Annotated in this window: 61 protein-coding genes, 1 riboswitch and 2 other annotated features (1 of these 64 only partly in view); of the genes, 56 read left to right on the plus strand and 5 right to left on the minus strand. The window is 43.5% G+C overall.

Annotated features, from left to right (window positions below; all coding sequences use genetic code 11):
• Positions 1 to 40: 40 nt before the first annotated feature.
• Positions 41 to 1666 carry an S-layer homology domain-containing protein gene (locus ACFQ38_RS18255; RefSeq protein WP_381482721.1) on the minus strand — a complete coding sequence of 542 codons (1626 nt, stop codon included), beginning with the start codon at positions 1664 to 1666 and terminating at the stop codon, positions 41 to 43.
• A gap of 82 nt (positions 1667 to 1748) precedes the next feature.
• Complete coding sequence (locus tag ACFQ38_RS18260) at positions 1749 to 2141, minus strand: thiol-disulfide oxidoreductase DCC family protein (RefSeq protein WP_336823159.1); 393 nt, start codon at positions 2139 to 2141, stop codon at positions 1749 to 1751.
• A 147-nt stretch (positions 2142 to 2288) separates the two neighbouring features.
• On the opposite strand from ACFQ38_RS18260, the gene ACFQ38_RS18265 reads away from it, so the two are divergent.
• Entirely contained in the window at positions 2289 to 2471 is a 183-nt protein-coding gene (locus ACFQ38_RS18265) for a hypothetical protein (protein ID WP_381482723.1), read from the plus strand.
• A 181-nt stretch (positions 2472 to 2652) separates the two neighbouring features.
• Positions 2653 to 2940, plus strand: a complete 288-nt coding sequence (locus ACFQ38_RS18270) for a hypothetical protein (RefSeq protein WP_336823157.1) — start codon at positions 2653 to 2655, stop codon at positions 2938 to 2940.
• Positions 2941 to 3079: 139 nt separating this feature from the next.
• Here the strand turns inward: ACFQ38_RS18270 and metH are convergent, their stop codons facing one another.
• Both metH and ACFQ38_RS18280 read right to left on the minus strand, forming a co-directional pair.
• Positions 3080 to 6520: a methionine synthase gene (gene metH / locus ACFQ38_RS18275; protein WP_381482726.1), complete on the minus strand. Its 3441-nt coding sequence runs from the start codon at positions 6518 to 6520 to the stop codon at positions 3080 to 3082.
• Positions 6501 to 8360 (minus strand): bifunctional homocysteine S-methyltransferase/methylenetetrahydrofolate reductase, encoded by a 1860-nt coding sequence (locus ACFQ38_RS18280; protein WP_381482728.1) that lies wholly within the window; start codon positions 8358 to 8360, stop codon positions 6501 to 6503. Before ACFQ38_RS18280 ends, metH begins: the two co-directional genes overlap by 20 nt.
• A gap of 193 nt (positions 8361 to 8553) precedes the next feature.
• A riboswitch (SAM riboswitch) is annotated at positions 8554 to 8658 on the minus strand.
• Positions 8659 to 8771: 113 nt separating this feature from the next.
• Here ACFQ38_RS18280 and ACFQ38_RS18285 point away from each other — a divergent pair.
• The 4 genes from ACFQ38_RS18285 (at position 8772) to ACFQ38_RS18300 (ending at position 13258) form a co-directional block, all read left to right on the plus strand.
• A complete protein-coding gene (locus ACFQ38_RS18285; RefSeq protein ID WP_336823154.1) occupies positions 8772 to 8951 on the plus strand; it encodes a hypothetical protein in 180 nt (59 codons plus the stop codon).
• 135 nt (positions 8952 to 9086) lie between these two features.
• Entirely contained in the window at positions 9087 to 9683 is a 597-nt protein-coding gene (locus ACFQ38_RS18290) for a biotin transporter BioY (RefSeq protein WP_381482731.1), read from the plus strand.
• Positions 9680 to 10690 (plus strand): biotin synthase BioB, encoded by a 1011-nt coding sequence (gene bioB, locus ACFQ38_RS18295; protein WP_381482733.1) that lies wholly within the window; start codon positions 9680 to 9682, stop codon positions 10688 to 10690. The genes ACFQ38_RS18290 and bioB overlap by 4 nt, the downstream gene beginning before the upstream one ends.
• Positions 10691 to 11578: 888 nt before the next feature.
• Positions 11579 to 13258, plus strand: coding sequence for a hypothetical protein (locus ACFQ38_RS18300; protein WP_381482735.1), 1680 nt, complete (start codon positions 11579 to 11581; stop codon positions 13256 to 13258).
• Between the two features lie 247 nt (positions 13259 to 13505).
• On the opposite strand, the gene ACFQ38_RS18305 is transcribed toward ACFQ38_RS18300, so the two are convergent.
• Entirely contained in the window at positions 13506 to 14084 is a 579-nt protein-coding gene (locus tag ACFQ38_RS18305) for a GNAT family N-acetyltransferase (protein WP_336823150.1), read from the minus strand.
• A 139-nt stretch (positions 14085 to 14223) separates the two neighbouring features.
• Here ACFQ38_RS18305 and ACFQ38_RS18310 point away from each other — a divergent pair, with 139 nt between their 5' ends.
• The 50 genes from ACFQ38_RS18310 to rpsE all read left to right on the plus strand — a co-directional run.
• Positions 14224 to 14391 carry a hypothetical protein gene (locus ACFQ38_RS18310; protein ID WP_381482738.1) on the plus strand — a complete coding sequence of 56 codons (168 nt, stop codon included), beginning with the start codon at positions 14224 to 14226 and terminating at the stop codon, positions 14389 to 14391.
• An 82-nt stretch (positions 14392 to 14473) separates the two neighbouring features.
• On the plus strand, positions 14474 to 14944 hold the full coding sequence (locus ACFQ38_RS18315; protein ID WP_336823149.1) for a CtsR family transcriptional regulator: 471 nt from the start codon (positions 14474 to 14476) through the stop codon (positions 14942 to 14944).
• A gap of 25 nt (positions 14945 to 14969) precedes the next feature.
• Complete coding sequence (locus ACFQ38_RS18320) at positions 14970 to 15533, plus strand: UvrB/UvrC motif-containing protein (protein WP_336823148.1); 564 nt, start codon at positions 14970 to 14972, stop codon at positions 15531 to 15533.
• On the plus strand, positions 15523 to 16605 hold the full coding sequence (locus tag ACFQ38_RS18325; protein WP_336823147.1) for a protein arginine kinase: 1083 nt from the start codon (positions 15523 to 15525) through the stop codon (positions 16603 to 16605). Before ACFQ38_RS18320 ends, ACFQ38_RS18325 begins: the two co-directional genes overlap by 11 nt.
• Positions 16606 to 16780: 175 nt before the next feature.
• The gene (clpC, locus tag ACFQ38_RS18330) at positions 16781 to 19225 is read left to right on the plus strand and encodes an ATP-dependent protease ATP-binding subunit ClpC (RefSeq protein WP_381482742.1); all 2445 of its coding nucleotides are present in this window, start codon (positions 16781 to 16783) and stop codon (positions 19223 to 19225) included.
• A gap of 73 nt (positions 19226 to 19298) precedes the next feature.
• Positions 19299 to 20672, plus strand: a complete 1374-nt coding sequence (radA, locus tag ACFQ38_RS18335) for a DNA repair protein RadA (protein WP_381482744.1) — start codon at positions 19299 to 19301, stop codon at positions 20670 to 20672.
• 178 nt (positions 20673 to 20850) lie between these two features.
• Positions 20851 to 21957: a PIN/TRAM domain-containing protein gene (locus tag ACFQ38_RS18340; RefSeq protein ID WP_336823144.1), complete on the plus strand. Its 1107-nt coding sequence runs from the start codon at positions 20851 to 20853 to the stop codon at positions 21955 to 21957.
• An 83-nt stretch (positions 21958 to 22040) separates the two neighbouring features.
• Entirely contained in the window at positions 22041 to 22724 is a 684-nt protein-coding gene (ispD, locus tag ACFQ38_RS18345; RefSeq protein ID WP_336823143.1) for a 2-C-methyl-D-erythritol 4-phosphate cytidylyltransferase, read from the plus strand.
• A 12-nt stretch (positions 22725 to 22736) separates the two neighbouring features.
• A complete protein-coding gene (gene ispF, locus ACFQ38_RS18350) occupies positions 22737 to 23213 on the plus strand; it encodes a 2-C-methyl-D-erythritol 2,4-cyclodiphosphate synthase (RefSeq protein WP_336823142.1) in 477 nt (158 codons plus the stop codon).
• A 68-nt stretch (positions 23214 to 23281) separates the two neighbouring features.
• Complete coding sequence (gene gltX / locus ACFQ38_RS18355; protein ID WP_381482748.1) at positions 23282 to 24745, plus strand: glutamate--tRNA ligase; 1464 nt, start codon at positions 23282 to 23284, stop codon at positions 24743 to 24745.
• Positions 24746 to 24797: 52 nt separating this feature from the next.
• Positions 24798 to 25015, plus strand: a binding site (T-box leader).
• A gap of 217 nt (positions 25016 to 25232) precedes the next feature.
• A complete protein-coding gene (cysE, locus tag ACFQ38_RS18360; RefSeq protein WP_381482750.1) occupies positions 25233 to 25901 on the plus strand; it encodes a serine O-acetyltransferase in 669 nt (222 codons plus the stop codon).
• Positions 25882 to 27279 carry a cysteine--tRNA ligase gene (cysS, locus tag ACFQ38_RS18365; protein WP_336823139.1) on the plus strand — a complete coding sequence of 466 codons (1398 nt, stop codon included), beginning with the start codon at positions 25882 to 25884 and terminating at the stop codon, positions 27277 to 27279. The genes cysE and cysS overlap by 20 nt, the downstream gene beginning before the upstream one ends.
• Entirely contained in the window at positions 27276 to 27722 is a 447-nt protein-coding gene (locus tag ACFQ38_RS18370) for a Mini-ribonuclease 3 (protein WP_381482752.1), read from the plus strand. The genes cysS and ACFQ38_RS18370 overlap by 4 nt, the downstream gene beginning before the upstream one ends.
• A complete protein-coding gene (gene rlmB / locus ACFQ38_RS18375) occupies positions 27704 to 28450 on the plus strand; it encodes a 23S rRNA (guanosine(2251)-2'-O)-methyltransferase RlmB (RefSeq protein ID WP_336823137.1) in 747 nt (248 codons plus the stop codon). The genes ACFQ38_RS18370 and rlmB overlap by 19 nt, the downstream gene beginning before the upstream one ends.
• Positions 28451 to 28452: 2 nt before the next feature.
• Positions 28453 to 28968 (plus strand): NYN domain-containing protein, encoded by a 516-nt coding sequence (locus tag ACFQ38_RS18380; RefSeq protein ID WP_336823136.1) that lies wholly within the window; start codon positions 28453 to 28455, stop codon positions 28966 to 28968.
• Between the two features lie 73 nt (positions 28969 to 29041).
• Positions 29042 to 29689 (plus strand): RNA polymerase sporulation sigma factor SigH, encoded by a 648-nt coding sequence (gene sigH / locus ACFQ38_RS18385; RefSeq protein WP_336823179.1) that lies wholly within the window; start codon positions 29042 to 29044, stop codon positions 29687 to 29689.
• A gap of 110 nt (positions 29690 to 29799) precedes the next feature.
• Positions 29800 to 29949, plus strand: a complete 150-nt coding sequence (rpmG, locus tag ACFQ38_RS18390; protein WP_336823135.1) for a 50S ribosomal protein L33 — start codon at positions 29800 to 29802, stop codon at positions 29947 to 29949.
• 110 nt (positions 29950 to 30059) lie between these two features.
• The gene (gene secE, locus ACFQ38_RS18395) at positions 30060 to 30245 is read left to right on the plus strand and encodes a preprotein translocase subunit SecE (RefSeq protein ID WP_336823134.1); all 186 of its coding nucleotides are present in this window, start codon (positions 30060 to 30062) and stop codon (positions 30243 to 30245) included.
• Between the two features lie 184 nt (positions 30246 to 30429).
• Positions 30430 to 30963 (plus strand): transcription termination/antitermination protein NusG, encoded by a 534-nt coding sequence (gene nusG, locus ACFQ38_RS18400; RefSeq protein ID WP_336823133.1) that lies wholly within the window; start codon positions 30430 to 30432, stop codon positions 30961 to 30963.
• A gap of 170 nt (positions 30964 to 31133) precedes the next feature.
• Positions 31134 to 31559 (plus strand): 50S ribosomal protein L11, encoded by a 426-nt coding sequence (rplK, locus tag ACFQ38_RS18405; RefSeq protein WP_060203386.1) that lies wholly within the window; start codon positions 31134 to 31136, stop codon positions 31557 to 31559.
• 115 nt (positions 31560 to 31674) lie between these two features.
• Positions 31675 to 32373: a 50S ribosomal protein L1 gene (gene rplA, locus ACFQ38_RS18410; protein ID WP_336823132.1), complete on the plus strand. Its 699-nt coding sequence runs from the start codon at positions 31675 to 31677 to the stop codon at positions 32371 to 32373.
• A gap of 44 nt (positions 32374 to 32417) precedes the next feature.
• Positions 32418 to 32562 (plus strand) — a sequence feature (ribosomal protein L10 leader region).
• Positions 32563 to 32593: 31 nt separating this feature from the next.
• Positions 32594 to 33094 (plus strand): 50S ribosomal protein L10, encoded by a 501-nt coding sequence (gene rplJ, locus ACFQ38_RS18415; RefSeq protein ID WP_336823131.1) that lies wholly within the window; start codon positions 32594 to 32596, stop codon positions 33092 to 33094.
• Between the two features lie 64 nt (positions 33095 to 33158).
• A complete protein-coding gene (rplL, locus tag ACFQ38_RS18420; protein WP_336823130.1) occupies positions 33159 to 33524 on the plus strand; it encodes a 50S ribosomal protein L7/L12 in 366 nt (121 codons plus the stop codon).
• Between the two features lie 172 nt (positions 33525 to 33696).
• Positions 33697 to 34299, plus strand: coding sequence for a class I SAM-dependent methyltransferase (locus tag ACFQ38_RS18425; RefSeq protein ID WP_336823129.1), 603 nt, complete (start codon positions 33697 to 33699; stop codon positions 34297 to 34299).
• A gap of 215 nt (positions 34300 to 34514) precedes the next feature.
• Complete coding sequence (gene rpoB, locus ACFQ38_RS18430) at positions 34515 to 38057, plus strand: DNA-directed RNA polymerase subunit beta (protein ID WP_336823128.1); 3543 nt, start codon at positions 34515 to 34517, stop codon at positions 38055 to 38057.
• Positions 38058 to 38595: 538 nt separating this feature from the next.
• Complete coding sequence (rpoC, locus tag ACFQ38_RS18435) at positions 38596 to 42192, plus strand: DNA-directed RNA polymerase subunit beta' (RefSeq protein ID WP_336823127.1); 3597 nt, start codon at positions 38596 to 38598, stop codon at positions 42190 to 42192.
• Between the two features lie 133 nt (positions 42193 to 42325).
• The gene (locus ACFQ38_RS18440; protein WP_336823126.1) at positions 42326 to 42574 is read left to right on the plus strand and encodes a 50S ribosomal protein L7ae-like protein; all 249 of its coding nucleotides are present in this window, start codon (positions 42326 to 42328) and stop codon (positions 42572 to 42574) included.
• A gap of 104 nt (positions 42575 to 42678) precedes the next feature.
• Positions 42679 to 43101, plus strand: a complete 423-nt coding sequence (rpsL, locus tag ACFQ38_RS18445) for a 30S ribosomal protein S12 (RefSeq protein WP_336823125.1) — start codon at positions 42679 to 42681, stop codon at positions 43099 to 43101.
• Between the two features lie 35 nt (positions 43102 to 43136).
• Positions 43137 to 43607 (plus strand): 30S ribosomal protein S7, encoded by a 471-nt coding sequence (gene rpsG, locus ACFQ38_RS18450; RefSeq protein ID WP_207959161.1) that lies wholly within the window; start codon positions 43137 to 43139, stop codon positions 43605 to 43607.
• Positions 43608 to 43847: 240 nt separating this feature from the next.
• Positions 43848 to 45926 (plus strand): elongation factor G, encoded by a 2079-nt coding sequence (gene fusA / locus ACFQ38_RS18455; protein ID WP_336823124.1) that lies wholly within the window; start codon positions 43848 to 43850, stop codon positions 45924 to 45926.
• Between the two features lie 128 nt (positions 45927 to 46054).
• A complete protein-coding gene (gene tuf / locus ACFQ38_RS18460) occupies positions 46055 to 47242 on the plus strand; it encodes an elongation factor Tu (protein ID WP_336823123.1) in 1188 nt (395 codons plus the stop codon).
• A gap of 1553 nt (positions 47243 to 48795) precedes the next feature.
• Positions 48796 to 49104 (plus strand): 30S ribosomal protein S10, encoded by a 309-nt coding sequence (gene rpsJ / locus ACFQ38_RS18465; protein WP_042478628.1) that lies wholly within the window; start codon positions 48796 to 48798, stop codon positions 49102 to 49104.
• A 42-nt stretch (positions 49105 to 49146) separates the two neighbouring features.
• Positions 49147 to 49776, plus strand: a complete 630-nt coding sequence (gene rplC, locus ACFQ38_RS18470) for a 50S ribosomal protein L3 (protein WP_381482762.1) — start codon at positions 49147 to 49149, stop codon at positions 49774 to 49776.
• 26 nt (positions 49777 to 49802) lie between these two features.
• Positions 49803 to 50426 (plus strand): 50S ribosomal protein L4, encoded by a 624-nt coding sequence (gene rplD / locus ACFQ38_RS18475; protein WP_336823121.1) that lies wholly within the window; start codon positions 49803 to 49805, stop codon positions 50424 to 50426.
• The gene (gene rplW, locus ACFQ38_RS18480; protein WP_336823120.1) at positions 50426 to 50710 is read left to right on the plus strand and encodes a 50S ribosomal protein L23; all 285 of its coding nucleotides are present in this window, start codon (positions 50426 to 50428) and stop codon (positions 50708 to 50710) included. Before rplD ends, rplW begins: the two co-directional genes overlap by 1 nt.
• A 33-nt stretch (positions 50711 to 50743) precedes the next feature.
• Positions 50744 to 51574 carry a 50S ribosomal protein L2 gene (gene rplB, locus ACFQ38_RS18485; RefSeq protein ID WP_336823119.1) on the plus strand — a complete coding sequence of 277 codons (831 nt, stop codon included), beginning with the start codon at positions 50744 to 50746 and terminating at the stop codon, positions 51572 to 51574.
• Positions 51575 to 51634: 60 nt separating this feature from the next.
• Positions 51635 to 51913, plus strand: coding sequence for a 30S ribosomal protein S19 (gene rpsS / locus ACFQ38_RS18490; RefSeq protein ID WP_336823118.1), 279 nt, complete (start codon positions 51635 to 51637; stop codon positions 51911 to 51913).
• A gap of 20 nt (positions 51914 to 51933) precedes the next feature.
• Positions 51934 to 52278, plus strand: coding sequence for a 50S ribosomal protein L22 (gene rplV, locus ACFQ38_RS18495; RefSeq protein ID WP_238080290.1), 345 nt, complete (start codon positions 51934 to 51936; stop codon positions 52276 to 52278).
• Positions 52279 to 52281: 3 nt separating this feature from the next.
• Positions 52282 to 52938, plus strand: coding sequence for a 30S ribosomal protein S3 (gene rpsC, locus ACFQ38_RS18500; protein WP_336823117.1), 657 nt, complete (start codon positions 52282 to 52284; stop codon positions 52936 to 52938).
• Between the two features lies 1 nt (position 52939).
• The gene (gene rplP, locus ACFQ38_RS18505; RefSeq protein ID WP_336823116.1) at positions 52940 to 53374 is read left to right on the plus strand and encodes a 50S ribosomal protein L16; all 435 of its coding nucleotides are present in this window, start codon (positions 52940 to 52942) and stop codon (positions 53372 to 53374) included.
• Positions 53364 to 53564, plus strand: coding sequence for a 50S ribosomal protein L29 (rpmC, locus tag ACFQ38_RS18510; protein WP_009499049.1), 201 nt, complete (start codon positions 53364 to 53366; stop codon positions 53562 to 53564). The genes rplP and rpmC overlap by 11 nt, the downstream gene beginning before the upstream one ends.
• Positions 53565 to 53581: 17 nt before the next feature.
• Positions 53582 to 53845 carry a 30S ribosomal protein S17 gene (rpsQ, locus tag ACFQ38_RS18515; RefSeq protein ID WP_336823115.1) on the plus strand — a complete coding sequence of 88 codons (264 nt, stop codon included), beginning with the start codon at positions 53582 to 53584 and terminating at the stop codon, positions 53843 to 53845.
• Positions 53846 to 53884: 39 nt separating this feature from the next.
• The gene (rplN, locus tag ACFQ38_RS18520) at positions 53885 to 54253 is read left to right on the plus strand and encodes a 50S ribosomal protein L14 (RefSeq protein ID WP_239430258.1); all 369 of its coding nucleotides are present in this window, start codon (positions 53885 to 53887) and stop codon (positions 54251 to 54253) included.
• A gap of 35 nt (positions 54254 to 54288) precedes the next feature.
• Entirely contained in the window at positions 54289 to 54600 is a 312-nt protein-coding gene (rplX, locus tag ACFQ38_RS18525; RefSeq protein ID WP_336823114.1) for a 50S ribosomal protein L24, read from the plus strand.
• Positions 54601 to 54626: 26 nt separating this feature from the next.
• Entirely contained in the window at positions 54627 to 55166 is a 540-nt protein-coding gene (gene rplE / locus ACFQ38_RS18530) for a 50S ribosomal protein L5 (protein WP_336823113.1), read from the plus strand.
• Between the two features lie 19 nt (positions 55167 to 55185).
• Positions 55186 to 55371: a 30S ribosomal protein S14 gene (rpsN, locus tag ACFQ38_RS18535; protein WP_001085700.1), complete on the plus strand. Its 186-nt coding sequence runs from the start codon at positions 55186 to 55188 to the stop codon at positions 55369 to 55371.
• 29 nt (positions 55372 to 55400) lie between these two features.
• Positions 55401 to 55799: a 30S ribosomal protein S8 gene (rpsH, locus tag ACFQ38_RS18540; RefSeq protein WP_067407722.1), complete on the plus strand. Its 399-nt coding sequence runs from the start codon at positions 55401 to 55403 to the stop codon at positions 55797 to 55799.
• A gap of 30 nt (positions 55800 to 55829) precedes the next feature.
• Complete coding sequence (gene rplF, locus ACFQ38_RS18545; RefSeq protein ID WP_336823112.1) at positions 55830 to 56369, plus strand: 50S ribosomal protein L6; 540 nt, start codon at positions 55830 to 55832, stop codon at positions 56367 to 56369.
• A gap of 32 nt (positions 56370 to 56401) precedes the next feature.
• Positions 56402 to 56764, plus strand: coding sequence for a 50S ribosomal protein L18 (rplR, locus tag ACFQ38_RS18550; RefSeq protein WP_336823111.1), 363 nt, complete (start codon positions 56402 to 56404; stop codon positions 56762 to 56764).
• Between the two features lie 22 nt (positions 56765 to 56786).
• Positions 56787 to 57189: the 5' portion of a 30S ribosomal protein S5 gene (gene rpsE, locus ACFQ38_RS18555; protein WP_336823110.1), read on the plus strand. Its footprint extends 98 nt past the window's final position; only the first 403 of its 501 coding nucleotides appear in the window; it begins with the start codon at positions 56787 to 56789; the stop codon falls past the right edge of the window.

Below are 57189 nucleotides of genomic sequence, written 5' to 3' on the forward strand. Positions count from 1 at the left end.
CCACCTGTTCTATTTTAGGGACTTATTGGACAGCCTCTTATTATTGTTGAAGATAGTCTATTAACAAGCTGATGATCGCCGCAGTATCGGCTCGTGTCGCTGCGTCATTTGGACGGAATGTTGCTTCATCTTTTGTGATAATGCCCAAATCCGCCAAAGCGGAGATCGCATAAATCGTTTCATTGTCGAAGTTGCCGAGATCAGTAAATGGGTGTTTCAATGAGGATGAAAAATCCTTTGTATCAACACCTTGTTCAAGTACACGCCAAGCGATCAATGCCAATTGTGCTCTCGTAACGTTGTTTGTTGGCTTAAAATAGCCATTTTGTCCACGCACTAGCCCATTTGAATAAGCAGCCATTATATCTGCCTGTGTAGCTGGCGCATAGCCGGAAATATCAAGGAAGGCGTTGTCTTCAGTAGAACGATTCTTCAATTGCAATGCTCGTACAATAACTGACGCGGCCTGCGCCCTAGTTAAGTTGTTATCCGGTTTAAAAGTTCCATCTGTGTAACCATTGAATATACCGTTTTCGATTGCTTGTTTAATATATGCTTCAGCCCAATGTCCGTTGATGTCAGTAAATAAAGGCGTGTCCTCAGCTATTTGATAAGAGATTGATAGATAAGGGTCACTTTCATTGCCATGTTCATCAACGGCTTTCACACAAAAGCTATAAGTTTGATTTGCGTTTAAATCACTGAATGTATAGCTCAGTGTAACCATAGGCAAGGATGTTACCTTTACATCGTCTCTGTAGACATCGTACGTTACAGTTGTTCCGTCATGAGAAACAGGTATCCATGATAGCATTAAGGCATTTTTCGAAATAGGTTGGATTGTAATGCCATCCACTGGAACAATAGGGAATGTCTCTACCACTTTATCCCAAAAAAGTTTGGCAGTAACTTCATAGCCTGCAGGGCTTAAATGAATGTTGGCAGGGTTTGGCAAGTAGTTTTTATAATCCTTTGCAATGGCATCAGCCGTCTCTACAAAAAATACATTTGGCATTTGTGCAGTCATACTAATCGCCTTATTAAGCCCATCCAATAATTGTGAAAGCAAAGGTTGGATGTCTTTCGATAAATGAGGGAAAGGATTATAATATCCCATTACATATACTTGAGCTTTGGGATTTATGGAGTGAATTACCGAGATTATTTCAGACAGGTTCCGTCCGACTTGTTCGATTTCCTTCTGAATTGCTGTTTCGTTAAACTTCAAAGTTCTTTTTAAAGCGTCAACTTCTACATGAGATAGAACATCGTTTGCTCCAGCGGTAATTGTAATGATTTCCGCTTCCTTTATTGCCTCTTGCATACGTACTGTTTTACCTTCAGCTGTTTCTTTTGCTACATTTTGCTTAATGTCGTTAAGAACATCGACTGTTGTGTAGCCAGAAACGGCAAATTGCTTTGTGAAGGAGCTGAGCAATCCGACCTCTGAAAGTTTATTTGCCAGATAATCGGTATAACCGTCCCCAATTTTTCCTTGATGATCCATGCCTTCCGCTAAAGAATCTCCTAAAGCAACATAGTCTACAGATGTAACCCAAGAAGGAGCTGTCGTTTCTTGTGCGCTTACATAGTGTAGCGGAGAAATTCCAATGTACATTATTAAAGATAGAACAAGCATTATTTGAAGCATACATTTCTTCTTCATCTAATTCCCCCTTTCATTTAGTATCATTTTAGCTAACAATTTTGAAATTTACAATAAAAAACCGGAAGATTCATTCTTCCGGTCAAATAAACCTTTTTCTAATTTCAGGAGGAGGGAGCATGCAAGCGTCTTCGTTTTTACCAAACCATTTGTAACGATTTTTGGCGATATAGTCATAAACGCCGTCACGTAACTTTCTTGGGACGAGTATAAATAGAAAAAGAAGATGCCAAAGACCGTCCAATTTTTTCGCGATATGAAGGGCTGCTGCAGATTTGGTATACGATTTCCCTTTTTCAATTAATACAAGACTGTCTATGTCATCGGGGATTTTATATTGCTTCCGATATCTTTCTCCAGTTTCGCTTTGCAGCGAAGTAAAGTAGAAGTGGGCTGAAGGATCCCTTTTTATAATGAACTGAACGCTTTTATTGCAAAAATTGCATTCTCCATCAAATAAAATGATGCGCTTCAAGGACAGCACCTCCTATTTCTTATAGTATACCCGAATTAACGATTATAACTCTTAAAAAAGGGTATAGAAGTTTTAATAATGTCATATAAAATAACAAGCGTTTGAAATTGGTGGTTACCGGTATGAAAAAAAGGAGGGAAAGTTGAAGTGGGAAGTGAATTCGTTGATCCGTTTGAAATGGAGAAAAGAAAAGATCCTGAATTGATAGCAATAATGGAAATGATTGATGAAGGCTCGCCAGTTCATTATGATCACGATCATGATGGACTAAAAAAACTAAGAGAAGTAAATGGATTTGACGAAAAAGAGTTACCGCGAACCTATCAATAAGTTTGGAAGGATCGTTCTCCTACGGGGAATAGATCCTTTTTTAAAGCCGGTTTTGTTTTTGAACATTATTGTGGATTCCTTAATATAGGTAAATGCCCGGCTGTTTTCCATAATTCACTTAGTCGCTCGCCCGTCTGTCCTTCCTTTTTGCACATGTAATAGAGGGAGGGGGTGAGTGAAGATGATGATGCATCATGGCCATTGTCATGGCAGCCATATGATGTCACACTGTCAAATGCCGCAATTGCAACCGGTCGTATGTCCGGCTCAACGTCGTTATCACGACCAATTTTTTCCGGTGGAACAGCCTATTATCCACCCGATCGTCAATGTAAACAGAGTGAATCCTGTTGTCGTACCGCGCAACTATTACACTGAAACGACTGAAAGCGTGATGGGCTCGCCAGTTTTCCCGGGACGAGGTTTTGGCGGCGGACGTAGATTTAACCGCTTTGGAAGACCGTTCTAAAACAGAAAACAAAGCTGTTCCGTACAAGCGGAACAGCTTTATTTATGTTTGTTGCAGAGGTAGTATAAACCGATTGAAAAAGAATCCGTTTTTGCTGCTTGTGCGTTCGCAACACTCGAATGGAAAGGACGCTCAACACCTATTCCACATTAAAATATCTTGCGTCAGGATGTGCGAACACCATTGCGGATACGGACGCTTCTGGCTCCATCATGAATTCTTCGGTTAGATGGACGCCGATGTCTTCAGGTTTCAGCAATTTGAAGAGCTTCGCTTGATCGTCCAAATTTGGGCATGCCGGATAGCCGAATGAGAAACGTTGGCCTTGATATTTGGCAGCGAATCGCTCACGCATTGTGAAGTCGGTTGCATCCGGGAACCCCCATTGGTCACGCATTTCTTGATGGACACGTTCAGCGAACCCTTCAGCCAATTCCAATGCAGTCGCTTGGAATGCATGGCTTTCAAGAAACTTACCTTCTTCTTTTAATTGTTCGGCATATTGTCGTACGCCGTGTCCAGCAGTCACTTGCATGAACCCGACGTAATCCATTTCTCCGCTATCTACTGATTTTAAATAGTCAGCGAGACAAAGGAACGGTTCTTTTAGCTGTCGTGGAAAAGTGAATCGTTCAATGATCGTTTTCCTGTCATTCGGGTCATAAATGATCACATCATCCCCGTCTGACTGGGCAGGGAAAAATTGATACATTCCAGAAGCGGATAATCTTCCAGATTGAAGGAACTCTGTGACGAGCTTATGCAATTCAACCGCACGGGGCTCTTTTTCTAAAAGCATTTTATCAACATTTCCGCGCAGCCCTAAGTGATGTCCAATGAGTGTCCGCATATTGACATACGGATAGAGATGGGCGACGGAATAATCCTTCATTACTCTTCGTTTCAGGTCCTTCGGTACAAATACTCGTACGTCCTGCCTCACAGTCTTTACAGGTCTTGCAATGACGGCCACTCCGCCATCATTGCGCGTGGCACGGAGCGCTTCAGTTTCTTGCCGCTTCTCTTGTTTTTCTTCTATTTCCAATAGCAAAGATTGTCGGTCATCACTTTGCAATCGGTTGGCTAATTCCAAACCGATCATAGCATCTTTTGCATAAATGACCGGTCCGTCATATTCTGGCGCGATTTTCGTTTCGGTAAATCTGCGTGTCAAAGCTGCGCCTCCAACCATGACGGGAATATCGATGCCTGCCGCTTTGAAATCTTGTGCGGTGAGCACCATTTGTTGGGCGGATTTGACTAATAGCCCAGAGAGCCCAACGATATCCGGTTTCTCTTTCCGGATAACATCAATCAAAGTAGCGGGCGTCACTTTAATGCCGATGTCGATTACTTTATAACCATTATTGCTCAATATGATGTCGACAAGGTTTTTTCCAATGTCATGAACATCGCCTTTCACTGTTGCAAGGACAATTTTTCCTTTACCTGAATCATCCTCTTTTTTCTCCATGAACTGTTCCAAGAAAGAAACGGAAGCTTTCATCACTTCAGCACTTTGTAACACTTCTGCAACGATTAACTGATTGTCATTGAACAAACGCCCAACCTCCGCCATGCCATCCATGAGCGGTCCGTTAATAATATCAAGCGGAGTATCGTACATTTTGAGAGCCGCCTCAAGGTCCGGGATCAGCCCTTCCTTCGTTCCTTCTACTATGTAATAGGAGAGGCGTTCTGGCACTGTTTTCGGTATATCATCCTCCGTCTTCTCTTTCTTTTTGTCCCGATAAAAATCCGTAAAGTCAGATAGTGTTTGGTCAGTCGTAGAGAATAACAAATCATTTGCGAGCTTTATTTCATTTTCTGGAATGGAAGCATAGCGTTCTAACTTTTCCGTGTTGACAATGGCATAATCGAGCCCGGCTTGTGTGCAGTGGTATAAATAAACGGCATTCAGCACTTCGCGACCGACAGGCGGCAGCCCGAATGAAACGTTGCTGACACCTAAAGTTGTTAATGACCTTGGCATTTTCTCTTTGATCAAACGGATGCCTTCAATCGTTTCAACTGCAGATCCGATATATTGCTCGTCGCCAGTTCCGACAGGGAATACTAACGGATCAAAAATGATGTCTTCGGGTGCAATCCCCCATTTATTAACGAGCAAATCGTAGGAGCGCTCTGCGACTTCAAGCTTTCTCTCACGTGTTACAGCCATGCCTGTTTCGTCGATTGTCCCGACGACAACAGCGGCGCCAAATCTTTTCACAAGAGGGAGGACTGCATCGAATCGTTCTTCGCCATCCTCCAAGTTGATGGAGTTAATAATTGCTTTTCCTTGCGAATATTTCAATGCTTCTTCAATTACTTGCTCATCTGTCGAATCGATGACGAGCGGCACTTTCACTTTTTTTACGACCTGCTGCATGAAATTTTTCATATCGCTTAATTCATCTCGGTCAGGATTCGCCAAGCAAATATCCAACACGTGGGCGCCGCCACGCACTTGAGCACGTGCAATTTCAGAAGCCTCTTCGAATTTCTCTTCGACGATTAGCCGCTTGAATTTGCGGGAACCAATAACATTCGTCCGTTCGCCTATAAGCAATGGCCGCATTGACGAATCGTAAAGAAGAGGCTCGATGCCTGATACGGCATGCGGTCTGTTCTCAACAGGCTTTTGACGAGGAGGCAAGCCATCGACAGCCTCTTTGATCGCCCGAATGTGCGCAGGTGTCGTGCCGCAGCATCCGCCAACCATGTTCAGCCAGCCTTTTTCGGCAAAACCTAAAAGCTTTTGAGATAAAGACTCGGGAGATTCATGGTAATGACCTTCTTCATCGGGCAAGCCGGCATTCGGATAGCAAGTGACATAGCTCGCTGCCAAATCTGAAAGGGAGCGAAGGTGATCGGTCATGAATTCAGGGCCAGTCGCACAATTCAATCCAACTGACAATGGTTTAATATGCTCGATGGAAATATAGAATGCTTCAATGCTTTGCCCTGCCAAAGTCGTTCCCATCGGTTCGATCGTCCCTGAAATCATCACGGGCAATTCGATGCCAGTCTCCATGAATGCTCGTTTAATGCCAATCGTTCCAGCTTTGACGTTCAGCATGTCTTGACTCGTTTCCATAAGGAGCAAATCAGCACCGCCTTCGATCAGAGCTTTCGCTTGCAGATAAAAGTCTTCCGAAAGCTTGTCAAATGTCGTACCGCCGGTGACGGACAATGTTTTAGTCGTAGGTCCGATCGCTCCTGCGACAAATCTTGGACGTTCCGGGGTGGAATAGTCCTTCGCGCATGCTTTTGCAATTTCGACCGCTTTTTTGTTAATTTCATGTGATAGGTGGCCGAGGCTGAATTCATCCAATACGAGGGGGGTTCCCCCGAATGTATTTGTGCTAATAATATCTGCACCGGCTTCCAAATAAGCACGGTGGATTTTGTCTAAAATGTCAGGTCTCAGTACATTTAAATATTCATTGCAGCCTTCGTATTCTTCGCCCCCAAAATCTTCGGCAGATAAGTTTTCGGCTTGCAACATTGTGCCCATCGCCCCATCTATGATGAGGATTCTCTTTTCAAGATGCTGTTCAATAAGATGTTTCGGCATGGACAAATTCCCTCTCCTTCTTCCCATCCAATAGTTGGATATGTTTTATTAACTCCAATGACATATCGTATCGGAGAAATGGTGTAATGATATAGATGCCATTGAAAAGTTTCGCCGCTGTATCGATCAATTCCTTTGAGATAGCAATACCTTCCGCTGTAGCCCGTTCGCGGTCATCTCCACAATCGCGCATCCGTGCAAGTACATCTTCAGACAGCTTAATACCAGGTACTTCATGATGCAGGAATTCGGCATTCCGAATATTCGTCAACGGCATAATGCCTATGAAAATCGGTGTATCCAAATGCTTTGTCGCTTCATATATTTCCTCGATTTTCTCTTTCGTATAAACAGGTTGTGTAATGAAATAATCCGCCCCACACTCAATTTTCTTTTCCAACCGCTTAACGGCACGATCCAATACTCGGACATTAGGATTGAAGGCGGCGGCTACTGAAAATTTCGCTTTTTTGCGGAGCGGTTTCCCGGAGAAGGAAATGCCTTCGTTCAACTGCTTAATGAGTTGAATTAATTCCAAGCTCGATACGTCGTAGACGCTCGCTGCTCCCGGAAAATCGCCGACCTTCGTAGGATCGCCAGTAACTGCCAAAATATCGTGGATACCAAGTGCATCAAGCCCCATTAAGTGTGATTGCAAGCCAATTAGATTATGATCGCGGCAAGTTAGATGCACTAGTGGTCGTATAGCATGCTGTTGTTTCAATATAGAGCCCATCGCCATATTGCTAATCCGTGGCGAGGCTAAAGAATTGTCTGCCATCGTTACAGCGTCAACTCCTGCGTTATAAAGCTGTTTCGCCCCTTCAATATAAGCTTCCGTTTCTAAATGGCGAGGCGTATCCAGTTCGACGATGACTGTCCGTTCTCTTTTGGCCTTTTCATGAATGGGTTCGAATAATGCAGGTTCAGCATCGCGTATTACAATCGGTTTTTGGGATTTAACTTCTTTCTTTGTAACCGGCTTTAAGCCGGCTAATTGTTTTTTAACAGCTGCAATATGTTTAGGTGTCGTGCCGCAGCAGCCGCCGATCAGACGAACCCCTTCATCGCGCAGTAAAGCGGCTGCTTTTCCGAAGTAATCAGCTTCAGATGAGTAGACGATTCGCCCATCTTCCACATCAAGCAAACTGGCATTCGGAGCTGCGGAGAGCAGAAGTCCATCCGTGAGATTCACTTTTTCAAATGCTTGGATTGTATGGTAAGGACCTAACCGACAGTTGACTCCGACGACATCAGCCCCTAAATCGGAAAGCCTATGCAATGCTTCGTTCAGCACCAAGCCATTTTGGAGTATTCCCGGTTCCTCCATGGAAACTTGGGCGATGATAGGCACATCTGTTAATTTCTTGAGTGCCTCGACAACTGTCGTCAGCTCTTCAAAATCATAGTACGTTTCAAGCAATAAACCGTCAGGATCTCCGGACAATAAAGCATCAGCCTGTTCATGGACAATATGGAGAACTTCTTGCAAAGAGGCATCGCTTTTACGGATTCCACGTAATCCGCCGATTGTCCCTAAAACGTATTGTCCTCTGCGTGCGGCTGCCCGCTTGGCAATGCCCATTGCAGCTGTATTGAATTCCTTCACACGATTCTGCATGCTGTAGCGAGATAATTTCAATGCGTTGGCGCCATATGTATTGGTTTGAATGATGTCCGCACCTGCAGCGATATATTCCTCATGGATTTTTTCAATCACTTCTGGTTTTTCTACATTTAGCTCTTCGTAGCAAAAGTCGATTCCGTATGAGTAAAGCAATGTTCCCATCGCACCGTCCGCCGTCAAAATATCTGTCTTCAATCTTTCAAGTAATGTCATGTTTTCCACCCTTTCTTTGCATATTGTTCAATCAAGGAATAGATGAAAATAATTATTTTTGATTCAGCACGTTATGAATATCCGCAGAATAATGGATATTATGCTTGCGAAGGAGAGTGGTCATTTGCTGAAATAAAAATAAAAAGCCTTCTGAAAATAAGAAGGCTTCGAATATGCGAATAAAGATCGCTCCTTCTCATCTATCAGGCAAGTATGCCTGCTGGAATTAGCACCTGACCAATAATGGCTGGTTGCTGAAGCTTCGACGGGCCAGTCCCTCAGCTTCTCTTGATAAGAATAGATATGCAGTTATTAGAATAATTTAAAGTATCATACCCTTTATTGTTTCATACGTCAATAGCTGAATTATGATAGAATGGGCGTACGAATAGAAAATAGTAGGTGAAAACGTTGAGGATTTTCAAATTTTCCGTTCCAATTGCGCTTTTGGTTGCTGGGATTGCATGGGTTATGCTCAGTAAAAGCTTTCAGGAAGTTCCGGGTATGCATCGTGTTTGGATTACGATTGGAGCAGCAGTCCTGAGCGGGGTACTTGCCCATTTTTTATTTCCTAAGAGCGAAGATAAATAACGTTGAAAAATCGATAGCGAAAATAGCTGTCGATTTTTTATTGTACTATTTGAGTTAACTTAAAATATTTTTGGGTTGACACAAATGGTGTCAGCTATTATTCTATTAACAGAAAACAAAAGGGGTGTATATTGAATGACTACGACAACTGTGAAAACGAAAAGTTCTATGAGTGCACTGAGCCTTGTCTATTGCGGAATGTTTGCAGCACTTATGATGATCGGAGCGAATATTACAACGTTTGTGCCGTTCTTAGTAGTTGGTGGGGTGCCGATTACGTTGCAAACGTTTTTCTCTATTTTGGCAGGTTTGATTTTAGGAAGCCGTTTAGGTGCAATATCGATGACGGTATATATGGCATTAGGGCTTGTAGGGGCACCGGTATTCGCAAAATTTCAAGGCGGATTTGGATCTATTTTAAGCCCGACTTTTGGTTTTGTTTTGTCATTTATTCTTCTTGCATACGTAGCGGGATTGATCGTTGAAAGGTATGGGAGCTTGAAGAGCTATATCGTTGCTGCGTTAGTCGGGATGAGCATCAATTATTTATTCGGCACGAATTGGATGTATTTTTCGTACAAGTTTTGGGCAGCTGCACCGGATGCATTCAGTTATGCAGTTGCATGGGCGTGGATGGTTCCTCCGTTGCCGAAAGACATCCTATTATCGGTTTTGGCAGGCATTTTCGGCCACAGGATGTATAAAGTGCTGAAAGTGAGGCGATCGCATTGAGGGGACTCGACTTTAATGCCATAGCGGATCGTGTGCTGTCAGGCGAGGACATTACGGATGAAGAAGCGATGGCCATTTTGGACTGCCCTAATGAGGAGCTGCTTCTGTTGTTGCATGCTTCATATAAAATCCGGAGTTTTTATTATGGGAATAAAGTAAAGTTGAATATGATCATCAATACGAAATCAGGTTTATGTCCGGAAAACTGCGGATATTGTGCCCAATCGATTGTTTCAAAAGCGCCAATTGAAAAGTATGCGATGATGAAGCAGGAAGAAATCGTCGCAGGTGCTGAACGAGCGGCATCTGTAAATGCAGGGACGTACTGTATCGTTGCGAGCGGACGTGGACCGGTGAACAGGGAGCTTGAAATTGTCGTTGACGCAGTCAAAGAAATTAAATCAAAGCACCGTGATATGACGGTGTGCGCTTGTCTCGGCATTTTAAAGCCGGAACAAGCAAAACGGCTGAAAGAAGCGGGCGTTGACCGATACAATCACAATATTAATACGTCGGCAGCCCACCATAATAACATTACAACGTCGCATACATACGAAGATCGTGTCAATACGGTATCTTTAGCTAAAGAGGCCGGTATTTCGCCGTGTTCCGGCGTTATTGTCGGCATGCGCGAAACGAAAGCGGATGTCATTGCAATGGCGCGTAGTTTGCATGCGATGGATGCTGACTCAATTCCAGTAAATTTTTTGCATGCAGTTGACGGCACGCCGCTTGAGGGGACGAAAGAACTGACGCCGCGATACTGTTTAAAAGTGCTTTGCCTGTTCCGTTTTATGAATCCAACGAAAGAAATTCGGATTTCGGGAGGCAGGGAAGTGAACTTACGCTCGCTCCAGCCATTAGGTCTTTACCCGGCCAACTCAATTTTTATTGGGGACTATTTGACGACAGCAGGGCAGGAAAGTGATCGGGACAAGCAGATGTTAGAAGATATGGGGTTTGAAATTGATCTGGAACCGCTTGGAAAAGAAGCTTTGGTGAAGTAATAGATGAACGCCGTTTTATGATCGTTCTTATTTTTATAGAGTAAAAAGTGTGGCTATCTACTAGTAATTTAAGCTACTGGATAGCCTTTTTGTTATGTCCGTAAATTAGAGGCTCTTTATTCCAAAAATCAATTTTAACTCATTTCGATTTTCTAATTTGGCTTCTTAGGTTTTTTCTCTTTAAAAATCGATAAGGAGGGTTTTGTTATTTGGGAAATATCATTTTTAACTTCAATTATAACATTGTGTTTCGGGATTATTAAGCAGTCTTGGTTCTTAACATTCATAAGCACAATTGCTTTTTTGCCTACCGCTTACTATTTTTCGGGAGCAAATAGCGCTTTAAAATACATGGGTTCAACCCCAATTGTTTTACTATTGTTGACAATCTACTTTTGGTTTTTAAGGAAAAACACCAAAACTTTGTAATGGTAAAAGAACGGTAAAGTCAGGCAGACTGCAGGTTTGTACGCTCAAAACACCTGCAGCTGGATAAATCCAAATTTAACTCGACCATGACAACGGTAAAATTGATTTGGATGGAAGTGTACCTAAAAATTGTTTAAATAACTATTCCTTACAATTGAACGGAATGAGGTCTACCAATCGGCATCTTTCCGCGAACCCTTGACAGTGAGAAGGGTCAAGTTAACCTCACCACTGTTCTTTGGAGAACGAAAGTGCTTTATGAGTTTTTTAAAATGATTTAAGATTTATGCGCATGGCATGTCGTAGTACCCGTTTTCAGTTATCGTTTGTGTTAAGGGAACTGTTTATACGTTTTTTGATAAAAGCCTTATGCCGGTATTTTTAATTTATGTGAAACGATCGTCTTGCTCAACCGTATAAAAGAGTAGGTGATAATCCCAAATAAAAGAGGAGTTTTGTATGACACACTTATTATTGTTTTCATTAGTGGCGGGCATCATTTCGGCAATGGTTATTGTTCCGTTTACAGCGGTAAAGAAAGAGAGCGGTGAGGCGGCATTCAATAGGATTGCTGCTCTATCTGCGACAGTTGTTGCAATGACTGTCATTACCTTTGCAATTTATTATATAACGAACATGGATCGGAATTGGACATCGCTTTGGGCGTTGCTTCTTATTGTTACTTTTATTGGGGCGCTGCTTTCGACAGGAAAGGAACGAAGCGCCAAGGTTGTGCTCTTTTTAGGGGCACTATGCGTTGGGGCGTATATTCTAAGCGCACCGGTTTTCAACGCAAATAAAAAGTTTGCGGCGATGGAAATGGAGCAGCAAGTGGAAATCAAGGCGTTTGATGAAACGAAGACACCAGCAAGTGTGCCGCCTAAATTTGCGCGGAATAAAATGAAGAAGGCATTTGGGCAAGTACCGAATACGAGCTACTATGAATTGGGCCATTTGCAAATTCAAAAAGTGGATGGGAAATTTGTTTATATCGCTCCTGTAAAGTTTTCGGGCTTCTTTAAATGGTGGAATGGTAAGACGACTCCGGGCTATTTTACGATGAGCGCGACAGATTCGAATGATAATCCGAAGTTTGTAAAGACGGAAATGGCCTATACACCATCGTCGTACTTCCATAAACAAGTGGAACGTCATATGCGTATGGCAAAGCCGAATTTAATTTTTTATGGTGATGTGCAACTTGAAATTGATGATGAGGGCAAGCCGCATTATATCCGCTCTTATGGTGAGTTCATTACTGCGCGGAACGGCTTTGACGTGAAAGGGATCGTTATGGTAGACCCGGAAACAGGGGAAGTGGAACAATATTCACTTGAGGAAGTGCCGGAGTTTGTTGACGGCGCAGTTTCACCAGAAGCGGTCAGTCTTCAAAACAGTTATTTCGGGAAATATATTCATGGTTTTTGGAACTCAATTATCGGGAAAAAAGATGTGAAATTGCCTTCAGACGAAGGAGTAGAGGCGAATGTCAGCCCGGTATTCGATGAAAATGGGCATATGTATTATTTCACTGACTTTACGAGCCCGAAAGAGGAAGTTGATTCGATGTTAGGCTATGCGCTAACGGATGGTCGAACGGGCGAAGGGATTTATTATACAGGTAATTTGGAAGAATCGTATATGGATTCCCAAGGCACTTTACAAATAATCGAGAAGAAGTTCATTGAAAAGAAATGGTCCGGGGAAATGCCGGTACTTTATAACTTTTACGGTGAAGCGAGTTGGCTGACGCCGGTGCTTGATTCAAATGGGTTCCTACAAAACTACTTTATCGTTTCGGCGGCGAATCCCGAGATCTCTGTCTATGCAAATTCGCCGAATGAGGCATTGAAGCTTTATAAAACAGCTTTGCAGCGTGGCGGCAGTACGGTTGATGGAAGCTCGAATGCTGAGGAAGTGAAGACGACGGTCAATGTTGTCCGTGTATATAAAGAACGTGTAGGCGACTTCACGATTGTTTCCGTGTTGGGTGATGATGGCAAAAATTATATCGTATCGACGGAAGCAATTCCGCTTTCGATCTATGTACAGGAAGGCGATCGTCTCGCCATTACGTTTTACGAAACAGGAGAGCTATTCCTTACTGTGAAAGAAATGAAAAATTTAACAATCGAATAGTAAAGAGGCAGCCGTCTTATTTTCTGGGGGCTGCCTTTTCCTGTTGTAAGTCGACAAATTGCTAAGTTAGGTGACATTCATGACATATTCCTCTTTAAGTCCATCCGTAAAAGGCAATGCTCGGATAAAGGCGAACAGTTTGTCGAATTCTGTTTCATTACTGCAAGATGTTTAAAGAGTTTCACGCGGGCTGGAAAAGGAATAAAAAAAGCGGAGGGAAAATCCTCCATGTAGCTAATGATTCCTATCATGAACGAAAGGAATCTAAAATGTTCTTTTTCCCTTCTGTTTTAAAAGTGAGAACTTTATCGGTCGGTTCGTATTGATCGCCGTAGAAAGTCTCATCCTTATACGTGTGGATTTCTTCGTATGTTGTTTTCATCGCTTCGTAAACCGCTTCTTCATCTGCTTCGGTTGGCGACCAATAGAGAATTTCCATTTCATTTTGCTTACCTGTTGATAGCGATCTTCTACTATAACCAATTCTTCTTGCATGGTGAAATTGCTCTCTGGCATAAAACCGCAGTCTTTTCTCGGTATCCGTATCTTTATAATCGAGCGGCTCCACTTCAAGTATAATCGGTTTTCCTTTCTGTTTTAATGATGCTATTAACTTTTTGCCTATGCCCATGCCACGTGATTTTTCGGAGACATATAAATAATCGATAAAGATGAATGTTTCCGTTTCTGCATACATTAGAACGTGGTGGAGGCCTTCTTCTTTTCGATAAACATTATTTTTATCTTTCAAAAGTGCATCCATATGTTCTTTCGACTTCATTTCTTCAATTGGAAAATATTCGCTAAGCTTATCATACCAGTTCATTTTTAGATTCTCCTCCGTTAATAGGTGTGAAAATATGCATAAGATAGAACATGAATCATCAGCTACTTGAATGCCCCTCTGTGTTCAAGATTCAACTGATTATAGAGCGAGTATCGGGTGTGCAAATGGGGTAGAGAGGGTGAAAAGGACGGACATGATAAAAGATGATTGTTTGCCTCAATCATCTTCATCCGTCCTAAGCCCGCTCGAAGAAGAGGAAAAAGAGGTCAGAAAAAATCCTCAAAAAGATAAATACCCGATTTTTAAAACTTTAAACATACATCTTTTCACATTGCTTATCGATTGATTTTAAGGACTTTTTTCATGTACAATTAAGTCAAATATAGTCAAAGTCAGCGAATGGACATCTAAGAGAAGAGGTGAATAGGATGCGTAACATTTCAGATATTATAGAAGGGTATTTGAAGGCGATTATCGAAAAGGAAGATAAAGGCGCTATTGAGATTAAAAGAAGTGAAATTGCGGAAAAATTTCAATGTGTGCCTTCTCAGATCAACTATGTTATTAATACCCGATTCACATTGGAGCGCGGTTATGCGGTCGAGTCAAAACGGGGTGGCGGAGGATACATTCGTATTTATCGTATCCAAGCAAATTCGCATAAGGAATTGATCGAGCATATTTTGGAAGGATTGCAAAATGGAGCGACTTATACGATGGCTGAAGATGTAGTACATAGGCTATTGGAAGATAAGGTTATCTCCATGCGCGAAGCTAAAATCATACTTGCAGCGGTTGATCGTACGACGCTCCATTATCCATTGCCCGAACGAGATGTCATAAGGGCTCGAATTTTGCAGGCGATGCTATTGACGTTACTATACGAACAAATGGAATGATAAATTTGATAAGGACGAGGTGGCAATGATGAACTGTGACAACTGTAAAGAAAGACCGGCGTCTGTCATATTTACACAAGAAAGTATGAGCGGCACTTCGGAGCGACATCTTTGTGAAAAATGCGCATTCCAATCGCAAATGTTTCAATTCGATCCGAATCAGGAACCGTTGTCCATCCAACAATTCCTTTCTCATTGGTTTGGTGGAACAGAATTTCAGCCGTATCAGCAAACGAGGGAAAGTGCGCCGGAAGGGCCGAAATGTCCAGAATGTGAGTTGACTTTCAAACGCTTCATGGAAATTGGCAAATTTGGATGTCCGACTTGCTATGATACATTTAGAGATAAATTGCCGCGTATATTAGGAAAGCTTCATAACGGCCATACAAAACATGTTGGCAAGATTCCAATTTCATTCAATGAACATTTTGCTTTGAAGAAGAAAATAGAAGAAATTCGAGTGAGAATGCAAGATGCTATTGCGGAAGAGCGATTTGAAGAAGCTGCGATATTGCGTGATGAAGTAAATGAATTGAAGCAACGTCTATCAGAAAGTGGCGATGGAGGTGCAAACGGCCATGTCAATTGATAAATTCATGAAGCATGCGACTACGGGATGGATGACTTCTCACGGAGAGCAATCCGATATAGTTATGTCGACCCGTATTAGGCTTGCACGCAACTTGAGAGGGCATCGTTTTCCGATAGCGTCTACTGAAGAGGAAGCACAAAAGGTCGATGAAGCAGTTACAGCATCTTTGCTTAATTCTAATGAAAACGGGTATGCCTATATGAAGATGTCGGATATTCCCGCATTGGAGAGGCAAGTATTAGTAGAAAAGCATTTAGTTAGTCCTCAGTTGATAAATCCGGACCGCCATGGCGCTGTTATTTTATCAGAAGACGAGACGCTCAGCATCATGGTCAATGAAGAAGATCATATCCGAATACAATGCATTTATCCTGGTTTCCAATTAGAAAATGCTTACGAGCATGCAGATTCAGTTGATAATTATCTTGAAAATGAACTGCCGTATGCTTTCGATGAGGATTTCGGTTATTTGACGAGTTGTCCATCGAATACCGGTACTGGAATGCGGGCATCTGTCATGATGCATTTGCCGGCGTTGACCATTACGAAACAGATTGAAAGGATCATTCCGGCTATTACGAGATTAGGTATGGTCGTGCGCGGCAGCTACGGCGAAGGAAGTGAAGCGCCAGGGAATGTATATCAAGTGTCAAATCAGACAACGCTTGGTAAGACGGAAGAGGAAATTCTATCTGAGTTGAAAAACATTGTATTGCGATTAATTGCTCATGAAAGGCGCTCACGCGAACTATTGCTGTCTAAATCCAAAATCGCTTTGGAAAATAAGCTTTTCCGCTCATTGGGCATCATTTCATATGCAAGGCTATTGCCTTCGGGAGAAGCGGCGAGATGTCTTTCCGACGTACGCCTCGGCATAGACTTAGGCATTATTGAAGATATCGACATGATTATTTTGAATGAATTGATGATCTTCATGCAGCCTGGTTTTCTCCAACAATACGCTGGCTCCGAATTGACTGCGGAGGAAAGGGATATTTTTAGGGCAAAGCTATTTCGAGAAAGATTGCATGTCGATCGGCAATCAACAGAAAATTCCTCGGAAGAATGAGCGTCTGTTTTGCATTGATCGTGAACGCTCTGTATAATTAAGTCAAAGATAGTCAAAGTCAAAACGAGTAGTAGGTCGCCTATGTTTTATAGGCGGCGTCTCTCTCCCGTTATGTGAAGTTTGAAGGTCAGAATCGACCCTAATTAGGGTATTTGATAAAGAGGAGTGATCGTATATGATGTTTAATCGTTTTACGCAGCGTGCGCAAAAAGTTTTGCAATTAGCTCAAGAAGAAGCGATTCGATTAAAACATGAATCCATCGGTACCGAACATATTTTATTAGGATTGATTCGTGAAGGCGGTGGCATCGCTGCTAAAGCACTCGAAGCGATAGACGTCAGCTTTGAAACAATTGAAAAAGGAGTAGAAAGCCTCGTTGGTTCCGGTACGAAAGAAGTCGGTCCGATTGTACACTATACGCCAAGAGCGAAAAAAGTGATTGAACTGTCTGTAGATGAGTCTAGAAAATTAGGTCACTCCTATATCGGCACGGAGCATATTCTTTTGGCGTTGATCCGTGAAGGAGAAGGCGTGGCAGCAAGAGTGTTAAATAATGCCGGCGTTAGTTTGAACCGCGCAAGACAACAAGTACTTCAGCTATTAGGAAATAATGACAGCTCAGTCGGTACGCAAAGTAATTCTTCATCTGCGTCAACGCCGACTTTGGACAGCTTGGCTCGCGATTTAACAGAAGTGGCCCGTGAAGGAACGTTGGATCCGGTCATCGGTCGTAGCAAAGAAATTACACGTGTGATCGAAGTGTTGGCAAGACGGACGAAAAACAATCCGGTACTAATCGGTGAGCCGGGTGTAGGTAAGACGGCTATTGCAGAAGGGCTCGCGCAACAAATTGTTAATAATGAAGTTCCTGAAATTTTGCGTGACAAACGTGTCATGACATTGGATATGGGAACTGTTGTCGCGGGAACAAAATATCGTGGAGAATTTGAAGACCGCATGAAGAAAGTGATGGAAGAAATCCGTCAGGCGGGCAATATCATTTTATTCATAGACGAGTTGCATACGTTGATTGGTGCTGGTGGAGCGGAAGGCGCTATCGATGCATCGAATATTTTGAAGCCGTCACTTGCCCGCGGTGAACTGCAATGCATCGGTGCCACAACGCTCGATGAATACCGCAAATATATCGAGAAAGATGCTGCGCTTGAAAGAAGATTCCAGCCGATCCAAGTTGATGAGCCAACTGTGGATGAAACGATTCAAATTATCAACGGCTTGCGTGACCGTTATGAAGCGCATCATCGCGTAAAAATTACGGATGAGGCAATTGAAGCGGCAGCGAAAATGTCAGACAGATATATTTCAGATCGTTTCTTGCCAGACAAAGCAATTGACTTGATTGATGAGGCGGGTTCAAAAGTGCGCTTGCGCTCCTACACGACTCCGCCGGATTTAAAAGAGTTGGAAGCGAAATTAGAAGCGATTCGACATGAAAAGAATGCAGCGGTACAAAGTCAAGAGTTTGAAAAAGCAGCATCATTCCGAGACAAAGAGCAAAAGATGAAAGACGAGCTCGAAAGAACGAAAACAGAATGGAAAGAAAAACAGGGCAAGAAAGAGTCTGAAGTGACTGTGAATGACATTGCCGAAGTTGTAGCGATGTGGACCGGCATACCGGTTGCAAAGATTGCGGAGACCGAGTCTGCGAAGTTATTGAATATGGAAGAGCATTTGCATGAACGCGTCATCGGGCAGAAAGAAGCAGTGACAGCGATTTCTCGTGCGATCCGAAGAGCGCGTGCAGGGTTGAAAGATCCAAAACGTCCGATCGGCTCCTTCATCTTCTTAGGTCCTACAGGTGTCGGTAAAACCGAGTTGGCCAGAGCGTTGGCTGAATCGATGTTTGGCGATGAAGACGCGATGATTCGTATCGATATGTCCGAGTACATGGAAAAACATGCAACTTCACGTTTGGTCGGATCTCCACCGGGATATGTAGGTTATGACGAGGGTGGACAGCTAACAGAAAAAGTTCGCAGGAAACCGTACTCGGTCGTCTTGTTGGATGAAATTGAAAAAGCACATCCCGATGTTTTCAATATCCTTCTTCAAGTGCTTGAGGATGGTCGTTTGACCGATTCGAAAGGCCGTACAGTAGATTTCCGGAATACGGTTGTCATTATGACATCAAACGTTGGAGCAGAAACATTGAAGAAAAACCGCTATGTCGGCTTTAATTTGCAAGACGGCGAAAGAGATTATGATGATATGAAGAAGAGTATGTTGGATGCTCTTAAAAAGGCATTCCGTCCGGAGTTCTTGAATCGTGTAGACGAAATGATCGTATTCCACTCATTGGAAAAAGAACAATTGCGTGAAATTGTTACGTTAATGTCCGATGAGTTAACAAAACGTCTTGCTGAGCAAGATATTGAACTCGTCCTAACGGATGAGGCGAAAAACAAAATTGCGGATGAAGGCTACGACCCTGAATACGGGGCACGCCCATTGCGCAGAGCTCTCCAAAAGCATGTTGAAGACCGCTTATCAGAAGAGTTGTTGAAAGGCAAAGACTTAATGGGTGGCAAAGTGATTGTCGATGTAGAAGATAATCAATTTGTTGTAAAAACTGAAAAAATGGTTGCGACGGAGAAATAATGAAAATAGAATGGCCCTTCTGTAGAATGATTTCTACAAAGAAGGGCTATCTTTTTCATATATGGAGGATTTTATGGCGAAGAAAAAAGTGAAGTTCATGTGCCGGGATTGCGGTTACGAATCTCCGAAATGGATGGGCAGATGTCCGGGCTGCGGGGAATGGAATACGATGGATGAAGAAGTTGAATTTGTACAGAAAGGGCCGCGTGGAGCATTTCAGCATACGGAAACAATTCAAAGCAAGGCAATGCCGATTAGTGCAATTGAAACGGTGGAGGAGCCGCGCGTAGAAACTGATCTTGATGAGTTGAACCGCGTATTAGGCGGTGGGATCGTTCCTGGTTCACTTGTTTTAATCGGCGGTGATCCGGGCATAGGTAAATCGACTTTGTTGCTGCAAGTGTCTTCATTGCTTGCCAATAAAAAACAGCGCGTCCTCTATATTTCTGGTGAAGAATCGATTCGGCAGACGAAGCTGAGAGCAGAACGATTGGGCGTTAAATCAGATGAACTATTTATTTACGCCGAAACGGATTTATCAAAAATCCATGAAACGATTAACGATGTGAAGCCACAATTTGTTATTGCAGATTCCATTCAAACGATCCATCATCCAGAGGTCACTTCAGCTCCTGGGAGTGTGTCGCAAGTACGCGAGTGTACAGCAGAACTTATGCGGATTGCAAAAACGCAGAACATCGCAATCTTCATTGTTGGACATGTAACGAAAGATGGCCAGATTGCCGGTCCTCGTTTACTTGAACATATGGTTGACACGGTCCTCTATTTTGAAGGAGAACGCCATCATACGTATAGGATTTTGCGAAGTGTCAAAAATAGATTTGGCTCAACGAATGAGATTGCTATTTTTGAAATGCTGCAATCCGGGCTGAAAGAAGTGTTAAACCCTTCTGAACTGTTTCTTAGAGAGCGTTCACAAGGAGGGGCGGGATCGACTGTTGTCGCGTCTATGGAAGGTACGAGGCCTATCTTGGTCGAAATTCAAGCACTTGTCACACCGTCGAGCTTCAATTATCCGAAGCGCATGGCGACAGGGCTTGATCAAAACCGAGTTTCATTATTAATGGCTGTCTTGGAAAAGCGTATGGGCATGCTTTTGCAGGCGCAGGATGCTTATATAAAAGTCGCTGGCGGCGTTAAATTAGATGAGCCTGCGATTGACTTAGCAGTGTTAATGAGCATCGTTTCGAGTTATCGGGATGCGTCCATAGGGATTTCCGATTGTTTTATCGGAGAGGTGGGGCTCACCGGCGAGGTGCGCCGTGTTTCTCGCATAGAACAACGGGTGACAGAAGCGGCAAAATTGGGGTTTGAGCGCGCCATTATCCCGTCTTCGAATCTTGGAGGGTGGGATTATCCGGCAGGGATTCAAGTTGTAGGCGTCGAAACAATTAAAGATGCGATGCAAGTTGCGTTTGGACAGTAAAAGTTCACGGAACTGTTGGAAAAGCAGTTCCGATGTCCTTCTTTTTCTCCTACTTCGGAACTTCATTTATTTTAAAACGCTCCTAATAAAGAATGAAAAATGTATTGTAGGAAGGTTCTGAACGGCGGAAAAAATGGAAAACATGTATAGTTAAAAGTAAGATAAGGAGGTGTTGTACATGTTGAAAAGAGTGGTTCAGATCGGATTGATCCTCATTGGTGGAACGCTTGGTGTTTTATTTTTACCGCATTTATTTTCTTTATCTTCATTTACCTCGAAGCCGGTGATCGACAATCCGTATGTTGCCGCAACTTTGGGTGCTGTTTTACTATCACTCATCGGTCTTGTAGTTACGGATCCTATTGTAAATTTCATTAAGTGGATGGAAGACCGGCTATTGAAGACCCCTATTTTCGATTTGCTGTTTGGAACAATTGGTCTGATTGTAGGTTTAAGTGTCGCTTTTCTCGTCAGCTTTGGTCTGAGCAGTGTGGAAATTGGATTCATTACATCTGTTCTGCCCGTCCTGCTCTCCATCTTATTAGGGTACCTTGGTTTCCAAGTTGGATTTAAAAAGAGAGAAGAATTTCTTCATGCTGTCTTGGCGATGAGAAGCAATACGCCTAAAAAGAAAGAGGCAAGTGATGCGTCTGCTCGCGGCCCCCAATCGAAAATGAATAAAATACTTGATACAAGTGTCATTATTGACGGCAGAATTGCGGACATTGCCGCAACAGGTTTTTTAGAAGGTCTGCTCGTTGTTCCTCAATTCGTTTTAACAGAGTTGCAGCATATCGCCGACTCATCGGATACATTGAAAAGGACGAAAGGGAGACGAGGTCTGGATGTGCTAAAGCGTCTACAAACAGATGACGGTCCGAATATTTTGATTACAGATGTGGATTTTAACGATGTCGCAGAAGTGGATTTAAAATTGGTCCGCTTAGCGAAGCAAATGAATGGCCTTGTCGTGACAAATGATTTCAATTTGAATAAAGTCGCTGATTTGCATGGGGTATCCGTGTTGAATATTAACGATTTGGCGAATGCTGTGAAGCCTGTCGTCATTCCAGGTGAGGAAATGCATGTGGCTGTCATTAAGGATGGCAAGGAATACAATCAGGGCGTCGCTTATTTGGAAGATGGGACGATGATTGTCATTGAAGATGGAAGATCACAAATTGGCCAATCCATTGACGTCGTTGTAACAAGTGTCTTGCAAACTTCTGCTGGCCGCATGATTTTTGCAAAGCCTAAAAACGGGAAAAGCGCCAAAGCGAACTGATATTATCCGGTCGAATGTAATAGGAAAATCCGGTCCGATTAGACCGAAGTCAATTGGTTGGCAAGAAAGATGAGGATTTGAAGATGGAACGTTATACAGTTATGATACCTGCTGCAGGAAGTGGGCAGCGCATGGGCGCCGGTATGAACAAGCTTTTTCTTAAATTGGATGGCAAGCCGATATTGATTCATACGCTTGAGGTTTTTGAAAATGATGCCTCCTGTTCAAACATCATTCTGTCGATAAAGGAATCAGAACGGACAGTGATTGAATCGATGCTTAATCGGTTTAGCATATCGAAAGTGGTGGCTCTTGTCGAAGGTGGCAACGAGCGACAACAGAGCGTAGCTGCCTGCCTGCGAGCATATGAGGGTAATGGCGTTGTTCTTGTTCATGACGCGGCTCGGCCTTTTATTGAACATGAAGTCATCGGCAAATTGGTTGAAGTTGCGAGCGTGCATGGAGCGGCTGTTGCCGGTGTTCCGGTAAAGGATACGATAAAGATTGTTGAAGATGGAATGGTTGCGGAAACCGTTGAGCGTTCGAAACTTTGGTCAATCCAAACACCGCAGGCATTCCGTTATGCTATATTGAAGGAAGCTTCCGATAAAGCGGAGGCCGAAGGATTTTTAGGCACAGACGAATCGATGATTGTTGAACGTTTAGGCTACTCTGTGCGAATTGTTGAAGGTACGTATGAAAATGTGAAAATGACGACGAAAGAAGACATAGTGTTTGGCGAAGCGCTATTGAGGCAAGGTCGGTAGGAGGAAATGATGATGATCCGTATTGGGCAAGGGTTTGATGTACATCAGTTTGAGGAAGGGCGCCCTTTAATTATTGGGGGAGTTACGATTCCGTACGAGAAAGGGCTGACAGGCCATTCAGATGCGGATGTTTTATTGCATACAGTGACGGATGCGGCACTTGGGGCAATCGGTGAAGGAGATATTGGCAGGCATTTCCCGGATACGGATGCTGCATTCAAGGATGCGGATTCTGCGGTTTTATTGGAGAAAATATGGGCGCTTGTAGAAGAGAAAGGATATCGTTTAGGCAATATTGATTGTACGATTATTGCCCAAAAACCGAAAATGGCGCCACATATTGATGCGATTCGTTCGAGAATTGCCGAGCTATTGAAGGCAGACGTGTCCCAAGTGAATGTAAAAGCGACAACGACGGAGAAATTGGGATTCACTGGGCGTGGAGAAGGAATCGCTTCTATGGCGACGATTCTTCTCATGAAAGATTGAGTTCTTTCAAATTGAATGAAGCAGTGTTAAAATGACACTGAATCAAATAAGAACGGAGATGCACGAATATGACAACTGAAGTACGCGTACGCTATGCGCCGAGCCCGACCGGCCATTTACATATTGGCGGTGCACGGACGGCTTTATTCAACTATTTGTTTGCACGTCATCACGGCGGCAAATTCATCGTCCGTATTGAAGATACGGATACGGAAAGAAATATTGAGGCTGGCGAATTATCACAGCTGGATAACTTGAAATGGTTAGGCATCGAACACGATGAGTCTGTTGACGTTGGCGGCGAATACGGTCCGTATCGTCAAATGGAAAGACTTGAATTATATACAAAGTATGCGCAAGAAATGTTGGAGAAAGGCCATGCGTATAAATGCTTCTGTACTTCTGAAGAATTGGAAGCGGAACGTGAAAGACAAAAAGCTGCAGGAGTGGCAGCGCCGATGTACGCAGGTACATGCCGTAATTTGACTGCTGAAGAAGTTGCGGAGAAGGAAGCGGCAGGCATGCCGTATACGATCCGCATGAGAGTACCTGAGAATGTAACATATGAAGTCGATGATCTTGTGCGCGGCTCTGTTTCCTTTGAATCGAAAGATATTGGCGACTGGGTTCTTGTGAAAGCAAATGGTATCCCTACGTACAACTTTGCTGTTGTTGTCGATGACCATTTAATGAAAATATCCCATGTTTTCCGTGGTGAAGAACATTTGACAAACACGCCAAAGCAACTGATGGTTTACGATGTGTTCGGATGGGAATCTCCTCGTTACGGTCATATGACGTTAATTGTCAATGAAGATCGTAAAAAACTTTCGAAGCGTGACGAATCAATTATTCAATTCATTTCACAATATAAAGAGTTAGGCTATTTGCCAGATGCAATGTTCAACTTCTTTGCGCTGTTAGGCTGGTCTCCAGGTGGGGAAGAGGAAATCTTCTCACGTGAACAGTTGATCGAGATGTTCGATGAAAGTCGTTTATCGAAGTCGCCTTCTATGTTTGACAAGCAAAAACTGACTTGGATGAACAACCAATATGTGAAGAAATTGAGCTTGGATGAGGTAATTGATCTGACATTGCCGCATCTTCAGGCAGCTGGCCGTGTCAATCAGGAAATGACCGAAGAGGAACGCAAATGGGTTCATGACTTGATCGCCCTGTACCAAGCGCAATTAAGCTATGGTGCAGAAATTGTCGAATTGACAGCCCAATTCTTCAACGATGATATTGAATATGATGAACAATCCAAGGAAATTCTCTCCGGAGAGCAAGTTCCTGAAGTGATGGCTTCTTTCGAACGTCAATTGAAGGCGCTTGAAACATTTGAGCCAGCGGCAATTAAAGCGGCAATTAAAGAAGTGCAAAAAGAGACGGGTCATAAAGGGAAAAACCTATTCATGCCGATTCGTGTCGTAACGACTGGGCAAGCGCACGGTCCGGAATTACCGGATTCCATCGCTTTGATCGGCAAGGAAAAAACAATTGAGCGGGTTGCGAAATTCGCAAAAGCGTAATGTAGTTGACATTTTAAACATTCTATGTAAAATTGACATACATCTATATTGAACGAAAGCATTGAGAAGGAGAAGTACAGATTGCATGCTCATTAGAGAGGATCATCACCGGCTGAAAGTGATCCGTGCCTCTGCGATTTGGAAATGCCCCTTTGAGCGCTGTGCCGAATCATAGTAGGCATAGACGTCTTGCCGGCGTTAGCGGCCTTAAGCGGGAAAGGCAGAAGCCTTTTCAAGTGGAGTGGAACCGCGCATTTTTGCGTCTCTGTCTATTTATGGACAGAGGCGTTTTTTATTGCTTTGCTTTGAAGACGTGTAAAGCGGTGCTTATGCGCTTTTGGAGAGCGATATGCGCTTAGGAAGGTGCTTATGCGCTTTTGATAGACTGTGTGCACATGAGGCCGGCATTTATGGATCATAGATGGGCTTTTATGCGCTTTTGGGCTGCTTTATGCGTATTTCATCAGTTAATAAAGGAGGAAGGCAAGTGTTCCGTCGGATGAAGGAAGATATACGATGCGTTTTTGAACAGGACCCTGCGGCGAGAAGTTCAATTGAAGTGATATTGACGTATTCAGGATTGCATGCGGTTTGGCTGCATCGGATTGCACATTGGTTTTATAAAAGAAAATTATTGTTCATCGCAAGGGTGATTTCGCAAGTAGGCCGCTTTTTGACTGGCATTGAAATCCATCCGGGAGCGCGGATTGGTAGGCGTCTCTTCATTGACCACGGAATGGGTATTGTCATCGGGGAAACTTGTGAAATCGGTGATGATGTAACGCTCTACCAAGGTGTCACATTAGGAGGAACAGGGAAGGAAAAAGGAAAACGCCATCCTACGTTGCATAATAATGTGTTAGTTGCTTCAGGTGCAAAAGTATTAGGATCGATTACGATTGGAGAAAACAGTAAAATCGGTGCAGGATCAGTCGTGTTGAAGGATGTACCGGCAGATTCAACGGTCGTTGGAATCCCGGGGAAAGTGGTCATGATGAATGGTGTCCGCGTTAAGGATAGATTGGATCATCATAAGATGCCTGATCCTGTTGCAGATACTTGTAATCGTCTTGAAAACGAGATTATGCAGTTGAAGAAACGTCTTGCTCAATTGGAAAAGAAAGAGGGAGAAAAAGATGAGTATACAAATATATAACACATTGACGAGGAAAAAGGAGCCTTTCATTCCTTTAGAGGAAGGCAAGGTGAAAATGTACGTTTGCGGACCTACCGTATATAACTACATTCATATTGGGAATGCGAGACCAGTTATCGTATTTGATATGGTGCGCAGATATCTCGAATATAGAGGCTATGACGTGAAATTTGTTTCCAACTTTACAGATGTGGATGATAAAATTATAAAAACAGCTAATGAATTAGGCGAGGAAGTTGGAGAGCTGACAGAGCGGTTCATCAATGCTTACTTCGAAGATGTCACTGCTTTAGGATGCAGCAAAGCGGATGCCCATCCGCGAGTGACGGAGCATATCGATGATATTATCGCTTTCGTCCAAGTGCTCATCAATAAGGGGTACGCATACGAGTCGTCTGGAGATGTATATTACCGGACAAGGAAGTTTGAAGGATATGGCAAGCTTTCCCATCAATCAATCGACGAATTGAAAGTCGGTGCCCGGATTGAGGAAAGCGACATTAAAGAAAATGCTTTAGACTTTGCGCTATGGAAGTCGGCGAAAGAAGGAGAAATATCTTGGGATAGTCCATGGGGCCCTGGCCGTCCTGGGTGGCATATTGAGTGCTCGGTCATGGCACGCGAGCATTTGGGCGATACGATCGATATTCATGCGGGCGGGCAAGATTTGACATTCCCGCATCATGAAAATGAAATTGCGCAATCGGAAGCGATGACAGGCGAACCGTTCGCTCGTTATTGGATGCATAATGGCTATATTAATATTGATAATGAAAAAATGTCAAAATCACTTGGGAATTTCATTTTAGTCCATGATATCCGTAAAAAGATTGATCCGAAAGTACTTCGTTTCTTCATGCTATCTGTCCATTACCGTCACCCTGTGAATTTTTCGCAGGAGCTTGTTGAAAGTGCGGCGAATGGGTTAGAGCGTATTGAGACGGCTTATAATAATGTAAAGCATCGGTTGAGCTCCTCTGCGAACTTAGGAGATCAGAAGGATATTTGGATCTATAAAGCGGATGAAATTGTTCGTCAGTTCGAGGAAGCGATGGACGATGATTTTAACACAGCTAACGGCATTGCGGCGATCTTTGAATTAGTGAAGCTGTCGAATATGTATTTATTGGAAAAGAATACGGAAACAGTTGTTTTAGAACATTTCATTACTTTGTTTGATCAGCTCATGACGGTGTTAGGAATTCCGCTTCTTGAAGAAAGTATATTGGATGAGGAAGTTGAGGCTTTGATCGAGGAAAGATTAACGGCAAGAAGAGAGCGCAACTTTGCCCGGGCAGATGAAATTCGTGATAAGTTGAAGGCGCAAGGCATCCTTTTGGAAGATACCGCACAAGGCACAAGGTGGAAAAGGGGATGAGTAGCGTGTATCAACTGAGACCCGCAGATGTGAAGCAATTAAATGCATTAGCGCTCGCTTATATGGGAGATGCTGTATATGAACAGGCGATCCGCGAACATCTTCTTCGTTCCGGGCGCGTGAAGCCAAACGTATTGCATAGAGAGGCGACTAAGTACGTGTCTGCGAAAGCACAAGCTGCCTCGGTCAAAAGAATGCAGGAAACCGGATTTTTGACCGAGGAAGAGCAGGCCGTTCTGCGCCGCGGACGCAATGCGAAGTCTGGCACTGTTCCGAAAAATACGGATGTGGTTACTTACAATCAAAGCTCAGGATTTGAAGCGGTAATTGGCTATTTATTTTTATTGGAAAGATATGACCGTGTCAATGAAGTGATTCGGGAAACGGTGAAAATGGTGGAAGGACCGAAAGAGGAGGCGGCAGCATGCAAGAAACAGAATTGATTGGCGGAAAGAACCCAGTCGTAGAAGCACTCCGCTCGGGCAGGGAATTGAATAAGATCTTCATTGCCGAAGGATTGAATAAAAAAAGCATCGGTGAAATTTTGTCGCTTGCCAAGAAGTCGGGAATCATTGTCCAGCCGGTTCCGAAGCAAAAATTGGACGGAATGTTAGATGTCAATCACCAAGGGATTATCGCATCGGTAGCAGCATACAGCTATGCAGAGCTTGATGATTTATTTGCGATAGCGGAAAACCGGGAGGAAGATCCGTTCTTCATCATTTTGGATGAATTGGAAGACCCTCATAACTTAGGATCCATTCTACGTACTGCTGATGCAGTCGGCGCGCACGGCGTCATCATTCCAAAGCGGCGCTCAGTTGGTTTGACTGGAGTAGTGGCGAAAGCTTCTACCGGTGCGATTGAGCATATCCCTGTCGTGCGTGTCAATAATCTTTCTCAAACTGTAGATGAATTAAAAAAGAGAAATGTTTGGATTGCCGGAACAGATGCAGCGGGATCACAGGACTATCGTTCAATGGACGCGACTTTGCCGCTCGCTATTATTATCGGGAGCGAAGGGAAAGGGATGTCGCGTATTTTGAAAGAGAAATGCGATTTTCTCTACCATTTGCCGATGGTAGGACACGTTACTTCCTTGAACGCTTCTGTAGCTGCTTCCATTTTGATGTATGAAGTGTTACGCAAGCGTTCGCCTGAACAGCCGTGACGATGAAAAAAGATATTTTGTTAGTCGACGGTTACAATGTGATCGGCGCTTGGCCTGAACTGCGTAAGTTGAAACGAGAAAGGCTTGCGGACGCGCGGGACAGGCTCATTGAACGAATGGCTGAATACCAAGCGCATACGGGATGGCGAGTCATTGTGCTATTTGACGCGCATTTGGTTCCCGGAATTGAAAGGAAAAATTCAAAACATAAATTGGAGATCATCTTTACGCGTGAAAATGAAACGGCTGATGAGCGGATTGAGAAATTAGTCGCTGAATTAAGCGGGCGACGAGTGCAAATTCACGTCGCTACTTCGGATCGGACAGAGCAATGGGTCATTTTCGCGCAAGGTGCCCTCCGCAAATCTGCAAGAGAATTGAAAATTGAGATGGATGAAATCGATAAATTGATTACGGACAAAGTAAAAGATATTCAAGATCAGCGCCCTTTTTCAAAGATTCCGCTGTCGGATGAAGTAGCGGAAATTTTCGAAAAGTGGAGACGTGGAATGAAATGAGCTGTTGACGCAAAAAAATTCCATACGGTATACTGTTTGAAACGGCAATAAGAATCGGGGTGTGTAGTAATTGGTGGGGAAGACTTACGCTCTAGAAAACTTGTCGGATTATACTTGTCTGTCCGATGAAGAGATTATTGTTCTAATTCAAAATGGTAGTACGGATGCACTTGATTACCTCATAACAAAATATCAATCTTTTGTTAAAATGAAAGCGCGATCATATTTCATGATGGGAGGAGATCGGGAAGATATCATTCAAGAGGGGATGATCGGACTTTACAAGGCAATCAGAGATTTCAAGGGTGATCGTTTAAGTTCTTTCAAAGTTTTTGCTGAACTATGTATTACAAGGCAAATCATTACGGCCATCAAGACGGCGACTCGGCAAAAACACATCCCTTTAAATACGTCAGTTTCGCTGGACAAGCCTGTTTTCGATGAGGAGTCGGACAGGACATTGTTAGATGTTATAGCTGGTTCGGTTCTTGACGATCCGGAAGATTTGATGATTCATAAAGAAGATTTTAATTTGATGGAAGAAGAGATCAATAAAGTGTTAAGTGGACTCGAAAAACAAGTGTTGTCGCTCTATTTGCAGGGCCAAACCTATCAGGAGATTTCCGATGAACTGAACCGCCAAGTGAAATCGGTCGACAATGCCTTGCAGAGAATAAAGCGTAAATTGGAGCGACATATGCAGTTGGATGTTGTGCAATAGAAAGCTATATTTGTTAGCTTCCAATGGATTTCCATCAAGTTGACAGCATGGTAGTAAGGTGTTACTCTTTAGCAAGACAATGTCCAGAATCTGTAGACAAGGGTGGTAAAATGTCTAAAAAAACAATCTTATGCTGCGACCGATGCGGTTCGCGGAATTATGTTGTTCCGGCTGGCAATGCCGAGCCGACTACCCGGCTTACAGTAAAGAAATTTTGCAAACATTGCAATGCACATACAGTACACAAACAGACAGTTTAACGCTATTCTTTCTTTCGAGAAAGGCAAAAGCGGATTATATTTCTTATGCTTTCAAAAGGCATAGTAGTTCACGGCAGCAATATATTTATTATTCGGAGGTTAACGATTACATGGGTAAGATAACCGGATTTTTAAAAGATGTCGTCTCTGAAATGAGGAAAGTTAGCTGGCCAAAACGTAAACAATTGACACGTTATACGATTGTCGTTATTACGACGGTTGTTTTCATGGCTATTTATTTCGGTCTTGTCGACTTGGGCATTTCAGAAGTAATGGAATGGTATCTTGCGTTATAATTAGTGAGCATGAATATCTTTTGTTGAAAAATATCCCGTCTGTTGTATGAACGGGTTTTTTCATTTTTAAAAAATGTAATTGTCGGGATCGGGCCATACTTGCTGAAGATTGAGTGTTCGGCTGTTTGTGCCGTAATTTCAAACGAATAGGAGGGACGGACGTATAGTCCTCGTCATTATGGAGATGGAGAAAAATTGGTACGTTGTCCATACGTATTCTGGCTATGAAAACAAAGTAAAAGCCAACTTGGAAAAACGTGTTGAAACGATGGGCATGCAAGATAAAATATTCCGTGTTGTCATACCTGAGGAGCAAGAAACGGATATTAAAGATGGCAAGAAAAAAACTGTTATGAAAAAGACTTTCCCGGGCTATGTCCTTGTAGAATTGGTCATGACAGATGATTCATGGTACGTTGTCCGGAATACACCTGGTGTCACTGGGTTCATCGGTTCGTCTGGCGGCGGCGCGAAACCGACTCCGCTATTGCCGGAAGAGGTCGAATTCATCCTTAAGCAAATGGGCATGAAAGAGCGTAAAACAGAAGTAGATTATGAGTTAGGCGAAATGATTCAAGTTTTAGAAGGGCCATTTGCCCATTTCCAAGGAAAAGTGGAAGAAATCGATGCGGACAAAGGCAAGGTGAAAGTTTCTGTCGACATGTTCGGAAGAGAAACAATTATGGAACTGGACTTTGAACAAGTTGAAAAATTATAAGGGATTCCTACTTGCAAGACATGCATAAAAGTGGTATCATTTCAAAGGTCAGACTGTCAACAGAATAGTCTGGACGGATTAACCAATTCTACCGGCAGAAACCGGCAGGCACATATTGAGTGGGAGGGGCGACCCAATTACCACATCACGGACTTAAGGAGGTGTGTCTCGTGGCTAAAAAAGTAACGAAGATTGTTAAATTGCAAATCCCAGCAGGTAAAGCGAATCCAGCTCCACCAGTTGGACCGGCTCTTGGTCAAGCAGGTGTCAACATCATGGGATTCTGTAAAGATTTCAACGCACGTACAGCAGATCAAGCAGGCTTAATCATCCCTGTTGAAATAACTGTATTCGAGGACCGTTCATTCACATTCATTACAAAAACACCACCAGCAGCAGTATTGCTGAAGGTTGCAGCGAATCTTCAAAAAGGTTCTGGTGAGCCGAACAAGAAGAAAGTTGCTACTGTAAAACGTGATAAAGTTCGCGAAATTGCAGAACAAAAGATGCAGGATCTAAACGCGGCGTCAGTCGAAGCGGCGATGGCAATGGTTGAAGGTACTGCACGCAGTATGGGAATCACGATCGAAGACTGATTTTCCATATCGCGATGTTTCTTTGTAGTGGGGGTTGCGCTTGTTCATCGAACACGCAACCCTTATTCGTGGGAGGTTCAATCCGTTAAAACCACAAACGAGGAGGAAATTTATAATGGTTAAAAGAGGTAAAAAATTCACTGAAGCGGCGAAGCTTGTAGATCGCACAAAAGCATATGATGTAAAAGAAGCGATCGAGCTTGCGAAAAAAACAAGTACAGTAAACTTTGACGCTACTGTGGAAGTTGCATTCCGTCTTGGTATTGACACTCGTAAAAACGATCAGCAAATCCGTGGGGCAGTCGTGCTTCCAAACGGTACTGGTAAAACTCAACGCGTATTAGTTTTCGCTAAAGGCGAAAAATTAAAAGAAGCGGAAGCTGCTGGTGCAGACTACGTTGGCGACGCGGAGTACATCAATAAAATCCAACAAGGTTGGTTCGAATTTGACGTAATCGTTGCAACTCCTGACATGATGGGTGAAGTTGGTAAAATCGGTCGTGTATTAGGACCGAAAGGCCTTATGCCGAACCCTAAAACAGGTACTGTAACATTTGATGTTGCGAAAGCTGTTGAAGAAATCAAAGCAGGTAAAGTTGAATATCGTGCAGATAAAGCTGGTATCATCCACGCTCCTATCGGCAAAGCATCTTTCGATAACGAAAAGCTTGAAGAGAACTTCTTGACTGTTTTTGAAACAATTCAAAAAGCGAAACCTGCTGCTGCAAAAGGAACTTATATGAAGTCTGTAAACATTACAACTACTATGGGTCCTGCAGTGAAAATCGATCCAACATCTGTTGTAATTAAATAAAACCATTGACAAACTGATTTTCATATAGTAAGATTCGTTTGTTGTATAATCACTCATTTGTACCGTAGACAGCAGGTGCGTACTTCGCTTAATTTCCTGCCGAGGACAAGACGCTCTTTTATTAAAGATGACGACTTTTCAGCCCTCATGTCTACTTTTGTATGACATGAGGGCTTTTCATATCGGTATAAGTGACCCAAATCTTATAGGAGGTGTCAAGATGAGCAAAATTATTGAAGCTAAACAAGCGGTCGTTGAAGAGATTTCAGGCAAGTTGAAATCAGCTGTTTCTGTTGTCGTTGTTGACTATCGCGGTCTTAACGTCAGCCAAGTGACAGAGCTTCGTAAACAACTTCGTGAAGCGGGCATCGATTTTAAAGTTTACAAAAACTCTATGACTCGCCGTGCAGCTGAAGCTGCTGGACTTGAAGGATTGAACGAACACTTGACAGGACCAAACGCAATCGCATTTTCTGAAGAAGATGTTGTTGCTCCTGCAAAAATCCTTAACGAATTTGCTAAAAATAACGAACAACTTGAAATTAAAGCAGGCGTGATTGAAGGTACAATCGCATCGGTTGAAGAAGTGAAAGCATTGGCTGATCTTCCATCCCGCGAAGGACTTCTTTCTATGCTACTCAGCGTACTGCAAGCTCCAATGCGCAACTTCGCGCTTGCGACAAAAGCAGTTGCAGAGCAAAAAGAGGAACAAGGCGCTTAAGTTTGTGGCGTGAACGAAAATATACGGGTTAAGCCCGAAAAAACCTATTTAGGAGGAAAATATAATGACTAAAGAACAAATCCTTGACGCGATTAAAGAAATGACAGTTCTTGAATTGAATGACCTTGTAAAAGCAATCGAAGAAGAATTCGGCGTAACTGCTGCAGCTCCTGTTGCAATGGTTGGCGGTGCAGGTGCTGGTGAAGCTGCTGCAGAACAAACAGAATTCGAAGTGGTTCTTGCTTCTGCTGGAGACCAAAAAATTAAAGTTATCAAAGTTGTTCGCGAAATCACTGGCCTTGGCTTGAAAGAAGCGAAAGAAGTAGTTGATAACGCTCCAAAAGCAATTAAAGAAGGCGTTTCTAAAGAAGAAGCTGAAGAAATGAAAGCTAAACTTGAAGAAGTTGGCGCAGCTATCGAACTTAAGTAATTTGAAATAGTGAAGAAAAGCTCGTCGAAAAGGACGGGCTTTTCTTCGTTTTTTTATACCGGCAGAGTCTGGATGAAAACAAACGTGTATAGTGAGAAATTCGTTAAAATGCAACAGTGTGTAGTTTTTAGTTTTAAATTGGCTAGCCTTTCGGTGAGGAAGGAGAATGATTATGTCTGAACATTACTACTCGAAAAACCCCTCGGTAAAGAGCGATCCGAAAGAGTGGAGTGCGACGATCCGAAATAAGCAGTTTCATTTCGAAACAGACGCAGGCGTATTTAGTAAAGGTGATGTTGACTTTGGCTCTCGTCTTCTAGCGGAATCTTTTTGCTTGCCTGATGTCGATGGTCCGTTATTAGATGTCGGCTGCGGATATGGCCCGATCGGGTTATCGATCGCCGTTTCTTTTCCGAATCGGAATGTCCATATGGTAGATGTGAACGAAAGAGCGTTATCGTTAGCAAAACGTAATGCCGAAAGAAATGGCGCAGAAAATGTGGAAATTTATCCAAGCGATGCGCTTTCTGCTGTAACGAGAGATGGATTTGCCGCTGTTTTAACAAATCCGCCAATCCGGGCAGGAAAAGAGACGGTGTTCAACATTTACGAAGGTGCATTTTCGAAATTGGCAAAGGGTGGAGAGCTGTGGGTCGTCATTCAAAAGAAACAAGGTGCTCCTTCGACGATGAACCGGCTGGAGGAACTTTTCGGCAACGTGGAAACTGTTGCAAAAAAGAAAGGCTACTTTATAGTAAAGAGTAAAAAGTCTTGACTATAGGCTGATGGTATGATAGCATTGGAAAATGCAAATATTATAATGCGGTCGTGTGCCCTTTTGCATAAATTTTGAATTGTTAGGGCATGCTGGCGATGGATAAAAGATTGTGAAACCGAAAATGAGCTCTTGCCGGAACTCGTTTTCTTTTTGTTTTTTCGATATCATACACTATTTTTATGATTTCGCAAAGGACTAATATTGTTTGAGGGGTGAAAGAGTTGACAGGTCATTTAGTTCAGTATGGTCAACACCGTCAGCGCAGAAGTTTTGCGCGAATCAATGAAGTTCTTGAATTGCCGAACTTGATTGAGATTCAGACGGCATCTTATGAGTGGTTCTTGGAAGAAGGTCTGCGTGAAATGTTCCGCGATATTTCCCCTATTCAAGACTTTACGGGGAATCTATCTTTGGAATTTATCGATTATCAACTTGGTGAGCCGAAATACCCTGTTGATGAATCGAAGGAGCGCGATGTTACGTATGCAGCACCACTCCGGGTGAAAGTACGCTTGCACAACAAGGAAACTGAAGAAGTGAAAGAGCAGGACGTTTTCATGGGTGACTTCCCGCTTATGACTGAGAACGGAACTTTCATCATCAATGGTGCGGAAAGGGTAATCGTATCCCAATTAGTACGTTCCCCGAGCGTCTATTTTAACGATAAGACAGATAAAAACGGTAAACGTGGCTTTGCTGCTACTGTAATACCGAACCGTGGTGCTTGGCTTGAATACGAAACGGATGCAAAAGATGTTGTGCATGTGCGCATCGACCGTACGCGTAAGCTGCCAATTACTGTGTTATTGCGCGCGCTTGGATTCTCGAGCGACCAAGAAATTATTGAGTTGATTGGTGATAACGAGTATTTGCGCAATACGTTAGAAAAAGATAACACGGAAAACTCGGAAAAAGCATTGCTTGAAATTTATGAGCGCCTGCGTCCAGGTGAGCCACCTACTTTGGATAGCGCGAAAAGCCTTTTATACTCCCGTTTCTTCGACCCAAAAAGATATGATTTGGCAAACGTAGGCCGTTATAAGATGAATAAAAAACTTCACCTTCAAAACCGTCTGTTCAACCAAATCGTTGCTGAAACGTTGGTTGATCCGGAGACAGGAGAAATTCTTGTTGAGAAGGATCAGTTGATTGATCGTAGAACTTTGGATCGTTTATTGCCTTACTTTGAAAATGGAGTAGGCGTTCAGGAAATTTCCCATGTGGGCGGTGTCTTGGACGAGGATATTACGATTCAAACGGTCAAAATTTATGCTCCGAAAAGCGAAGAGAAGCAAGTAATTAATGTCATATCCAATGCGAATATCGACGAAGCTATCAAGCATGTGACACCAGCTGACATCGTGGCTTCAATTAGCTATTTCTTCAACTTGCTACATGGCGTTGGAAACACGGATGATATTGACCACTTGGGTAATCGTCGTTTGCGCTCTGTCGGTGAATTACTGCAAAACCAATTCCGTATCGGGCTTTCCCGTATGGAACGTGTTGTAAAAGAGCGGATGTCAATTAACGATACACAATCGATTGTTCCCCAACAATTGATTAATATCCGTCCGGTTATCGCTTCGATCAAAGAATTCTTTGGAAGCTCCCAGCTATCCCAGTTCATGGATCAGACGAACCCATTAGCAGAATTGACGCACAAACGTCGTTTATCTGCCCTTGGGCCTGGTGGTTTGACAAGGGAACGAGCAGGGATGGAAGTGCGAGATGTTCACTATTCCCACTATGGGCGTATGTGTCCAATCGAAACACCGGAAGGTCCGAACATCGGGCTAATCAATTCACTCTCTACATTTGCACGCGTCAACAAGTTTGGCTTCATCGAGACGCCTTATCGGAAGGTAGATCCTGAAACGAACCGTGTGACAGACCAAATTGATTATTTGACAGCTGATATTGAAGACAACTATATCGTTGCACAAGCGAACGCTCCTTTGAACGAAGATGGCTCTTATGTTAATCCTGAAGTAGTAGGGCGTTTCCAAGGGGATAATACAGTATTTAAGCGCGAACAGATCGACTACATGGACGTATCTCCTAAACAGGTAGTTTCTGCGGCGACAGCTTGTATTCCTTTCCTTGAAAATGACGACTCCAACCGTGCATTGATGGGAGCGAACATGCAACGTCAAGCGGTGCCGTTGTTGAACCCAGAAGCTCCGTTCGTCGGTACAGGTATGGAACACGTATCTGCACGCGACTCAGGTGCTGCTGTCTTAGCTAAATTCCATGGGATTGTTGAGCATGTTGAAGCGAAAGAAATTCGCATTCGTCGTATTGAAACAGTCGATGGCAAAGAAGTGAAAGGCGACTTGACGGTTTACAAGCTTGAGAATTTTATTCGTTCGAACCAAGGAACATGCTACAACCAACGTCCGATCGTCCGTGTCGGAGATCGTGTAAAACCGCGTGATATTATTGCGGATGGTCCTTCAATGGACAATGGTGAATTGGCATTGGGCCGAAATGTCCTTACTGCATTCATGACATGGGATGGCTATAACTATGAGGACGCGATCATCATGAGTGAAAGACTTGTGAAAGATGATGTCTTCACTTCTATTCATATTGAAGAATATGAATCCGAAGCCCGCGATACAAAATTAGGGCCTGAAGAAATTACGAGAGACATTCCGAACGTCGGTGAAGAAGCGCTTCGCAACTTGGATGATCGAGGCATTATCCGTATCGGTGCTGAAGTAAGAGATGGCGACATCCTTGTCGGCAAAGTGACACCTAAAGGGGTTACTGAATTGACTGCGGAAGAGCGTCTATTGCATGCGATTTTCGGTGAAAAAGCTCGCGAAGTGCGGGATACGTCTTTACGTGTACCACACGGTGCTGGCGGTATCGTCTTGGATGTAAAAGTATTTAACCGTGAAGATGGAGATGAATTGCCTCCTGGCGTCAACCAATTGGTTCGTGCGTATATCGTTCAGAAGAGAAAGATATCTGTAGGGGACAAGATGGCAGGGCGTCACGGTAACAAAGGGGTTATCTCCCGCATACTTCCTGAAGCGGATATGCCTTACTTACCGGATGGCACACCGATCGATGTCATGTTGAATCCATTAGGCGTACCTTCTCGGATGAACATCGGACAGGTATTGGAAATGCACTTAGGAATGGCTGCTCGCAACTTAGGTGTCCATATGGCAACCCCTGTTTTCGATGGTGCAAACGAAGAAGATGTGTGGGAAACAATGGAAGAAGCGGGCATGAATAGAGACGGTAAAACGGTTCTTTATGATGGACGCACTGGCGAACCATTCGACAACCGAGTTTCAGTTGGTGTCATGTACCTTATCAAGCTTGCCCACATGGTTGACGATAAATTGCACGCGCGTTCCACAGGTCCTTACTCACTCGTTACACAACAACCGTTGGGTGGTAAAGCTCAATTTGGAGGACAGCGTTTCGGTGAGATGGAAGTTTGGGCACTTGAAGCGTATGGTGCTGCCTATACATTGCAAGAAATTCTTACAGTGAAGTCGGATGACGTAGTCGGCCGTGTGAAAACATACGAAGCAATTGTCAAAGGCCAAAGTGTACCGCAACCTGGCGTTCCTGAATCCTTCAAAGTATTAATCAAAGAACTTCAAAGCTTAGGCTTGGATGTGAAAATGCTCACTGAGGATTTCGAGGAAATCGAAATGCGCGACTTGGACGAAGACGACGACATGCAACCAACTGACGCACTAAACCTAATGACAGAAGACCAACCAGTATAATCAAAAGCGAAGAACGCCGCTTAGCCTCGACAGGCGTTGGAGGGCTTGAACATAAGGCGCTCTCTGCCTTATGAAAGGAAGGCAGTCTAAAATCGTCGCGTCCTGTGACAACGACTGCATGACCTGCATCGTGCAGGCCCAAACGACCCGAGAGGCTGGCGTTCGGAGTCTGGACGTAATCAAAAGCGGAAAGGGGCGTTAAGCGACGTAGAAACTGGAGATCCCTCGTACGAGATAAAGGAAACACGGTAAGCGCAGCGATCCGATGTTGACTTATCGCAGGGAGGGGGATTGAAGTTTCCTAGTCGCTGCCCCTTGAAGTCTGGACGAACCAAAAGCGAAGAACACCGCTTAGCCTCGATAGGCGTTTAGCCTTTTGAAGCTCGAAAAAAATAGCAGCAGTAATTTTTGAATAGATACGTATGATTGACTTGTGCAATTGAATAGGGTCCCAACCCCGTGTTTCGGCTTGGGGACCCTTCTTTTAACGATAAAATTGAAGCCATCGCGGAGATAAGATTAGAGGGAGGTAGGCTCCTTGATAGATGTAAACAATTTTGAGTATATGAAAATCGGACTCGCTTCACCGGATAAGATTCGTTCTTGGTCATATGGAGAAGTGAAAAAGCCTGAAACAATCAACTACCGTACATTGAAGCCGGAGAAGGATGGACTGTTCTGTGAACGGATCTTCGGACCTACTAAAGACTGGGAGTGCCATTGCGGTAAGTACAAACGAGTTCGCTACAAAGGTGTAGTTTGTGACCGTTGCGGAGTAGAAGTTACGCGTCAAAAAGTCCGCCGGGAACGAATGGGCCATATTGAATTGGCGGCTCCCGTAACACATATTTGGTATTTCAAAGGAATTCCGAGCCGTATGGGTCTCATTTTAGATATGACGCCTCGTGCCTTGGAAGAGATTATCTATTTTGCATCTTATGTCGTAATTGATCCGGCAGATACGCCTTTGGAAAGAAAGCAACTTCTTTCAGAAAAGGAATATCGACTTTACCGTGAAAAGTATGGCTCTAAATTTCAAGCGCTAATGGGCGCTGAAGCAATCGAACAGCTTTTAATGGCAATCGATTTGGATAAGGAAACAGAAGCATTGAAGGAAGAGCTGAAAACTGTTCAAGGACAACGTCGTACTCGTGCGATCAGACGCTTGGAAGTTGTCGAGTCTTTCCGGAATTCAGGCAACCGTCCTGAGTGGATGGTACTTGAAGTACTACCTGTCATCCCTCCTGAATTGCGTCCCATGGTTCAATTGGACGGCGGTCGTTTTGCAACATCTGACTTGAATGACCTTTACCGTAGAGTGATTAACCGGAACAACCGTCTGAAAAGACTGCTTGATCTTGGAGCGCCGGGAATTATCGTTCAAAACGAGAAGCGTATGCTTCAAGAAGCGGTAGATGCTCTTGTTGACAATGGCAGACGTGGACGCCCAGTAACAGGACCGGGTAACCGCCCGTTAAAATCCCTCTCCCATATGTTGAAAGGGAAACAAGGTCGTTTCCGTCAAAACTTATTGGGTAAACGGGTCGACTATTCAGGTCGTTCGGTAATCGTCGTAGGACCGAATTTGAAAATGTATCAATGTGGGTTGCCGAAAGAAATGGCAATTGAGCTTTTCAAGCCTTTCGTCATGAAAGAGCTTGTTGAGCGCGGACTTGCGCATAACATTAAAAGTGCTAAGCGGAAAATTGAAAGACTTCATTCGGAAGTATGGGACGTCCTTGAAGATGTCATAAAAGAACATCCTGTTCTATTGAACCGCGCTCCTACGCTTCACAGATTAGGGATCCAAGCTTTCGAGCCGATGTTGGTAGAAGGCCGCGCCATCCAGCTTCACCCGTTAGTATGTACGGCTTACAATGCCGACTTTGACGGTGACCAAATGGCGGTTCACGTTCCTTTATCAGCAGAAGCGCAAGCGGAAGCACGTCTGTTAATGCTTGCAGCACAAAACATCTTGAACCCGAAAGATGGTAAGCCGGTTGTTACGCCTTCTCAAGATATGGTTTTAGGTAACTACTATCTCACATTGGAACGCAAAGGCGCTATCGGTGAAGGTACGGTATTCAGCGATATGAACGAAGCGTTGATCGCGTATCAGAACGGGCATGTCCACTTGCATTCCCGCATCGCGATTCAAGCAGGCTCATTGAACAACCCGACATTTACGGAAGAGCAAAACCGTAAATTGCTCTTAACGACAGTCGGTAAACTTATTTTCAATGAAATCTTGCCGGAAACATTCCCGTACATTAACGAACCGACAGATCATAACTTACAAATGGAAACGCCAGATAAATACTTCGTTGAAGGTACAGTAAATATTAAAGAACATCTTGAGCAAGCCGAATTGGTACTTCCGTTCAAGAAGAAAATTCTTGGTAATATTATCGCGGAAATCTTTAAGAGATTCCACATTACGGAAACTTCCAAAATGCTGGACCGCATGAAAAATCTTGGCTTCAAATATTCGACAAGAGCGGGCATTACAGTCGGAATTTCCGACATTGTCGTTCTTCCGAACAAAGATGAGATTCTTCAAGAGGCTCAAGATAAAGTTGATAAGGTTACGCAACAATTCCGTCGTGGTTTAATTACGGAAGAAGAGCGTTATGATCGTGTCATTTCTTATTGGAGTAATGCGAAAGATATCATTCAAGACAAACTGATGGATTCCTTGGAAAATACGAACCCGATCTATATGATGAGTGATTCCGGAGCCCGGGGTAATGCGTCTAACTTTACACAGTTAGCAGGGATGCGTGGATTGATGGCCAACCCGGCTGGACGTATTATTGAGTTGCCGATCAAATCATCGTTCCGTGAAGGGTTAACCGTATTGGAATATTTCATCTCCACTCACGGTGCTCGTAAAGGTCTCGCGGATACAGCTCTGAAAACTGCCGACTCAGGTTACTTGACACGCCGTCTCGTTGACGTTGCACAAGATGTCATCGTTCGTGAAGATGATTGTGGAACAGATCGCGGCCTTGAAATTACGGCGCTTACGGAAGGCTCTGAAATCATCGAAACATTGGAAGAGCGAATTGAAGGACGCCATGCGAAGAAGACGATTCGTCATCCAGAAACGAAGGAAGTCATCGTTGAGAAAGATGCTTTAATTACTGCTGATTTAGCTCGGGCAGTCGTTGATGCGGGAATCGAAAAAGCGACGATCCGCTCGGCGTTTACATGTAATACAAAACACGGCGTATGTAAAAAATGCTACGGCATCAACTTGGCTACTGGAGAAGCGGTTGAAGTTGGCGAAGCAGTCGGTATTATCGCCGCTCAATCAATCGGTGAACCAGGTACACAGCTGACGATGCGTACATTCCATACCGGCGGTGTTGCAGGAGACGATATCACTTCCGGTCTTCCGCGTATTCAAGAGATTTTCGAAGCGCGTAATCCGAAAGGTCAGGCAGTCATCTCCGAAATTAAAGGTACTGTGTCCGACATCGATGAAATTCGAGAAGGGCAAAAAGAAATTACAATTCAAGGCGAAGTCGAAACTCGAAAATATTTGGCACCATACAATGCTCGCCTAAAAGTTCAAGTTGGCGATGAAATTGATCGTGGAGACAATATTACAGAAGGTTCGGTAGACCCGAAAGAATTGATTATCGTTAAAGACGTTGCTACGGTTCAAGAATACTTACTGAAAGAAGTTCAAAAAGTATACCGTATGCAAGGTGTAGAAATCGGTGATAAACACGTCGAAGTTATGGTTCGCCAAATGCTTCGTAAAGTCCGTGTCATCGAAGCGGGAGACACAGATCTTCTACCAGGATCCCTGCTCGATATTCACCAATTCTCAGAAGCGAATGAAACTGTATTGAAAGAGGGCAAGGTTCCTGCGACTTCACGTCCGGTTATACTCGGTATTACGAAAGCATCGCTTGAAACTGAATCATTCCTATCTGCAGCTTCATTCCAAGAAACGACTCGTGTCCTAACTGACGCAGCCATCAAAGGCAAAACAGACGAATTATTAGGTCTGAAAGAAAACGTCATTATCGGGAAGTTAGTTCCAGCTGGAACAGGTATGCAGCGTTACCGCCATATCGAAATGGAACGTGAAGAGGAAGAAGCTTCAGCAGTCGGTGCAGAATAAACGACATATAGTCAGGGAAATGGGGGAGTAAAATTTCTCCCCCATTTTTCGATTATCTGTTGACAGTTTTCTACGCAAGTGGTAATATACAAAAGGTTGATAGTTGAATGTCTGTACTTTGGAGGATATCATCATGTCTTATGATAAAGTCGAGCAGGCAAAAGATACGATCATCGGTACAAAGCAAACAGTAAAAGCAATACGAGCTGGTATCGTACAGAAAGTCGTCATTGCGGAGGATGCGGAACAAAGGCTTGTCTCTTCGGTTATCGAAGAAGCTAAGACGCATAATATTCCCATAGTTTATGTCGATTCAAGAGAAAAATTAGGTCGGGCATGCGGCATACAAGTCGGTGCAGCAACAGTTGCAATTACTGATTGATGGTTTTTGTGTTAATGAAAACACAAAGACTTTGTTTTTACCCCAAAAATGAACCACCTGGATGTGTGGTCTTATGAAAAGCACAGTGAAAGGAGGAAAATCCGATGCCTACAATTAACCAATTGGTCCGTAAACCTCGTAAATCGAAATCGGACACTTCCAAGGCACCAGCACTCGGAAAAAGTTATAACAGCTTCAAAAAGTCGATGACAAACGTCAACTCGCCACAAAAAAGAGGTGTTTGTACTCGTGTGGGTACAATGACTCCGAAGAAACCGAACTCGGCTCTTCGTAAATATGCGCGTGTACGTTTGACTAACACTTTGGAAGTTAACGCATATATTCCTGGTGAAGGCCACAACCTTCAAGAACACAGCGTTGTTCTAATCCGTGGAGGACGTGTTAAAGACTTACCGGGTGTTCGTTACCACATCGTTCGTGGCGCGCTTGATACTGCTGGTGTTACTGGCCGTATGCAAAGCCGTTCACAATACGGTGCTAAGAAACCTAAAGAAAAGAAAAACTAATAACGAAATGATCATTTCGAAAGGAGGAAAACAATATGCCTCGTAAAGGTCCTGTTGCAAAACGCGACGTATTACCGGATCCAATTTACAATTCGAAGCTTGTCACTCGTCTTATCAACAAAATGATGGTAGACGGTAAAAAAGGTACATCACAAAAAATCCTCTATGGTGCGTTCGAGCTTGTTAAAGAACGTTCTGGTAAAGATCCAATCGAAGTATTTGAAGCTGCATTGAACAATGTAATGCCTGTACTTGAAGTGCGTGCTCGCCGTGTCGGCGGTGCGAACTATCAAGTTCCGGTCGAAGTACGTCCAGAGCGCCGTACAACACTTGGTCTGCGCTACCTTGTAAACTACTCACGCACTCGCGGTGAAAAAACGATGGAAGAACGTCTTGCGAACGAAATTCTTGACGCTTCTAACAACACAGGTGCATCCGTTAAACGTCGTGAGGAAATGCACAAAATGGCAGAAGCGAACAAAGCATTCGCTCACTACCGCTGGTAAGATCGGACGGTTTATCTTTATTCAGCAGAAGGTTGCCGCCTCTAAAGGTATCGAGATGCATGTAATTTTGTATACTGCTTAGCGGGTGTTGAGATTCAGCTGAACAAAGATAAAAGCCTCCGGCGGATGTCAAGGATTTTTAAGGGAAGGTTTTCGAGCTTGTTCAAAAAAATCCTGACACAATCACGCCGAGGCGTGATTGATTGACACCTTAATCCGAAACGGAAGGAGATATACAAAATGGCTAGAGAGTTCTCCTTAGAGAATACTCGTAACATTGGTATCATGGCTCATATCGACGCTGGTAAAACAACGACGACTGAGCGGATCCTTTTTTACACAGGTAAGATCCATAAGATTGGAGAAACTCACGAAGGTGCTTCCCAAATGGACTGGATGGAGCAGGAGCAAGAGCGTGGTATCACGATCACTTCCGCTGCAACAACAGCTTCATGGAAAGGCCATCGTGTAAACATCATCGATACACCAGGACACGTGGACTTCACAGTTGAGGTTGAACGTTCCCTGCGTGTTCTTGATGGGGCTGTAACAGTTCTTGATGCACAGTCAGGTGTTGAACCTCAAACTGAAACAGTTTGGCGTCAAGCGACTACTTATGGCGTACCTCGTATTGTATTCGTCAATAAGATGGACAAGACAGGTGCGGATTTCCTTTATTCTGTAGGCACGCTTCATGACCGTCTACAAGCGAATGCTCATCCGATTCAATTGCCGATCGGTTCCGAAGATAACTTCAGCGGAATCATCGACTTGGTTGAGATGAAAGCTACTATGTACGGTAATGACCTTGGAACAGATACAACTGTTGAGGAAATTCCTGAAGAATATAAAGCGCAAGCTGAAGAATACCGTGAGAAATTAATCGAAGCTGTCGTTGATTTCGATGAAGACCTCATGGAAAAATACCTCGGTGGAGAAGAACTTTCAATTGAGGAAATCAAAACTGCAATCCGTAAAGCGACACTTGCGGTAGAATTCTACCCAGTAGTTTGCGGTACTGCGTTTAAAAACAAAGGGGTTCAATTGGTTCTTGATGCAGTAGTTGACTACTTGCCATCACCACTTGACATCCCTGCAATGACTGGTATCAATCCTGATACTGAAGAAGAAGAAGAACGTCATGCAAGCGATGAAGAGCCATTCTCTGCTCTTGCATTCAAAGTTATGACTGACCCTTATGTTGGTAAACTTACATTCTTCCGAGTTTACTCAGGTGTACTTGAATCAGGTTCTTATGTACAAAACTCTACAAAAGGCAAACGTGAGCGTGTAGGCCGTATCCTACAAATGCACGCGAACAGCCGTGAAGAAATTGCTGAAGTTCACTCTGGTGAAATTGCTGCAGCAGTTGGTCTGAAAGATACTGGAACAGGTGACACGCTTTGTGACGACAAAGCACCGATCATCCTTGAGTCTATGGAATTCCCTGAGCCTGTTATCTCGGTTGCGATCGAACCGAAAACAAAAGGCGACCAAGACAAAATGGGTACTGCTCTTGCGAAGCTTCAAGAAGAAGACCCTACATTCCGCGCTCATACAGACCAAGAAACAGGAGAAGTTATCATCGCAGGTATGGGTGAGCTTCACCTTGACATTATCGTTGACCGCTTGAAACGTGAGTTTAAAGTAGAAGCGAATGTTGGAGCACCACAAGTATCTTATCGTGAAACATTCCGTAGCGCTGCGGAAGTTGAAGGTAAGTTCGTACGCCAGTCTGGTGGACGTGGTCAATACGGTCACGTTTGGATCGAATTCTCTCCAAACGAAGAAGGAAAAGGCTTCGAATTCCAAAATGCAATCGTCGGTGGTGTCGTTCCTCGTGAATACATTCCATCCGTTGAAGCAGGTCTTCGCGATGCTCTTGACAACGGGGTATTGGCAGGCTATCCATTGATCGACATTAAAGCTCGTCTATTCGACGGTTCTTACCATGACGTTGACTCCAATGAGATGGCGTTTAAAATTGCAGCATCTATGGCACTTAAAAATGCCGCATCAAAATGTAACCCAGTTCTTCTTGAACCAATGATGAAAGTTGAAGTCATTATTCCAGAAGAGTACATGGGAGACATCATGGGTGATATTACATCACGCCGTGGTCGCGTTGAAGGTATGGATGCACGTGGTAACGCACAAGTTGTTCGTGCAATGGTACCACTTGCTGAAATGTTCGGCTACGCAACTTCACTTCGCTCGAATACACAAGGTCGCGGAGTATTCTCGATGGTATTCGATCACTATGAAGATGTACCGAAATCAATCGCTGAAGAAGTTATCAAGAAAAATAAAGGCGAATAAGCTAGTTTCGACTTGTTTCTAAAGATAATTACTTGTAAGATATGGATAGTTGGAGGGAATTCATTTCTCCAGCTTCCATAGCTATAAAAAAATCAAACACATTCATATTTTTAAGGAGGAATTCCAAAATGGCTAAAGAAAAATTCGACCGCTCCAAGGAGCATGCTAACGTTGGTACAATCGGTCACGTTGACCATGGTAAAACAACTTTGACTGCTGCAATCGCAACAGTTCTTTCAAAAAGAATGGGTGGAGAAGCGAAATCATACGCTGACGTAGATAACGCTCCAGAAGAAAAAGAGCGTGGTATTACAATCAGTACTTCTCACATCGAGTACGAAACTGAAAAACGCCACTACGCACACGTTGACTGCCCAGGTCACGCTGACTATGTTAAAAACATGATCACAGGTGCTGCTCAAATGGACGGCGGAATTTTGGTTGTTTCCGCAGCTGATGGCCCAATGCCACAAACTCGTGAGCACATCCTTCTTTCTCGTCAAGTAGGTGTTCCTTACCTAGTTGTATTCATGAACAAATGTGACATGGTTGACGACGAAGAGCTTCTAGAGCTTGTTGAAATGGAAATCCGTGACCTTCTTTCTGAGTACGAATTCCCTGGCGATGATATCCCAGTGATTAAAGGTTCTGCTCTTAAAGCGCTTGAAGGTGAAGCTGAGTGGGAAGAAAAAATCGTTGAGCTTATGAACGCTGTTGACGAATACATTCCAACTCCAGAACGCGACACTGAAAAACCATTCATGATGCCAGTTGAGGACGTATTCTCTATCACTGGTCGTGGTACAGTAGCAACTGGCCGTGTTGAGCGTGGCCAAGTTAAAGTCGGTGACGTTGTTGACATCATCGGTTTGTCTGAAGAACCAAAATCTACAACTGTTACAGGTGTAGAAATGTTCCGTAAGCTTCTTGACTATGCTGAAGCTGGCGACAACATCGGTGCACTTCTTCGTGGTGTTTCACGTGAAGACATCGAACGTGGTCAAGTACTTGCTAAACCAGGTACAATCACACCACACACTAAATTCAAATCAGAAGTTTATGTTCTTTCAAAAGAAGAAGGTGGACGTCACACTCCATTCTTCTCTAACTATCGCCCACAGTTCTACTTCCGTACAACTGACGTAACTGGAATCATCACTCTTCCAGAAGGCGTAGAAATGGTTATGCCTGGCGACAACGTTGAAATGACTGTAGAATTGATTGCTCCGATCGCGATTGAAGAAGGTACTAAATTCTCAATCCGTGAAGGCGGCCGTACTGTTGGCGCTGGCGTAGTAGCAACAATCGAAAAATAATTAGCAATATAACTTGTGCGCACACAAAAATCCCGTCTATGGTATAGGCGGGATTTTTTATTAAACGTAAACGCAGGATACGAATGTAATGGACGTAAAAATACATCGAATGACGAATAACCGCTGGTCAAAACGCATAAAAGTGTCAAAAACGCATAAAAGCATCTATAAACGCATAATTGCTGGTCAAAATGCATAAACATTCAGATTAAATTGTAGAAATACAGTTGACGGTATTTATTTGTCTACCAACACCATAAATCTACAAAATCACGGGATGCTTAAGCAAGCTTACGATAAGCGTTGTAGAAAACAGCTTTTATGCTTGTAGGGCGGCGGATAAGCATTGAATAGTTGATATGCAGTGATAAGTTCTAATATAAATGGTCAGTGCATTTAAGTGATTGATTCACTGTTCGCTTATACGCAACTTTCCAAGCCGTTTATGATTGAAAGTGTGTGTAATCAAAGCATTTTCTATCCATCTATAAACATTGCGCCCTTACCTTTATTCCTTATTGGCACGGGATCTGTTTCATTAACCCAATTATGAGTGGCATAACAATACCTCTGTATCTTCTATCGCTTAATAAGTACGCAACCATCATTTATTTATGCGTTTTATCATTGTTTCTCTTACAATCAAAGAGCCTCTGATCAGTGCTTCTGCTTTCTTTCCTCTATTATCGATTAACTTATGCGTCTTATCTCCGTTTTATGCGTTTTACTAACAATTTATGAGTCCATAATGAGTACATATGCGTTCTTTTTTCGCTTGATGAGTACGCAACCATCATTTATGCGTTCTTGATTAGTGTTTATGCGTCCTTTCATGATTGATTAGCATTGATTTTCCTTTATGAGCAACATTATCACTTTACTCGTTATTCAACCCTTGTTAATGAGTTAACGATTTATAAGTAAATGCTCTTCCTTCTATTATATAAGCACCAGCGTTCCACCTCCATTAAGGCGGCAGCCAGTGAATGACTAGGGTAGCAACATTCTCCTGATTATTCATAAGTTTGCACGCTCTTCTATTCAGAAAGTTTTCTCCTCATATACATTCGTAATGAAAATAAATAGTCCATCTTATAAACAGTAAAGCGGGGAGAGGTGCGCGAGTTGTTTATAGGATTAATTCTTGGGATAAACCAAACAATCTTATCCTTTAAAATTTGAAATTCTTCATCTATAGACGCTCCGCAACAATCATAAGAAAAAATTCAGAAAGAACCTTCTTGAAATTTTAATTGGCGGTTTAAATAAACGGTGTAGTTTAATGAAAATCGATTAATAGGCATAGGTAAATGCCGCCAATTTGCTGCTCGGAGTTGAAAATAATAATTACCATGTATATAATTAAATAGTCGAGAAAAGAATTTCGCCAAAAGGGTTGCGGGATTCTTTTTCCTTGTGTATAATGTTGAATGTTGGTCTTTGACTGCGATGAAGCGGGAGGTTGCCGACACACCCGGCCGCTTTGCCATGGCATGTGTGTGGGAAATTTCCGTGGAGAATGTCTAGAAAATAGGCGAGAAGGAGGGAAAATAATGGCAAAACAAAAGATTCGTATTCGTTTAAAAGCATATGATCACAGAATTCTTGATCAGTCAGCTGAAAAGATTGTAGAAACAGCAAAACGTTCAGGTGCGAGTGTGTCAGGTCCGATACCTCTACCAACTGAAAGATCTGTTTACACGATCCTTCGTGCGGTACATAAGTACAAAGATTCGCGCGAGCAGTTCGAAATGCGTACACACAAACGTCTAATCGATATTGTCAACCCGACACCACAAACTGTCGATGCATTGATGAAACTCGATTTACCATCAGGCGTAGACATTGAAATCAAACTTTAATCGATAAAAATAACAAATTCATTTATTCAGGAGGTGTGACAAATGACCAAAGGAATCTTAGGAAGAAAAATCGGTATGACGCAAATTTTTGCTGAAAACGGTGATCTTATTCCAGTAACTGTGATTGAGGCTACACCAAACGTTGTTCTTCAAAAGAAGACAACCGAAACAGATGGCTATGAAGCAATCCAGCTTGGATTCGATGATAAACGTGAAAAGCTTGCAAACAAACCTGAAAAAGGACACGTTGCAAAAGCTGAAACGGCACCTAAGCGCTTCATTCGCGAATTCCGCGGAGTTGATGTAGCTGGGTACGAAGTTGGTCAGGAAGTCAAAGTTGATACATTCGCGGAAGGCGATATTGTCGACATTACAGGAGTATCAAAAGGTAAAGGATTCCAAGGTGTTATTAAACGCCACGGACATTCACGTGGGCCAATGAGCCACGGTTCCCGTTTCCACCGTGCACCAGGTTCTCTAGGTTCGGTTGACGGACAACGTGTATTCAAAGGTCATAAATTACCAGGCCGTACAGGTGGAGATACAGTAACGATTCAAAATCTTGAAATCGTACGAGTTGACGCTGAGCGCAACTTACTGCTTGTTAAAGGAAACGTTCCAGGAGCACGCAAATCACTTATCCAAGTGAAAAGCGCTGTAAAAGGGAACTAATTTTTTAGAGGAAGGAGGAAACAAGAATGCCTAAAGTATCCGTACTAAGTCAAACAGGTTCTTCAGTAGGCGATATCGAATTGAACGAAGCGATCTTCGGTATTGAGCCAAACGAAGCTGTTCTATTTGAAGCATTGGTTCAACAACGTTCATCGTTGCGCCAAGGTAACCATAAAGTAAAATCTCGCGCGGAAGTAGCAGGCGGTGGCCGTAAACCATGGCGCCAAAAAGGAACGGGCCGTGCACGTCAAGGTTCCATCCGTTCGCCACAATGGCGTGGAGGCGGTATCGTATTCGGACCAACTCCAAGAAGCTACAGCTACAAACTTCCTAAGAAAGTTCGTCGCTTAGCACTTCTTTCAGCGCTATCTTCTAAAGTTCGCGAAGAAGAAATCATCGTATTGGACGCTCTTTCATTTGACGCTCCAAAAACGAAAGAATTCACGAAAGTTCTTAAAGATCTTTCAATCGATAAAAAAGCATTATTTGTAACAGCTGACCTTGATGAAACAGTAGCATTGTCTGCTCGCAACATCCCTGGCATCAGTGTTGTTACAGCAAATGGCATCAATGTCCTTGACCTTGTCGGCCATGACAAGCTCGTCTTGACGAAAGATGCTGTCCAAAAAATTGAGGAGGTGCTTGGTTAATGGAAGCACGTGATGTACTAAAACGTCCGGTCATTACCGAGCGTTCTTCAGAACAAATGGAATTCAAAAAATACACTTTCGAAATTGACACTCGCGCTAACAAAACGCATGTGAAGCAAGCTGTCGAAGAAATCTTCGGAGTGAAAGTTGAAAAAGTCAACGTACAAAACTACAAAGGCAAGTTCAAGCGCATGGGAAGACATGCTGGTTACACGAACAAACGCCGCAAAGCGATTGTTACATTGACTGCTGATTCAAAAGACATCGAACTTTTCGAAATGTAATTGAAACGTAAATAAACGAAGGAGGGAACAACAATGGCGATTAAGAAATACAAACCTACCTCCAACGGACGTCGTAACATGACAAGCTCTGACTTCTCTGCGATTACTACAGACAAGCCGGAAAAATCATTGCTTACACCGGTAAAACGGAAAGGCGGCCGTAACAACCAAGGTAGGACTACTGTTCGTCACCAAGGTGGAGGCCACAAGCGCCAATACCGTGTCATCGACTTCCAACGCCGGAAAGATGGCATTCCAGGACGCGTTGCTACGATCGAATACGATCCAAACCGTTCTGCTAATATTGCTCTTATCAACTATGTTGATGGAGAAAAACGTTACATCCTTGCTCCAAAAGGTTTGGAAGTGGGCATGACTGTTATGTCAGGACCTGAAGCGGACATCCGCGTAGGGAACTCACTGCCACTTGAAAACATTCCAATGGGTTCTACAATCCATAACATCGAATTGAAACCTGGTAAAGGTGGACAATTGGTTCGTTCTGCTGGTACTTCCGCACAATTGCTTGGACGTGAAGGCAAATATGTAATCATTCGTCTACAATCAGGAGAAGTTCGTATGATCCTTTCAACTTGCCGTGCAACAATCGGTCAAGTGGGCAACGAGCAACACGAATTGATCAACATCGGTAAAGCAGGTCGTTCTCGCTGGATGGGCAAACGTCCAACAGTACGTGGATCTGTTATGAACCCTAACGATCACCCACACGGTGGTGGTGAAGGACGTACACCAATTGGCCGTCCGAGCCCAGTTACACCTTGGGGTAAACCAGCTCTTGGTTACAAAACTCGTAAGAAAAACAACAAATCCGACAAACTTATCGTTCGTCGCCGTAAAAAATAATGTGATACAACTGCGGTTCAACGACTGGACCGTAGTACGATCACGGAGGGAGGTTTCGACATGGGCCGCAGCTTGAAAAAAGGACCTTTTGCAGACGATCATCTTATGAAAAAGGTTGACGCACAAAAAGATGCACAGAAAAAACAGGTCATTAAAACATGGTCTCGCCGTTCTACAATCTTCCCGTCATTCATCGGTTTGACAATTGCCGTTTATGACGGTCGCAAACACGTACCAGTTTACGTGACTGAAGATATGGTTGGTCATAAATTAGGTGAATTCGTACCTACGCGCACATACAAAGGCCATGGTGCCGACGATAAGAAAACAAAACGCTAATTTGAGAGGAGGTATTCCTGATGCAACAAGCAAAAGCTACTGCCCGCACAGTCCGTATTGCTCCTCGCAAAGTCCGTTTGGTCGTTGATCTTATCCGGGGCAAGAAAATCGGTGAAGCTGTCGCGATTCTACGCCTGACGCCTAAAGCGGCATCTCCGGTTGTAGAAAAAGTATTGAAATCAGCGATTGCAAACGCTGAACACAACTATGAAATGGATGTTGAGAACCTCATCGTAAGCGAAGTGTTCGTAGACGAAGGTCCAACAATGAAACGTTTCCGTCCACGTGCACAAGGTCGTGCAAGTGCGATCAACAAACGTACGAGCCACATTACTGTAGTGGTATCTGAAAAGAAGGAGGGGTAATTCGTGGGTCAAAAAGTACATCCTAATGGTTTACGGGTTGGCGTTATTCGTGACTGGGATTCGAAATGGTATGCTGAAAAAGACTATGCGGATCTATTGCACGAAGACTTGAAAGTCCGTGAATACATCGAACAACGCTTAGTGGATGCAGCGGTTTCCAAAGTGGAAATCGAAAGAGCCGCAAAGCGCGTTAACATTACAATTCACACTGCGAAGCCAGGTATGGTGATTGGTAAAGGCGGTTCTGAAGTAGAAGCACTTCGTAAACAGCTTAACGAAATCACTGGCAAGCGTGTTCACATTAATATCGTAGAAATCAAACGTGCTGATCTTGACGCGAAATTGGTTGCAGAATCAATCGCACGTCAATTGGAAAGCCGTGTATCTTTCCGTCGTGCACAAAAACAAGCAATTCAACGTACAATCCGTGCTGGCGCAAAAGGTATCAAAACACAAGTATCCGGACGTCTTGGCGGTGCCGACATCGCTCGTGCGGAGCACTATAGTGAAGGAACTGTTCCTCTTCATACATTACGTGCTGACATTGACTATGCACACGCAGAAGCTGACACTACATATGGTAAGCTCGGCGTTAAAGTATGGATCTACCGGGGAGAAGTCCTTCCAGTGAAGAAGAACTCTGAGGAAGGAGGCAAATAATATGTTAATGCCTAAACGCGTTAAACACCGTCGTGTATTCCGTGGGAAAATGCGCGGGATGACAAAAGGCGGCGCATCTGTTCAATTTGGTGAATTCGGTCTTCAAGCGACTGAATCTGGTTGGATCACAAATCGCCAAATCGAATCTGCCCGTATTGCAATGACACGTTATATGAAACGTGGCGGTAAAGTTTGGATCAATATTTTCCCACACAAACCATATACAAAGAAGCCTCTTGAAGTCCGGATGGGCTCCGGTAAAGGTGCTGTAGAAGGCTGGGTAGCGGTAGTTAAACCTGGTCGTGTGATGTTTGAAATCGCAGGTGTGTCTGAAGAAGTTGCACGCGAAGCGCTTCGACTCGCATCTCACAAACTGCCTGTGAAGAGCAAGTTTGTAAAACGTGAAGAAATTGGTGGTGAGTCTAATGAAAGCTAAAGAAATCCGTGACTTGACAACTGCAGAGATCGAGCAAAAAGTGAAATCACTGAAAGAAGAGCTTTTCAACCTTCGCTTCCAATTAGCGACAGGACAATTAGAAAACACTGCACGCATCCGTGAAGTACGCAAATCGATTGCGCGCATGAAAACTGTTATACGTCAAAGAGAGATCAGTGCAAATAACTGATGAAGGAGGTTGCAGCCATGACTGAGCGTAATCAGCGCAAAGTGTATACAGGCCGTGTCGTATCCGACAAAATGGATAAAACCGTTACTGTAATGGTAGAGACACACAAAAAGCATTCTTTATACGGCAAACGTGTAAAGTATTCTAAGAAATTCAAGGCCCATGACGAATTAAACGAAGCTAAAATCGGCGATATCGTTCGCATTATGGAAACACGCCCGCTATCAGCGACAAAGCGTTTCCGTCTCGTTGAAGTAGTCGAGAAAGCGGTCATCATCTAATAACGTTCGGATATTTTATTCCGAGAGGAGGTAGCCTCAATGATTCAACAAGAAAGTCGTATGAAAGTTGCCGATAACTCAGGAGCACGTGAAGTTCTGACAATTAAAGTTCTTGGTGGAACAGGCCGTAAAACTGCAAACATCGGTGACGTCGTTGTTGTAACAGTGAAAAAAGCAACACCAGGTGGCGTTGTCAAGAAAGGCGACGTGGTTAAAGCTGTTATCGTCCGTACGAAAAGTGGGGTTCGTCGTAAAGATGGCTCCTACATTACATTCGACGAAAACGCATGTGTCATCATCCGTGACGACAAGAGCCCACGTGGAACACGTATTTTCGGACCAGTTGCTCGTGAACTTCGCGACAACAACTTCATGAAAATCATTTCACTTGCTCCAGAAGTTCTTTAATCACATGACAGTGCCAATCAAGGAGGTGCGATAGAATGCACGTTAAAAAAGGCGATAAAGTTATGGTTATCACCGGAAAAGATAAAGGCAAAACAGGCGTTATCTTAGCTGCTTATCCGAAAAAGGATCGCGTGCTTGTAGAAGGTGTTAACATCGTGAAAAAGCATACGAAGCCTAACCAAGTAAATCCTCAAGGCGGAATTGTCAGCCAAGAGGCGGCTATCCATGTATCCAATGTCATGCCGATTGATCCTAAGACAGGCGAGCCAACTCGTGTAGGATATAAAATCGAAGATGGCAAAAAGATTCGTATTGCTAAAAAATCCGGTGAAGCGCTGGACAAATGAGTAATGGATGAAAGGAGGTCCAACTGATGAGCCGATTAAAAGAGAAATTTTCGAAAGAAATCACACCTGCTCTTATGAGCAAGTTTGAATATAGTTCAGTAATGCAAGTACCTAAAGTAGAAAAAATCGTTATCAACATGGGTGTAGGCGACGCTGTCCAAAACTCAAAAGCACTTGATGCTGCAGTTGAAGATTTAACGATTATCTCAGGTCAAAAACCTGTTGTTACAAAAGCGAAAAAATCAATCGCTGGATTCCGTCTACGTGAAGGAATGCCTATCGGAGCTAAAGTTACACTTCGTGGCGATCGTATGTACGAATTCCTCGACAAGTTAATTTCAGTTTCACTTCCACGTGTACGTGACTTCCGTGGTGTTTCTAAAAAAGCATTCGACGGTCGCGGAAACTACACACTTGGTGTGAAGGAACAACTTATTTTCCCTGAAATTGACTACGATAAAGTATCTAAAGTACGCGGAATGGATATCGTCATCGTTACGACTGCTAATACAGACGAAGAAGCACGCGAGTTGTTGACGCAGTTCGGCATGCCGTTCCAAAAGTAAACTAAAGGGAGGCGAAAACGTGGCTAAGAAATCAATGATCGCTAAACAGAAACGTACGCCAAAGTTCAAAGTACAAGAATATACACGTTGCGAGCGCTGTGGTCGTCCGCATTCCGTATATCGCAAATTTAAACTTTGCCGTATTTGTTTCCGCGAACTTGCATATAAGGGACAAATTCCTGGCGTTAAAAAAGCTAGTTGGTAATCCCCTAACTTGGGAAGGAGGTTAATGGAATGACAATGAGTGATCCGATTGCAGATATGCTTACACGCATCCGTAACGCGAACATGGTTCGCCACGAGAAGCTTGAAGTACCTGCTTCAAACATGAAAAAACAAATCGCTGAAATCTTGAAACGTGAAGGTTTCGTTCGCGATGTTGAATATGTGGAAGATAGCAAACAAGGCATTATCCGCATTTTCCTTAAATATGGTCAAAACAATGAGCGTGTTATCACTGGTCTTAAACGTATCTCAAAACCTGGTCTTCGTGTTTATGCAAAAACAAATGAAGTTCCAAAAGTTTTGAACGGCCTTGGTATCGCCCTCGTCTCTACATCACACGGCGTACTTACTGACAAGGAAGCCCGCGCTAAACAAGTAGGCGGAGAAGTCGTAGCTTACGTTTGGTAATCTGTAACAAATGAATGGAGGTGCAATTGGATGTCCCGAATTGGTAATCGTCCTATCGAAGTTCCTGAAGGCGTGACTGTTACATTAGGAGAAAACAATGTAGTCACTGTTAAAGGACCTAAAGGCGAATTGACAAATACATTTAACAAAGATATTAAGATCGAACAGGAAGGCAACATCATTACTGTAAGCCGTCCTTCAGATTCAAAAGAACACCGTTCAATCCACGGAACAACACGTTCACTTCTTAACAATATGGTAGTGGGTGTTTCCCAAGGTTTCGAACGCGCTCTTGAGCTAATCGGTGTTGGTTACCGTGCACAGCTTCAAGGCAAAAAGCTTGTCTTGAACGTCGGCTACTCTCACCCGGTTGAGTTCACACCAGAAGATGGTGTAGAAGTTGAAGTTCCTTCAAACACAAAAGTTATCGTTCGCGGTATCAACAAAGAACGCGTAGGTGCTCTTGCTTCGAATATCAGACAAGTTCGTCCGCCAGAGCCTTATAAAGGTAAAGGTATCAAGTATGAAGGCGAACATATCCGTCGTAAAGAAGGTAAGACAGGTAAATAATGCCGCTTAGGCATCCGGAAGGAGTGACCACGATGATCACAAAACAAGATAAGAATGTAGTCCGTAAAAAACGTCATGCACGTGTGCGTACGAAAATTAGCGGATCTGCAGCTCGTCCACGTTTGAATGTATATCGTTCAAACAAACATATCTATGCACAACTAATCGATGATGTGAACGGCGTTACGATTGCTAGTGCTTCCACTATGGATAAAGGATTCGAGATGGATTCCAAAGCGAATGCAGAAGCAGCAGCTAAAGTCGGCGAGATGATCGCGAAGAAAGCAGCTGAAAAAGACGTAAAGTCGGTTGTTTTCGACCGTGGCGGATACTTATTCCATGGCCGTGTTAAAGCTCTTGCGGACGCAGCACGCGAAAATGGACTGGAATTTTAATTAAGAAGGAGGGACATATTTCATGCGTCGTAATGATCAAAATAGAAGTGAATTCGAAGAACGCGTAGTTACGATTAACCGCGTAGCGAAAGTGGTTAAAGGTGGACGTCGTTTCCGCTTTACTGCTCTTGTCGTTGTCGGAGATAAAAACGGCCGCGTCGGTTTCGGTACTGGAAAGGCACAGGAAGTTCCAGATGCGATCCGTAAGGCAATCGAAGATGCGAAAAAGAACCTGATCGAAGTGCCAATGGTTAACGGAACAACTCCGCACGAAATCCTTGGACGCTTTGGTGCTGGACAAATTCTTATTAAGCCAGCAGCACCTGGTACCGGAGTTATCGCCGGCGGACCTGTCCGTGCGGTACTTGAACTTGCAGGAATCACGGATATCCTTTCAAAATCCTTGGGATCAAGCACACCAATCA

Source organism: Sporosarcina contaminans (assembly GCF_042679045.1).
Taxonomy (GTDB): domain Bacteria; phylum Bacillota; class Bacilli; order Bacillales_A; family Planococcaceae; genus Sporosarcina; species Sporosarcina contaminans.

Excerpts from the sequence above, each read along its gene's own strand:
- ACFQ38_RS18255 (WP_381482721.1), bottom strand. The coding sequence starts at position 1,666 with ATGAAGAAGAAATGTATGCTTCAAATAATGCTTGTTCTATCTTTAATA.
- ACFQ38_RS18270 (WP_336823157.1), top strand. The coding sequence starts at position 2,653 with ATGATGATGCATCATGGCCATTGTCATGGCAGCCATATGATGTCACAC.
- metH (WP_381482726.1), bottom strand. The coding sequence starts at position 6,520 with ATGCCGAAACATCTTATTGAACAGCATCTTGAAAAGAGAATCCTCATC.
- ACFQ38_RS18280 (WP_381482728.1), bottom strand. The coding sequence starts at position 8,360 with ATGACATTACTTGAAAGATTGAAGACAGATATTTTGACGGCGGACGGT.
- ACFQ38_RS18290 (WP_381482731.1), top strand. The coding sequence starts at position 9,087 with ATGACTACGACAACTGTGAAAACGAAAAGTTCTATGAGTGCACTGAGC.
- ACFQ38_RS18300 (WP_381482735.1), top strand. The coding sequence starts at position 11,579 with ATGACACACTTATTATTGTTTTCATTAGTGGCGGGCATCATTTCGGCA.
- ACFQ38_RS18305 (WP_336823150.1), bottom strand. The coding sequence starts at position 14,084 with ATGAACTGGTATGATAAGCTTAGCGAATATTTTCCAATTGAAGAAATG.
- ACFQ38_RS18315 (WP_336823149.1), top strand. The coding sequence starts at position 14,474 with ATGCGTAACATTTCAGATATTATAGAAGGGTATTTGAAGGCGATTATC.
- ACFQ38_RS18320 (WP_336823148.1), top strand. The coding sequence starts at position 14,970 with ATGATGAACTGTGACAACTGTAAAGAAAGACCGGCGTCTGTCATATTT.
- ACFQ38_RS18325 (WP_336823147.1), top strand. The coding sequence starts at position 15,523 with ATGTCAATTGATAAATTCATGAAGCATGCGACTACGGGATGGATGACT.
- clpC (WP_381482742.1), top strand. The coding sequence starts at position 16,781 with ATGATGTTTAATCGTTTTACGCAGCGTGCGCAAAAAGTTTTGCAATTA.
- radA (WP_381482744.1), top strand. The coding sequence starts at position 19,299 with ATGGCGAAGAAAAAAGTGAAGTTCATGTGCCGGGATTGCGGTTACGAA.
- ACFQ38_RS18340 (WP_336823144.1), top strand. The coding sequence starts at position 20,851 with ATGTTGAAAAGAGTGGTTCAGATCGGATTGATCCTCATTGGTGGAACG.
- ispD (WP_336823143.1), top strand. The coding sequence starts at position 22,041 with ATGGAACGTTATACAGTTATGATACCTGCTGCAGGAAGTGGGCAGCGC.
- ispF (WP_336823142.1), top strand. The coding sequence starts at position 22,737 with ATGATCCGTATTGGGCAAGGGTTTGATGTACATCAGTTTGAGGAAGGG.
- gltX (WP_381482748.1), top strand. The coding sequence starts at position 23,282 with ATGACAACTGAAGTACGCGTACGCTATGCGCCGAGCCCGACCGGCCAT.
- cysS (WP_336823139.1), top strand. The coding sequence starts at position 25,882 with ATGAGTATACAAATATATAACACATTGACGAGGAAAAAGGAGCCTTTC.
- ACFQ38_RS18370 (WP_381482752.1), top strand. The coding sequence starts at position 27,276 with ATGAGTAGCGTGTATCAACTGAGACCCGCAGATGTGAAGCAATTAAAT.
- rlmB (WP_336823137.1), top strand. The coding sequence starts at position 27,704 with ATGCAAGAAACAGAATTGATTGGCGGAAAGAACCCAGTCGTAGAAGCA.
- ACFQ38_RS18380 (WP_336823136.1), top strand. The coding sequence starts at position 28,453 with ATGAAAAAAGATATTTTGTTAGTCGACGGTTACAATGTGATCGGCGCT.
- rpmG (WP_336823135.1), top strand. The coding sequence starts at position 29,800 with ATGTCTAAAAAAACAATCTTATGCTGCGACCGATGCGGTTCGCGGAAT.
- secE (WP_336823134.1), top strand. The coding sequence starts at position 30,060 with ATGGGTAAGATAACCGGATTTTTAAAAGATGTCGTCTCTGAAATGAGG.
- nusG (WP_336823133.1), top strand. The coding sequence starts at position 30,430 with ATGGAGAAAAATTGGTACGTTGTCCATACGTATTCTGGCTATGAAAAC.
- rplA (WP_336823132.1), top strand. The coding sequence starts at position 31,675 with ATGGTTAAAAGAGGTAAAAAATTCACTGAAGCGGCGAAGCTTGTAGAT.
- rplJ (WP_336823131.1), top strand. The coding sequence starts at position 32,594 with ATGAGCAAAATTATTGAAGCTAAACAAGCGGTCGTTGAAGAGATTTCA.
- rplL (WP_336823130.1), top strand. The coding sequence starts at position 33,159 with ATGACTAAAGAACAAATCCTTGACGCGATTAAAGAAATGACAGTTCTT.
- ACFQ38_RS18425 (WP_336823129.1), top strand. The coding sequence starts at position 33,697 with ATGTCTGAACATTACTACTCGAAAAACCCCTCGGTAAAGAGCGATCCG.
- ACFQ38_RS18440 (WP_336823126.1), top strand. The coding sequence starts at position 42,326 with ATGTCTTATGATAAAGTCGAGCAGGCAAAAGATACGATCATCGGTACA.
- rpsL (WP_336823125.1), top strand. The coding sequence starts at position 42,679 with ATGCCTACAATTAACCAATTGGTCCGTAAACCTCGTAAATCGAAATCG.
- rpsG (WP_207959161.1), top strand. The coding sequence starts at position 43,137 with ATGCCTCGTAAAGGTCCTGTTGCAAAACGCGACGTATTACCGGATCCA.
- fusA (WP_336823124.1), top strand. The coding sequence starts at position 43,848 with ATGGCTAGAGAGTTCTCCTTAGAGAATACTCGTAACATTGGTATCATG.
- tuf (WP_336823123.1), top strand. The coding sequence starts at position 46,055 with ATGGCTAAAGAAAAATTCGACCGCTCCAAGGAGCATGCTAACGTTGGT.
- rpsJ (WP_042478628.1), top strand. The coding sequence starts at position 48,796 with ATGGCAAAACAAAAGATTCGTATTCGTTTAAAAGCATATGATCACAGA.
- rplC (WP_381482762.1), top strand. The coding sequence starts at position 49,147 with ATGACCAAAGGAATCTTAGGAAGAAAAATCGGTATGACGCAAATTTTT.
- rplD (WP_336823121.1), top strand. The coding sequence starts at position 49,803 with ATGCCTAAAGTATCCGTACTAAGTCAAACAGGTTCTTCAGTAGGCGAT.
- rplW (WP_336823120.1), top strand. The coding sequence starts at position 50,426 with ATGGAAGCACGTGATGTACTAAAACGTCCGGTCATTACCGAGCGTTCT.
- rplB (WP_336823119.1), top strand. The coding sequence starts at position 50,744 with ATGGCGATTAAGAAATACAAACCTACCTCCAACGGACGTCGTAACATG.
- rpsS (WP_336823118.1), top strand. The coding sequence starts at position 51,635 with ATGGGCCGCAGCTTGAAAAAAGGACCTTTTGCAGACGATCATCTTATG.
- rplV (WP_238080290.1), top strand. The coding sequence starts at position 51,934 with ATGCAACAAGCAAAAGCTACTGCCCGCACAGTCCGTATTGCTCCTCGC.
- rplP (WP_336823116.1), top strand. The coding sequence starts at position 52,940 with ATGTTAATGCCTAAACGCGTTAAACACCGTCGTGTATTCCGTGGGAAA.
- rpmC (WP_009499049.1), top strand. The coding sequence starts at position 53,364 with ATGAAAGCTAAAGAAATCCGTGACTTGACAACTGCAGAGATCGAGCAA.
- rpsQ (WP_336823115.1), top strand. The coding sequence starts at position 53,582 with ATGACTGAGCGTAATCAGCGCAAAGTGTATACAGGCCGTGTCGTATCC.
- rplN (WP_239430258.1), top strand. The coding sequence starts at position 53,885 with ATGATTCAACAAGAAAGTCGTATGAAAGTTGCCGATAACTCAGGAGCA.
- rplX (WP_336823114.1), top strand. The coding sequence starts at position 54,289 with ATGCACGTTAAAAAAGGCGATAAAGTTATGGTTATCACCGGAAAAGAT.
- rplE (WP_336823113.1), top strand. The coding sequence starts at position 54,627 with ATGAGCCGATTAAAAGAGAAATTTTCGAAAGAAATCACACCTGCTCTT.
- rpsH (WP_067407722.1), top strand. The coding sequence starts at position 55,401 with ATGACAATGAGTGATCCGATTGCAGATATGCTTACACGCATCCGTAAC.
- rplF (WP_336823112.1), top strand. The coding sequence starts at position 55,830 with ATGTCCCGAATTGGTAATCGTCCTATCGAAGTTCCTGAAGGCGTGACT.
- rplR (WP_336823111.1), top strand. The coding sequence starts at position 56,402 with ATGATCACAAAACAAGATAAGAATGTAGTCCGTAAAAAACGTCATGCA.